We start from the raw sequence: 57,671 nt of genomic DNA on the forward strand, positions 1-57,671 counted from the left end.
AGAATAGGAGCATCAGCTTCTATAGCTATTTGCTCAGCTGCTGAAAAATAAAAAAATTCGAATCATACAAAAACCATCTGTTAATCCAATTAACAGGTGGTTTTTTTTATATTTAGTGCCTAAAAGTATTACTGTTGAATATTAATATAGTAATAATGATTTTTTTAACATTTTCTTCACAAGGAGGGGTTATATGCTTAAAGAGTTAAATAAGCAAGAGATTGAATATAAATTCGAATTTTCACATGATGATCATATAAAAGAAAGCCGCTGCCTGCCTGAGTATGAGAATATTTATAATAAATTAAATTTAGCTTTAAATATAGATAAACCGGGTTTTAATGTTTATCTTATAGATGACTTTTCTAAAGATAAATTAGAAAATTTAAAGGAATATATAAAAACACTTCTTAAGAATAGAAGTAAGCCTAAGGATATCTGCTATGTAATAAAGGATGATGATAAATCTCCAGTACCTATGTTTTTACCTAATGGAATGGGGAAGGAGTTTAAGGAAACTATAGAAGAACTGCAAAACATCTATTTAGATTGTGTATATGAATTTTATAATGGGAATTCTGATAATGAAAAGGAAGATATAATAAATGAAATCCAAAAGAAAAGGTCTGATTTAATTAGTAAGTTAATTAAAACAGCTGAGGATGATGGATTTAATATGAAAACAACAAATACAGGATTTACTTTCATTCCCATGGCATTAGGAGAAATGATGAGCGAAAAAGAATTTGAAGAGCTAAGTGTTGTGGAAAGGGAAGGAATTCTGGAAAAGGTTAATAAATTAAAGATTAATGCACAGGGTATTTTGGAGAAGTTAAAAAACTCTGAATTAGATGAAATAGAAAAACTAAAAGTTATATTACAGGTTACACTGAAAAAAAGCCTGGAAGCAAAGAAAAGGGAATATGCAGACACCTTTAAAGACCAGGAAGCTGTATTGGAATTTCTAAATAATATGTGCATAAATATTGAAAAATCTTTAATAGATGCTTATTCCTTCAGCTATGAAGATGATGAAGAAGATATCAACAATATTTTAAGCAGGAATGCTGTTAATGTAATAGTAGATAATTCAAATAATGAAGAATGTCCTATAATATATGAGGAAGATCCATCCATTGCCAATTTACTTGGAAGCATAGAATATGAAAATAAGAATGGAACTTATGTTACAGATATATCTTTAATTAAAAGCGGAGCACTGCTAAAGGCAAATGAAGGATGTCTGATAATTAGGATGAATAGTCTTATTTCAAATTCATCTGCTTATTATTATCTAAAAAAGTGTCTGATAAGTTCAAAGGTAGATCTTGATTATAACAGAGGTTACCTGGAGATACTATCTTTAAATGGATTAAAACCACAGCCTGTACCTATATGTGAAAAAGTTATACTTATTGGAGATTACGAAAGCTACAGCCTTTTATATAATTATGATGAGGATTTTAAAAAGATTTTTAAAATAAGGGCAGAGTATGAACCCATTATCGAAATAAATGATGATACAAAAATTTCATTCATTAGTAATATAACTAAGCTTATTGAAGCAAATAATCTAAATCCAATTGATCATGAGGCTGTTATTGAATTAGCTAAATTTTTATCCAGAAAAGCTGAAAACAGAAAAAAAATGTATTTAAATGATTATGAAATAAACAGGGTAGTAATGCAGGCTAATAATAATGCAATAATGAATAACAGACAAAGCATTGAAGGAAGTGATATTCTTAATGCAGCATGGGAAGAAGAAATATTGGAAAAGGAAGTATTGGATGGCTTTAAGGATAAAACAATATTAATTAATATTGAGGATAAAAAAATAGGCGAAATAAATGGGTTGTCAGTTATTGATACAGGTTTTATGAGTTTTGGAAAACCAATTAAAATAACATGTAACTGTTATAAGGGAAGCGGAGAAGTCATTGATGTTCAGAAAAGTTCTGATTTAAGCGGCAGCATCCACAATAAAGCAATTAATATTTTAAAAGGTTATATTAATAAATTAAATGGAGGGTATGAAGAATTACCTGTGGATTTTCATGTCAGCTTTGAGCAGATTTATGGAAAGGTGGATGGAGACAGTGCTTCCATTGCAGAAATTATAAGTATGATTTCAGCTTTAAGTAAAATTCCTATAAAACAGAATATTGCAGTAACAGGCTCTGTAAATCAGGTTGGTAATGTTCAGCCTATTGGAGGAGTAAATGAAAAAATAGAGGGGTTTTACAAGGTATGCAGACTTCTGGGAAACCATAAAAATAAGGGAGTCCTCATTCCATATTTAAATAGAGACAATATTGTTTTGAGAAAAGAAATAGAACAGCAGGTGGCAAATGGAGACTTTCATATTTATACAATGGATACAGTGGAAGATGCCATAGAGGCTTTGATGTGCGATGACACCATCAGAGTAAGTGATGTTTTTGAAAGCATTAAAAAAGAAATAAAAAAATACGGGGCTAAAGCAAAGAACAAAGACTAAAACCAAATAACAAAGAATAAATATTGATGATTTTCTGCTTGGGCAGAAAATCTTTAAAATAAAGTTTTGCCTTGGGGCAAAACTGAGGACTGTTGGCATATTAATTGTCAGCGGTCTTTTATTTTTAAGGATTTTTATGAGGATAATGGCATAAGTGCTGCCGCACCTATTTTTTTATATTTAAAATTTATTACCAATTTATATATAATGTAAAACACCATGCTACCGCATAACAATTTTTAAGACCAATAATGCCCATGTTGAAAACATGGGCATTATTGTAAATTTAAAGTTTTGTCCATTAGGCAAAACTATCCTTAACTTTTAACTCATAACTTAAAACTCTTAACTGAATTAAGTCTTTAATCTTTAGATTTAACATTTAATCATAGACTAAATGTTAAATCTGAAGTGTACAATGTCTCCGTCCTGCATAATATAATCTTTTCCTTCTAATCTATAGTAGCCTTTTTCTTTAGCAGCAGTTTCTGAACCGCATTCTACTAACTTATCATAGGATATTATTTCAGCTCTTATAAATCCTCTTTCTATATCCGTATGAACTTTACCTGCTGCTTTAGGAGCTTTTGTACCCTGCTTAATTGTCCACGCTCTTACTTCATCTGTTCCAGCTGTAAGAAAACTCATTAATCCAAGAAGTTTATAGCTGGCATGAATAAGCTTATCCAGACCTGATTCTTCAAGGCCGTATTCTGAGAGCATTTCTTTTTTCTCCTCATCATTAAGTGAGGATAATTCCTCTTCAATTTTAGCTGAGATAACTACAACTTCTGATCCTTCCTTTGCAGCAAATTCCTTAACCTGCTTAACATAATCATTATCATGATTGCCGCTTATTAAATCATCTTCAGATATATTTGCCACATATAAAACAGGCTTAGTAGTTAATAGAAAATAACTTTTTACAAGTTCAGCTTCTTCTTCTGTAAAGTCCATTGTTCTTACAGGCTTTTCACTTTCAAGATGGGCTTTTATTCTTTCCATAACATCTAACTCTTCTTTGGATTTTTTGTCGCCGCCCTTAGCCATCTTTGACACTTTCTCCATTCTCTTTTCCATGGTTTCAATGTCTGAGAAAATTAATTCAAGATTTATAGTTTCAATATCCCTTAGTGGGTTAACTGAACCATCCACATGGACAACATTTTCATCATCAAAGCATCTTACTACATGTATAATCGAAGAAACCTCTCTTATATGAGATAAAAATTTGTTTCCAAGGCCTTCTCCTTTGCTTGCTCCCTTAACAAGGCCAGCAATATCGTAGAATTCTATAGTTGTATATATCTTTTTTTTAGGATTATACATTTTTTCTAATACATCTAACCTTTTATCAGGTACAGATACCACTCCTACATTTGGCTCAATAGTGCAAAAAGGATAATTAGCTGCTTCAGCACCTGCCTGTGTAATGGCATTAAATAAAGTACTCTTACCAACGTTAGGTAAGCCAACAATTCCTAATTTCATTTATGTACATTCCTTTCATATTACAAAGTTTTTACTGATTATTATTGACTTTAACAGACAAACTCAGATTAATTATACCCTATGACAGAACTGATTTCAAGGAATAACACATTAGCGCATTGCATATAGGAATAAGTGTTTAAAATTGTAAAATATGTGTATAAATATGTAAATTATGTTAATACAGAATATATTAAATATTAATTAATTTAAATGTATTAAAATTTAAATTAAAGTATTTTTATAAAAAAACAAAAAATTATATAAATCAAGAAGGAATTTTCATGTTTTTATAGAATATGTAAGTCAAGTGGTTAAAAGTGGTTAAAAGTGGTGTAATTTTTTTAAAGGTGGAGGGATAATTATGTTCATTGGTGAATATGCACATGCACTTGATAGTAAAAACAGAATAATTATACCTTCTAAATTTAGAGATGAGCTTGGAAACAAGTTTATTTTGACAAAAGGTTTAGATGGCTGCCTGTATGCCTATACATCAGCAGAATGGAGCAACCTGGAAAACAAGTTAAAGACACTGCCTCTTACCAATAAAAATGCCAGAGCTTTTGTAAGATTTTTCTTTTCAGGAGCTAATGAAATTGAAATGGACAAACAAGGAAGAGGTCTTATTCCTCAGAGTCTTTTAGAATATGCAAATATAAAAAAGGATATAGTAAGTATAGGAGTTTCAACAAGAATTGAAATTTGGAGTAAGGATAGCTGGGAACAGTATAATAACTCAAATATTGACTTTGACCAAATTGCAGAACAAATGAGCGATCTTGGGATTTAAACGTACCAGCAGTTAAAAAGTATTCGGAGGAATTAAAATGAAATTTAAACATATATCAGTACTATTAAATGAGACAATTGATTCTTTAAATATAAATCCAGATGGAATATATGTGGACTGCACCCTGGGAGGAGGAGGCCATTCTATTGAAATTTTAAAAAGGCTGTCTCCAAAGGGAAGATTAATTGGTATAGATCAGGACAAAGATGCTTTAAAAGCAGCTTCTGAAAAATTAAAGGAATTTAACAATGTTACATATGTTCATAACAATTTTTATAATATTGATGACATATTAGAAGAATTAAATTTATCTGAAGTTGATGGAATAACCATGGATTTAGGGGTTTCTTCATATCAGTTGGATGAAGCCTCAAGGGGATTCAGCTATATGAGCGAAGCACCTCTTGACATGAGAATGGACAGAAGCAAATCATTTTCGGCCTATGACGTAGTTAATTCCTACAGTGAACAGCAATTATTTAAGGTAATTATAGAGTATGGAGAGGACAGCTTTGCAAGGAAAATTGCAAGAAGCATTGTAAAAAAGAGAAATGACAAACCTATAGAAACTACTAAGGAACTTGTGGAGATTATTGACAGAGCAATACCAAATAAATTTAAGAAAAATGGACACCCAGCTAAAAAGACATTTCAAGCTATAAGAATTGAAGTAAATAAGGAACTGGATGTTTTAGATAAAGCCATTAATGATAGTGTGAACAGATTAAAAAAAGGCGGAAGATTATCCATTATAACATTTCATTCTTTAGAGGATAGAATAGTAAAAAATAAATTCAGGCAGCTTCAAAATCCATGTACATGTCCACCGGACTTTCCCATATGTGTGTGTGGTAAAAAGCCGGTTATAAAAATTATTACAAGAAAGCCAATTGAACCATCTGAGAAAGAAAAACAAGAAAATTCAAGAAGTAAAAGCGCCAAGCTTAGAGTTTGTGAAAAAATATAGTTCTAATCTATTGGAGAGGTGAATAAAGTGATAGTGACAAACAATGAAAATTATGTTCAGGGCAATACCGCATTAGTACCGCAGCGGGTAGAAAAAACAAAAGATAATAGATTAAAAGAACTTGAAAAAGGTAAAAGTGAATTACATAAAAAGAAGATAAATAAAAGAATTTCATCCAAGATATGTGTAATAAGAAATATCGTACTGGTATTTATTGCTGGAGCACTACTTATAGCAAGATACAGTATAATTTATGATATGCAGAGAAATCTAAACACAATAGAATCAGATATTACAGAAACAAAAAGAGAAAATGAGAATCTGAAGGTGGAATTAGTAAAGTACAATAATCTTAGATTTATAGAGGAAACTGCTACATCAAAATTACATATGATACAGCCAGATAAAAATGCTGCTGTTTACGTTAGTCTGGACAAGAATTATTTCCCAAATGCGGCAGAAAAGGATGATAAAATGGTTTCACAACAGAATTTAATCCAAAAGATTAAGAATCTATTATTTTAAATTTTGTTGGAAGTTCATCTTCCCAATGGTAACGGAGGTATGGCGCTTGACTATCAGAGGTTACAGAGATAATGTGATTATAAGGAAAAGGATGCTTTTCACTTTTTTCCTGTTCTTTGTGATCTTCTTTTGTTTAGTGGGGAGATTAAGTTATTTAATGATATATAAATCTTCATATCTTAAGAAGATTGCAGTTGGACAATGGACAAGTAAAGTTGTTATTGATGCCAAAAGAGGTAAAATTCTTGACAGAAATGGTAAAGAATTAGCTGTTAGTGGAGATGTATACAGAGTGGACCTGGATATGAATACATTAAGGGACACTATGAAAGAAAAGGGCTTAAATGAAGAAACTGTGGCGAGTGAACTGGGGCAGGCCTTAAATATGGACAGCGCTCAGGTCTTAAAGATTCTAAGGACGACGCTTCCAGGAGGCCTTCCACTAGCTTCTGCAAAGCTTACAAGAAGAATAGATAAAGATGCTGCAGATAAAGTAAGAGCTTTGAATTTACAAGGAGTGCTTATTTCTGAAGATACAAAGAGGTACTACCCTAATAATAATTTTCTAGCTCAGGTGCTTGGCCATACAAACTCAGATGGAGCGGGACTTACAGGAATAGAACTGCAATATAATAAGGAGCTTTCAGGCACACCTGGGGTTATGATAACTGAAACAGATAAAAAAAGTAAAGAACAGCCTTATACAATTTCTGAATATACAAAGCCCATAGATGGTAAAGATGTAGTTCTGACCATAGATGAGCAGATTCAATCTTTTTGTGAAAAAGCAGCTCTTCAGGCTATGACTGTAAATAAAGCAAAGGCTGCTACCATTATTGCCATGGATCCTAGAACAGGAGAGATTTTAGGACTGGCTAATAAACCTGACTATAATCCTAATGATCCATGGATTAAGGGGATGTCTTATGATGATTTACAGAAATCCTGGAGAAACAGGGCTGTCAGTGATACCTTTGAACCAGGATCTATTTTTAAGGTTTTTACTGCTGCTGCTGCAATGTCAGAAGGATTAGTTAAAGAAGATGACAGATTTGTATGCAATGGAAGTGTAATTGTGGGAAAGAGAGTGATTCACTGCTGGAAAAGAACAGGCCACGGCACTGAAAATTTTGTTGATATAATTAAAAATTCATGTAATGTAGGTTTTGCAGAACTTGGCAAAAGACTAGGGGCAGAAAAACTTATTTCCTATGCCAGAAAATTTGGCTTTGGACAAAAAACAGGAGTTGATTTACCTGGCGAAGCAAAGGGAATAGTAAAAAATGCTGCCAATGTGACAGAGGTGGATCTTGCAACAATTTCATTTGGACAGACCAATACTGTTTCACCTATTCAATATTTAGCAGCCTTTAATTCAGTAGCTAATAATGGAGTGTGGCTAAGACCTCATATTTTAAATCAAGTTGCACATTATGATACCAATACCAGTAAAGAGATAAGTGATAAGACATATAATAACTCTGGTGAAAAAAGAATTATAGATGAAAGTGTTGCAAAACAGTTAAGGGGATATCTGGAAAGAGTTATTTCAGAGGGCGGAGGCAAGAAGGCATATATTGAAGGATATCATATTGCAGGAAAAACAGGAACAGCCCAAAAGGTTATAGGTGGAGTTTATGCTCCTCAAAAATATATTTCTTCTTTTGCAGGAATGGCTCCTGCAGAGAATCCAAAGGTTACAATACTGGTATCAATAGATGAGCCGGATCCTTCCAATTACTATGCAGGACAAATAGCTACACCCATAGCCAAGCAATTGTTTAATGATATATTTAATTATATGGATATAAAGGTAGATGCCAGCGAAGAAGAAGTTAAGAATTCAATGAAAAAAGATGTAATAATTCCAGAAATAAGAGGAGAAAAGAAAGCAGATGCATTAAAGATTTTGAAGGACCAGCATTTAGACTTTGACATTGACTCAAATGGAGATTATATTATAGGTGTTAGCCCTCTTCCTGGGTATTCAGTTAAAGAAGGAAGTAAAATAATACTTTACACAGGTACATCTGCTAATTATAATAAAGTAGTGATAGTACCTGATTTAGTGGGATTATCTAAAACAAAGGCTCTTGAATTACTGAATAATTTAGGATTAAAGGGAATCTGCAGCTCTGACGGAATGGTAACAGAGCAGGATATTGAGCCAGGAAAGCAGGTAACTAAAGGATCAGCTGTAACATTAACTACGGATCCGCTGGGTGATTAATTATAGGCATGCAGACAACTGCATGCCGAAGTTTTGTATAATTAGCAATTATGGAGGTGTTTTTATGAAATTATCAGAAATTTTAAGTGGAATTGATTTTGAATTAGTTAAGGGTGATAGTGAAATAGACATAACAGGAATTAATTATGATTCCAGGCAGGTAGAAAAGTGTAACTTATTTATTTGTATAGAAGGTTATGCAGCAGATGGACATAAATACATAGACAATGCTGTGGAAAATGGCGCAGCAGCTGTAATTATCATGAAAGATTTAGAGAAGTTACCAGACTGTACAGTTATAAAAGTAAAGGATACAAGAAAAGCAATGGCACTGGCAGCAGCAAACTATTATGGGCATCCTGCTGATAAAATGAAGATAATTGGAATAACTGGTACTAATGGAAAAACTACTTCTACTTTCATGATGAAATCCATATTGGAAAATGCAGGGTACAAAGTAGGACTATTAGGGACTATTTCTAATTGCATAGGAGATAAGAAGCTGCCTACTCACAGGACTACTCCGGAATCATTGGATCTTCACAGGCTTTTTAAGCAGATGGTAGATGAAAATGTGCAATATTGCGTAATGGAAGTTTCATCTCATTCATTATATTTAAACAGGGTATATGGAATTAAATTCTCTCAGGGGATATTTACTAATTTAACCCAGGATCATTTAGACTTTCATAAAACTTTCGAAAATTATTATAATGCTAAATTAATTTTGTTTAAGAATTCAATGAATTCCATTGTTAACATAGATGATGGATATGGGGTGAGAGTTTTTCATGATGTAAAGGGCAGTAAGACATCCTATGCCATTGAAAAAGATGCTGATGTTAAGGGAACCAATCTTATAATGCATTCAAGAGGTGTAGAATTTGACATGGAATATAAACAAAATAAGTCTCAGGTAAAACTTAATATTCCAGGTAAGTATAATGTAATGAATGCCCTTGGAAGTGCTGCAGCATGCTTAATGGAAGGCATTGATTTTAAAACTGTGGTAAAAGGACTTGAAAAGATGGAATCTGTACCAGGAAGATGCGAAATTGTAACAAAGAAATACAATCTTCCCTTTGAAGTTATTGTAGATTATGCTCATACTCCTGATGGCCTTGAGAATATCTTAAAAACTGCAAGAGAGTTTACAAAGGGAAGACTTATAAGTGTATTTGGCTGTGGTGGAGACAGAGACAGAACAAAAAGACCTATAATGGGCAGAATAGGGAGCGAATTATCAGACATAGCCATAATAACCTCAGATAACCCAAGAACTGAGGAGCCTATGAATATAATAAAAGAAGTAGCTGAAGGAATAAAAACAAATAACTACCATATAATTGAGAATAGAAAAGAAGCCATAAAAGCAGCTATGAAAATGGCTGAAAAGGATGATGTAATTGTTGTTGCTGGAAAAGGACACGAGGATTATCAAATTTTAAAGGATAAAACAATTCACTTTGATGAAAGAGAAGTAATTGCAGATATAGTGAAAGAATTAAATTTATAGAGGAGTGTGCAAGGTGGAACCTTTAAGCTTAGATGAAGTGGTTTCTTCTGTTCATGGAGAAATTGTAATAAAAGGTAATGGCGAAAAATTTACAGAAATAAATACAGATACCAGAAAAATTAATCCAGGGAGTTTATTTATAGCATTAAAGGGTGAAAATTTCAATGGAAATAATTTTGTGGCAGCAGCAAGCAGCAAGGGAGCTGTTATATGCATAGTAGATGAAATAAATTTTAATAAAGGTGATTTAAATTGTAACACAACGGTTATACTTGTTAATAACACCAGGAAAGCTTTACTGGACTTAGCTAAATATTACAGAAGCAAACTTGATATTAAAGTAATTGGAATCACAGGTTCCACTGGAAAAACTTCTACAAAGGATTTAACCTGTGCAGTTCTTAGTGAAAAATACAAAGTTTTTAAGACTCAGGGTAATTTTAATAATGAAATAGGACTGCCTTTAATGATTTTTAAATTAGATAATTCATATGATGCAGCCATTCTGGAAATGGGTATGAGTAATTTTAATGAGATTCATAATATGGCTGAAGCAGCCAGGCCTGATATAGCTATTATTACAAATATAGGTATATCTCACATAGAAAATCTTAAAACAAGGCAGGGCATTTTAAATGCCAAGCTTGAAATCACTGACTTTTTCAATAATGATAACACATTAATTGTTAACAGTGATAATGATATGCTTTATAATGTGGAAAAATCACTGAAAAATAATAAAATAAAAGTTATAAAAACTGGTATATCAACTGGAGATTTTAAAGCTAAGGATATTGTACTTGGTGAAAATTCAATTTCTTTTAAAGTATATTCTGATGAAATATTTAAAGGACAGTTTAATGTACCTGTGCCAGGCAGACATAATGTTTTGAATTCACTTCTGGCAATTGCCTGCGGTGATTTGATGAATATGACCTTTCAGGAAATGGCAAAGGGAATTCAAAGTATCCAGGTTACTTCCATGAGGTTAGACATTATTAAAAACGGTACAATAACAATTATAAATGATACATATAATGCCAGTCCTGATTCTGTAAAAGCTGCAGTGGATGTATTAAAAAATATGCAGACTGGAAGGAAAGTAGCAATTTTAGGCACCATGAGGGAATTAGGTAATGAAGCCTATAATGCTCACATGGATTGTGGAAGATATGCTGCAGAAAATGGAGTTGATTTACTAATTGCCATTGGAGAATTTAGTGAAGCATACAACAAAGGATTTAATTCCATTATAAACACTAATGGAGAATTTAAAGAATTTAATGATTTTAATGATACCATAGAATACTTAAGATCATATTTGAAGAAAGAAGACTGCGTATTAGTTAAAGCTTCAAGGGCAATGAAGTTTGAGCAGATAGTAGATAAACTAAAGCACGTTACATTATAGGGAGGGGGATTCACTTTATTTAAGTGATGAATTATATGATAAAGATAGTATATTCAATACTCGTAGCATTTTTTATATCAATATTGCAGGGGCCTATAATTATACCAATTCTGCATAAATTAAAATTCGGACAAAATATAAGAGAAGAAGGGCCTGAAAGCCATAGAAAGAAAACCGGAACTCCCACCATGGGGGGGATAATATTTATATTATCTACAATTATTACAATTCTTCTCGTAGTACGAAAAGCTAATGATGAAGCAATGGTTGCATTATATGCACTTATAGCATTTGGATTCATTGGATTTTTAGATGATTTTTTAAAAATATTACATAAGAAGAATCTTGGACTTAGAGCTTATCAGAAATTAATATTATTAACTATAGTGAGCTGTATATTTGCATATTATGCAGCAACAAATGCAAATATAGGTACTTCAATAATAATTCCTTTTTTAAGAAAATCAGTTAATTTAGGCTGGTTTTATGTACCATTCATTGTATTTTACTTAGTTGCTGTTACTAATGCTGTAAATCTTACTGATGGCCTGGATGGATTAGCATCATCTGTAACCATTATAGTTATTACTTTCTTTGCCATGGTAAGCTTTGGAACAGGACATACTACACTTGCTATATTTTGTGCCATACTGGCAGGTGCCCTTCTTGGATTTTTAAGGTATAATGCATTTCCTGCACAAATATTTATGGGAGATACTGGTTCACTTGCCTTAGGAGGAGCAGTTGCTGTAGTTGCATTGATTTTAAAGCTTCCACTTATGATATTAATAGTTGGAGGAATATATGTAATTGAAGCAGCATCTGTAGTAATTCAGGTAACTTCTTTCAAACTTACAGGTAAAAGGGTATTTAAAATGAGCCCTATACATCATCATTTTGAATTAAGCGGCTGGCATGAAACAAAAGTTGTATCTGTTTTTGCTATTACAACAATTATATTATGTCTTATAGGTTTTCTGGCTTTATAAAATCATGTTTATAAATTTTCTATAGTAATTATTATGGAGGATGATTTATGAAAAAATCCGACTTGAAAATTGGACCAATAGATTTTTTCCTTTTTTCAGTTATTATGCTTTTAGTTGCAATAGGAGTGATTATGGTTTACAGCGCAAGCTCCTATAGTGCCTTTTTTAATCCAAATTATAAAGATAGCATGTACTTTTTTAAGAAACAGGCACTTTGGGCATTTATAGGTATAGTGGCCATGTTTTTTACAATAAAAATTGATTATCATAAATATAAAAAGTACACTGGGATCATAATGATTGGAACAGTGGCACTTCTTTTTGCTGTATTTGCTTTCCCGGCAATTAATGGTGCTAAAAGGTGGATTCAGCTGGGTCCTGCAACATTTCAGCCTTCAGAGATTGCAAAATATGTAGTTGTGTTATATATGGCAAAAAGTATTGAAGCAAAAGGTGAAAAAATAAAAAGCTTTCTTAATGGGATATTACCTTATTTAATCATTTCCGGATTTTTTGCTGGAATTGTATATAAAGAGAAAAATTTAAGTATTGCCTCTGTAATTATGATAGTTACATTAATCATATTATATATAGCTGGAGCAAAAAGATCTCATCTTATAGGGATATTTTCACTGGTAGTGGCTGCAGGCGCAGCAGGAATATATTTTGAACCATTTAGAATGAAGAGATTTTTAAGCTTTCTGGACCCATGGAAGGACCCTAAAGATACCGGATATCAGTTAATTCAATCATTGCTTGCTCTTGGATCAGGTGGCATATGGGGAGTAGGATTAGGACGGTCAAGACAAAAGTGTTATTATATACCTGAACCTCATAATGATTTTATATTTGCAGTAATTGGTGAAGAACTTGGTCTTATTGGCTGCACTTTTATAATTATTTTATTTATCATATTTATATGGAGAGGTATTGTAATAGCAGTAAATGCTAAGGACACTTATGGAACAATACTGGCAGCAGGCATTACCAGTGTTATTGCAGTACAGGCAATTATTAATATTGCAGTTGTAACAGGTTCCATGCCGGTAACAGGAGTACCTCTGCCATTTATCAGCTATGGAGGATCATCGCTGTTATTTAATTTAGTAGCTATGGGAGTGCTGCTTAATATATCACGGCAGGGTGGAAAAAAATTTGACATTTAATAAATTAAACATATTATTTAGCATTGCTTTCAGCAATGCTATTTTTGTTAAAAAAATATTTATTTAATAACTTCAATTCGTAATTTGGGCGTAGCCCTCCAACCCTGCTATACTAAAGCCAAGGTTGGATCAAGAAGTTTCCTTACCTCTGCGGAGCAGCCAGCATACAATTGAATAAATTCAATAAAGGAAAATACGCCAAAATATTGACCAGAATATATTATAACTGACTTTTGCTTATCTTCTTTATAATTCTTAATAATTACAGGGAGGGACTTGCCTGAATACTTATTTCCCTCCTCCATGTTTTTGAATAGTTGAAAATACATGTAGCCAATGAGTGTCATAACTATATGAAAAGTTATAAAATTATATTTTGTACTCTTAAAATCTTCTAATTTCCAAAAGTCTTTTATTTGTCTATAGTCTTCTTCAATTTCTGGTCTTAGTTCATAAGTATTTATTATTTGTTTTGCAGTTTTATTTGTGTCTGTGGTTAAAAATACATAGTATTCATTATCTTTTTTATCATGAACGACACAGGCGCACAAGTCAACATCTTTATCCGGTGTATTACTTTGCCACATCATACCTAGATCCTTAACCAGGTGTATTTCTTGAGTTTTCCTTTTCCTGTTAGGGTGTTTTTGCCACTTGTCTTCGGAGATTGCTATTTTTACAGCTTCTTGGTATATTGTCATGTTCTTTTTTGCAGGTACATATGTATCCACTTGCTTTTCAACCTTCAAAAAATTAATAACATCACGAGAAATAAATCCCCTGTCATTTATGAGAATATCTCCACCTTTTAAACATTTACTTTTTAAAATCATATTTCTACAAAGTTCTAAATCATGAGGCTTTATAGAATCAAAAACTATCTCTTCTATAATTCCCGAATCATCCATAAGACCTCTTAATGTTCCCATTTTATAACCACGAATCACTTTTCCATCATCTTTTATAGTTTCAGAATTTTCATAATTTACATTATCTAAATTCACATGTATTTTAGTGCAATCAAGAATATGTATAGATGGAGCTATGTTAAGAGATGGCATAACTACATTTTGGACATAATTGTTATAAGACTCTATAAATTCCTCAGCATCATATTTTTGAATTAAATTTCTCATAACGCCTTCGGCGAATAACCCTTCTTCAAGGTTTTTATTGGTATCCCACATATTCCATCCTAGTTCAGATAATAACTCACCATCAGTCACAGCAAAGGCGACATCTGTCAGGCTGGTTTTAAGTTTCATCTTTGCTGTAATTGCTAACGCAATAAGTATATGAAATGGAATATGCTTATTTTGTTTTCTTTTATCTTTAAAACTTTCAGCCAATTTATCTATAAGTCCTATATTTTTCATTTTTAATACTATTGTATCTATAAGATTAGGGAAACTTACGTCAGCAGCATCAATCCTACCTTCTTTTATAGCTTCCAACACCTTATCTTTATCGTTTTTGCTTAATTGTAACATACAAACTATCTCCTTTTAATTATCATTAGTCTATATATATAATTCTATAAAAGATCTTAAAATCATTTTTAAAAGCTAAATATTATAGTACTTATTTTTAGAAATTTTCATATTACTTATTGAAGTTTAATAAAAATTTTAATGAAATTAATTAAGTTAAGTGCTATGATGTTAATAGGAATCTTATATATTTTTAGGTAGGTTAAACATGAATGTAATTATGGATAAATCAAAAAATGAACTAATTATTAAAAGACGAAGGAAAAAAAGAATTAAAAATTCTATACTATTATTGTTATTATTGATAAGTATTTTAGTAACCTTGTGTTTAAAGCTTGATTACTTTAATATTAATAACATTGAAGTTTCTGGGAACAGAAATATCCCTAAAAATGAAATTATCAAACTTTCTTCAATTGAAAATGGAAATAATATTTTTTATACAAATTTGAAGAAGGCTCGTACAAATATTAAAAGCAATCCATATATACAAAGTGTAGACATAAAAAGAAAACTCCCATCTACGCTGCAGATTAATGTAGTGGAAAGAGATGCGTATTTTTATGGCATGGATCCAGGCGGAAGATATGTAGTAGTTGATAATGAAGGTGTAGTACTGGAAATCAGAAAAGAAATAAATAATATGAAGCTTCTTAAAATACAAGGATTTGATTTTTCCAAGGCTAAAGTTTCTAAAACACTTCCTGTGGATGATGAGAGGAAGATAAAACTTTTAGGTACATTTGCCAGCTTATTAAAAGCTGATAAGAGTGGATTAACCTTAAGTATAATAGATATTAGTAATTTATTGGATATAAAGATGTATTACGGAAATATATGTGTAAAGTTAGGAAACAGTGAAGATATAGAAAATAAAGTTAATAAGGCTGTTAATATTATTATAGACAATAAACTTAAAGATAGTAAAGGGTATATAGATGTAAGCTACCAAGGAAACCCTGTATTCTATATTGAAAAATAGGAGGAAGAAGTTATGCGTAAATCAAGCCAGCACCTTAGTGTGGCCTTAGTATGTGGAATTTTAGGGTTTATGTTAACATATCAATTTAAAATATTATTAAAGCAGGATAAAATAGCTGCCAACCCAAATAACAGTACTGATATTACTGTTGAAATAGAGCAGTATAAAAAAGAAAAAGATCAGCTGCAGACAAAGGTCAATGATTTGCAGACAAAATTAAATAACTATGAAAGTGCAGCAGCTGGTTCCAGTGAAACATCAAAAAACTTACTTAAAGAATTAGATGAAAGCAGATTATTAACTGGTGCCGTTGATGTGCAGGGACAGGGAGTAATAATATATCTCACACCCAATAACACATTATTTGGTACAAATAATAATGACAGACTTGGAGCACAGGATCTGGTTTACTTAGTAAATGAATTAAAATTTGCAGGTGCTGAGGCAATTTCAATAAATGATATTAGAATTGTAAATAGTACAGGTATAAGAGATGCAGGAAATTATATTTTAGCTAATGATGAAAGAATATCGCCATCAAGCCGTATTACCATAAAGGCCATTGGCAATCAAAAACTTTTATATAGTGCATTGGATTTTCAGGAGGTTTTTAAGGATATCAAATTGTTATGCGATGTTAAATACGAAAAGTCAGATTCTATTAAGATTCTAAAATATAATAAAACATATAAATTTGAATATGCCAAACCTGTGCAATAATTTTTTGTTTTATAAGGAGGATACATAATGGTAGCTTTTATAGGGTTAATAATTGGAATTATAGTTGGTGCCGTATGGCAGATTAATATACCGGATAAATTTTCACCTTATATGTCAGTGGCTATCCTGGCTTGCTTAGATTCAGTTTTTGGAGCATTTAGGGCTAATTTGTCAAAGAATTTCCAGGCGGATATTTTTATTTCCGGCTTTTTCGGTAATGCAGTACTGGCTGCAGCTTTGGCATATTTAGGAGATAAGCTTGGAGTGCCGATTTATCTTGCAGCAGTAATAGTTTTTGGAGGAAGGATTTTTAATAATTTTGCCATTATAAGAAGGCTATTAATTGAAAAGGCTAAGTCACATGAGGTGAAATAAATGAGAAATAATGAGGCAACAGTTTTCGTTTTTGCAGCATCTATTATAATAGGCATTCTTATTGCTATGAATATAAACTTTACAAGAAACCCCACTATGTCTTTTTTAACTGCAAAACAGTATTCTGATGCTTATAATGAAAAAAATAGATTAGTTAAGGATATAGACGATTTAAGAGATAAATATTATGAATATGACACAAAAATAAATGAGATTGAATATGGATCACAAAAGAATCAGGTAACGGAAGAAATAAAAACTGAACTTGCTACCAATAAAATTGTTATGGGCACATCAGATGTACAGGGTCCTGGAATTCAGATTACATTAAATGATGCTTCTTCAGAGTTTATGACAGATGAATTTTCATATCAGATAAGGGTTATTCATGATGTTGATATGCTGAATGTTATCAATGATTTGAGAAGTGCCGGTGCTGAAGCTATTTCACTTAATGGTCAGAGAATAATAGATAGATCTGAGATAACCTGTGATGGCCCTTTCCTTAGGGTTAATGGTGTAAAAATAGCAGCTCCCTTTTATGTTCTGGCTATTGGAGAAAAAGATGTACTTAAAAACTATATGATGCAGAGCGACAAATATATGGCTAAGCTGATAAATAGAAAAATAAGAGTAAATATAGTTCAGGAGAATTCAATTAAAATTTCGGCTTATACTGGGCAGCTCACAGATGATTTTATTAAAAAATAAAAAATCTATCATTTATTTATGGTGGATTTTTATTTTTATAGTATATTACAATGATGCGTTTATTAAATTTAATTAAAAAAAATATTAATTATGAAGGATTTTGCGTTTTTTTGAAGAATAATATAAAGTAATATAATGCAGGCAGCAATGGAAGAATTTTAAGAATTCTTGTGCATTATGTTCATTATCAGGGAGACGATATTATGTCAATTGCTGAAAACATTAGTAATGTTTTAAAGTTTATTCCAAAGGATGTAAAACTTATAGCTGTATCAAAAACAAAAACAGTGGAGGAAATGAAAGAGGCTTATGATGTTGGAATAAGAGATTTCGGAGAAAATAAAGTGCAGGAAATACAAAATAAGTATTCTGATTTTCCAAGGGATGTGAGATGGCATCTTATAGGCCATTTACAAAGAAACAAGGTAAAGTATATTGTTGATAAGGTACATTTAATTCATTCACTGGACAGTATAGATCTGCTTAATGAAATAGAAAAACAGTATGGCAGGAAAAATGCTGAAGCACATGTACTAATAGAAATCAACATAGGAAAGGAAGAAAGCAAGACTGGAATATTTGTTGAACAGTTAGATAATCTAATAAATGCTGTAGAGAACTGCAATAATGTTAAAGTTCAAGGCTTAATGACTGTAATTCCAAAAGGAACACCTGAAGAAAATAGAAAATATTTTAAAGAAATGAAAACAATATTCGAAAACTTAAGTAATAAGCAATTTAAAAATATTAAAATGAAGTATTTATCCATGGGAATGACAGCAGACTATAAAATTGCAATTGAGGAAGGCTCAAACATGGTTAGGATAGGAACGGGCATATTTGGCCCGAGAAATTATAATAATAAATAGGAGGGTATATAAAATGGCAGGAAAAGTAATGAATAAAATGATGGGATTTTTGGGACTGGACGAAGAAATTGACGATGAGGAAGAAGCATCTGAAAATGAAGAAGAATTTGCAGAGGATTCTGATATGGGGCCTGTAATTTCAAAGAGAGGAAATAAAGTAGTAAGCATTAATACTGCAGCATCTGCAAAGGTATTAATTGTAAAACCTTCAACTTATGAAGAAGCTGCAGAAATTTGTGATGAATTGAAGAATAGAAAAATAGTAGTTGTAAATACTACTAAATTAGAAAACAAAATAGCTCAAAGACTGCTGGATTTTATAAGTGGAGCTTCTTATGCACTTGCAGGATCACTTGAAGAGGTAGAAAACGGCATATATGTACTTTCACCATCTAATATAGAAGTTTCAAATGAATTAAAAAATGAATTGAACACTAAAGGAATCTTTAATTGGACTAAATAATCCCGGAGGTAATAATGACAAATACTATAGCTTATGCAGTGCATTTATTATTTAACTTTTTACAGTATGCAATTTTAATTGATGTTATCCTTTCATGGATAATGCCTGGAAAAGAAAATTCATTCACTGCTATACTTCATATTTTTACAGAACCTTTTATGAGACCAGGAAGAATACTGCAGGAAAAGATAATGCCTGGACAAATGTTAGACTTTTCCCCTATATTAGCTTTAGTTATTATATGGGTATTGCAGGTAATAGTTAATGCGCTGCTTGGAGCACTTTTATAATGGACAAAAAAGAATTCTTAAATACGTTCCAGTACGAAGACAAAAGTGTCATTGCAAACTTGTATGACAAGCTGATATTAAGTGAAAAAATAAATAGCGAAATATTTTCAGCAGAATTTTACCCTCCAAATATATGGAATACACTTTTAAATATGGGTAGTAATTTTGATGTAAATATAGTACCATATGGTATTTTTAAGGATAGCGAAAGAAGAATTATAGGCTTTTCTCATTATGAAATAAATGATTATCCTGTAGAATTAATATGTATTAAAAATAAATCCAGGTTCAGCACATTAAAACATAAGGATTTCCTTGGTGCAATTATGTCACTGGGAATAAAGAGAGAAAAATTCGGAGATTTGATAGTTAAAAATCAAATATGTTATGCTGCAGTCCATAGTGAAGTATTGGATTACATAAAGGATAATTTAAATAGTATTGGAAGATCTCCTTGCAGTATTACTGTTTTGGATGATAAATTTAATTTTAATATAGAACCTGACTTTCAGGAAATTACTATTATTTCTTCATCATTAAGATGTGATGGGATTGTTTGTGGTATCTGTAAAATTACAAGAAGTAATTCAGAGAACTTGATAAAAAGGGGAAAAGTTCTCATTAATTATGAAACTGTAGTTGAAAAGAATACTATTATAAAAACCGGAGATATAATTACTGTTAGAGGTTTTGGCAAATTTAAAATGGAACAAACCATAGGATGGACAGGCAGCGGTAAAAATAAAATAATAGTAAAAAAATTTGTGTAATTTGAGGTGTATAATATGAAAATAACATCTATGGACATTACTAACAAGGATTTTAAAAGGTCAATAAGAGGATATAATTGTGATGAAGTGGATGAATTTTTAGATAAAATTTCTGAGGATTATGAAGCCTTATATAAAGAGAATTCTTCACTTAGAGAAAAGATAAGTACTTTAGATGAAAGAGTGTCACATTTTAATAAAATGGAAAGTACAATTCAAAATACTTTAGTGCTTGCACAAAATGCTGCTGACCAGGCAAAAGTGTCTGCAGAAAAAGAATCGGATTTAATAGTCAGAAATGCTAATGATACAGCTCAAAAAATATTAGATAAAGCTAATAATGATGTTATTAACATTAATGATGAATATGAGAGAGTAAAGCAGGAGTTTACTAAGTTTAGAAATAAATACAGAAACTTTATGAAATCTCAGTTAGAAATGTTTGATGATATGGAAAAGGACTTTATTAAAAATTATAACATAGGCAGTACAACAGAGGATAATTTAAGCCCAAAGGAAATTCAAAAGGCATCAGTGGAAGTAGAACCACAGGATATTAGCACTGAAACTGAAAATAATTTTAAAGCTAAAGATTTAGATGAATCCTATTTTGAAGATAATAGTTCTCCAAATGAAATAAAAAATTTCTTTGTAAAATAATTATTTAAGTAATTAATCCCTATGATATCACAGGGATTTTTTATTGCAAAAATTTATATATTTTGTGATATAATTATTTTGATTTATATATGCTTTGCAAAAAACATACTAAATATATGTAAAGTATATAGCAAAGAGGTGATATATCATGAAAGAAGTAACAGTGAACAGCAATAATGATTCATATAGAGTATATATTGATATAACTTTAGATAAGCTTCCTGCAGTTATGGAAGAAAACAAGATAAAAAAAAGTGACAGGCTATTTATAATTACAGATACTACAGTTTATGGAATTTACAAGGATAAGCTAAGTAGAATCAAGCACTTGTATAACTGCAAAGTTTTTACAACAGAGCCTGGAGAAGATCATAAAACCATTGATACGGTTAAGTCCATATATAGTTTTTTAATTGAAGAGGGAGCAGACAGAAATGGTATTTTGGTGGCTTTTGGAGGAGGAATAATTGGTGACATTGTTGGATTCTGTGCAGCAACCTATATGAGAGGAATTAGATTTATTAATATTCCTACTACCTTAATTTCTCAGGTAGACAGCTCCCTGGGAGGGAAAACAGGATTTAATTATAATGGATTGAAAAATATGATAGGTGCATTTTACAATCCAGTTTTTGTGTTTTCATCTATTATGTTTTTAAAGACACTTCCTGAAGAGCATATTATTTCAGGTATGGGTGAAATTTTAAAGTATTCACTGATAAAAGATAAATCTCTATTTAATTTTTTAGATATACATTATAAGGAAATATATGAACTGGAAAATGACAAACTTGCCTATATAATAAGGGAATGTGTTAAAATAAAAAGCGATGTCACAGGAGAAGATTTTAAAGACACAGGTGTAAGAAATATTTTAAACTTCGGACACACCGTTGGTCATGCCATTGAAACCTGCTCAAATTACTCAATAAGTCATGGAAAATCGGTAGCTTTGGGAATGCTTACAGCACTTAAACTGTCAGAAAAAAAGTTAAATCTAAATGAAAATAGTTATACTATGATAAAAAATGTGTATAAAAAGTTAAAGCTTCCAACTTATTATAATGTTGACAATAGCAGCTTGTTTTTATATGCTATTAAACATGACAAAAAGAATACTGGGACTATGAGATTTGTGTTATTAAATGAAATAGGGAAGTGCACTATAAAGGTTGAAGTAACTGAAAGCGAATTAAAAGATGCACTAAATAACAGTATATTTAAGGAGGAATAAAATGGTTATTGGAATTATAGCAGCCATGGAAGAGGAACTATCCTTAATAGTTAAAGCCATGGATATAAAGAAAGAAGAAAATAAGGCAAAAATAAATTTTAAATATGGGGAGCTGTATGACAGTGAGATAGTTGCAGTGGTATGCGGAATAGGAAAGGTTAATGCAGCCATATGCACTCAAATATTAATAGATGATTTTAAAGTGGATAAAGTAATAAATGTAGGAGTAGCAGGTGGCACAGGTAAAGAAGTAATGCCTGGTGATGTAGTAATAGGAGACAGCCTGGTTCAGCATGATGTAGATACATCAGCCTTTGGAGATAAAATAGGACAGATACCAAGACTGGATACCTACAGCTTTAAATGTGACTTTGAATTAGTAAATGCAGCTAAAGAAGCATGCAAGGCATCAGGGAAGCATAATTTTTTTGTTGGAAGAATAGTTACAGGAGATCAGTTTGTAAATGATGCTTCCAAAGTAAAATGGCTCAGCTCTGAATTTGATGCTCTTGCCTGTGAAATGGAAGGCGGAAGTATAGCTCAGACCTGTTATTTAAATTGTGTGCCATTTGTAATTATAAGATCTATATCTGATAACGCAAATAACGGAGCACATATGGATTATGAAAAGTTCTTACCAATTGCTATAGAAAATTCAACAAATATTTTAAAAGGCATGCTTAAAAATAAGCAGCTTCATTATTAGGTGCAGGTGATTAATTTAATGAAAGATTTATTAGTGGACAAAAAAAGCGGTGAACAAATAAAGGTTAAAGTTGGAGATTGTATAATAGGCGGAGATAAAAAGATTATAATTTCAGGGCCCTGTACAATTGAGAGTGAGGAAATACTAAACAATATAGCAGTTAATTTAAAGAAAATAGGAGTGGATATATTAAGGGGAGGAGCCTTTAAGCCAAGGACTTCCCCCTATGATTTTCAAGGCCTTCACATGGATGGATTAAAGATATTACATAATGTGGGAAAAGAAAATAATATGCCTACAGTTAGTGAAATAATGGATCCAAGAGATTTAGATGAAGCCTTGAAGTATATTGACATGATTCAGATAGGTTCAAGGAATATGTATAATTACAGCCTACTTAAAGAAGTGGGGAAGCTGAACATTCCAGTGCTTTTAAAAAGAGGCATGAGTGCCACCATTTCAGAATGGCTTTATGCTGCTGAATATATTATGAGTGAAGGAAATATGAATGTGGTGCTTTGTGAAAGGGGAATAAGAACCTTTGAACACTATACAAGAAACACCCTTGATTTAAACGGAGTAGCCGTTGTAAAAGAAAACTACAGGCTCCCCGTAATAGTTGATCCAAGCCATGGAACAGGACTCAGACAGTTAGTGCCAAGAATGTGTATAGCTGCACTTGGAAGCGGTGCAGATGGATTAATTATTGAAAGTCATATTAATCCTGATAATTCTATTTCAGATGCAAAGCAGACAGTTTCTATTAATACAGTTGAAGATATAATAAAAAAGGTGCACAAGATAGAAAATATAATTTAATGTTGGGGGAAATAAGTATTGGACATTATTATTCAGGATGTTATGAAAAATGTTAAAGAACAATTACAAATGCCAGGTGATAAATCTGTGACGCACAGAGCTCTTATTATTGGAGCTTTGGCTAAGGGAGAATACCAGATTAAAAATTTTCCTAATAATTTAGATTGTATTGCAACGGCAAAAGCTATGGAGAATTTGGGAGTAAATATAGTATATAATCATAGCACTTTAATTATTAAATCACCTGGATATGAAAACTTTAATAAAAATCCTTCACCTATTAACTGCATGAATTCTGGTACTACTATCAGGCTGATTTCCGGCTTATTGGCTGGCTGCGGAATAAATGCAGTGATATATGGAGATGATTCTTTAAGCAAAAGACCAATGGACAGAATAGTAGACCCTCTTCTTCAAATGGGAGCTGATATTAGCTGTGAAAATGGCACACTGCCAATAAAATGTTCAAGCTGCACAAAGCTCAATGGAATAAATTATTTTATGCCGGTGAGCTCAGCTCAGGTGAAATCCTGTATACTTATAGCAGGATATTTAGGGAATGGACAAACAACAGTTCATGAAAAGGATGAAACAAGGGATCATACAGAAATAACATTTAAATATATGGGAGTTCCCGTGTACACTTATAAAAATTCAATAACAATAAGAAATCACCCTATAAAATCAAGAAATTTTATTATACCTGGTGACATTTCCTCTGCAGCATATTTAATTGCTGCAGCAATTTTAATGGAAAATACCCATGTTAAATTTAATTCTATTCTTCTAAATGACAGAAGAATAGAATTCTTAAAAGTGCTTAAGGAAATGGGAGCAGATATAAAGTGGAATGTAGAAGACATGAAGTGCGGTGAAAAAACTGGCAGTATAGAAGTCTCCAGCAGTAAATTAAATGGAATTAATATATCAAAGCATAGGATTCCAAATATTATAGATGAAATTCCAGTGCTTTCAGTGTTAGCAGCCTTTAGCAGCGGAACTACAGTTTTCGAGTCCGTAGATGAATTAAAATATAAGGAAAGCAACAGACTTAATGCTATTTTAGAAAATTTTAAAAGCTGTGATATTAAATGTAAATATAATCATAATAATCTGTACATTTCAGGAGAAGACAGATATTTTAATAAGAATATTATAATAAATAGTTTTAATGATCATAGAATTGCAATGAGCTTTCTTGCATTAAGCTCAAGAAATAAAGGAAAAACAACTATTAAGGATTATCAGTGTGTTGATATTTCATTTCCAAATTCATTAAATTATTTCAGCAGCTTTTTTTCCATAATTCAGAATAAATAAGTAAAGATTAGATAAAATAAGACTAGTTATTTTAATCTATAACTTATATATAGTATGTATTTTGCACATATGTGAAAGGGGCTGTATGTTATGGAAAAAGAGCAATTAGTTCATTTTAAAAATCTGCTTATGTCTGAAAAAAAGAGAGTGAATAACTTATTAAACCTGATGAAAGAAAATGAGGTAATCAATTCCAATGAAGAATTAGCTTCAGAGCTTTCTTTTTATGATAATCATCCTAGTGACAGCGCCACAGAGCTGTTTGACAAGGAAAAGGGATTGGCTTTGAAAGCCAATGAGGTTACAATTCTCAAAAATATTGATGAGGCGCTTCATAATATTGAAGATGGAAGCTATGGTACATGTAAAAGATGCGGTAAGGATATTCCACGTGAAAGATTAGAATTTATACCTTATACAGAATACTGTGTACATTGTCAGAATGAAATGAATACAAGACCTCTTGAAAGGCATGACAGACCTGTAGAGGAAGATGTGCTTGGCATACCCTTTGGCACAGGTTATAATGATTATAAAAATGACTCTGTAGAATTTGATGCTGAGGACAGCTATGATGCTGTTGACAAATTTAATAAAATAGAAAATGTTGAAGAATATTTTGATGATGACAGAGATGAAGATGTGGATCCAATTGAAAAAATAAGTAATGCTCAATACAGGCATCAATTACCGGATTAATTTATTTATTTGGCGGTGGGGGGATTAAAAAAATGATTATAATAATTATTGCACTTGGATTATTTCTGGACAGAGTTTCCAAGGTGTGGGCCCAAAGTGCTTTATATCCAGACAAAGAAATTGTTATTATTAAAAATATATTTAGTTTTGAATATCTGGAAAACAGAGGTGCAGCTTTTGGCATATTTCAAAATAGACAGATTTTTTTAATAATCATAACAGTTATTGTAACAGGGGCAATTATATACTATCTTATTAAGTACAAGCCTGAATCTGTATTATTAAAGATAAGTCTGGCAATGATTATAAGTGGTGCATTTGGAAATTTATTTGACAGGATAGTATATAAGTATGTAGTGGATTTTATACTATGTCACTATAAGGATGTATATTATTTTCCAACTTTTAATGTGGCAGACATGTTTGTTACCTGCGGTACTGTACTACTGGCAGTATATTTAATAATAACTCCTGAAGATAAGCTTTTAAAAAGGGAAGAGTAATATGGAAATAATTAATTTTACAATAGAAGAAAATCTAAATAATGTAAGGCTGGATACAGCTTTATCAAAGCTTATGGAAGATAGATCGCGTTCTTTTTTTCAAAATTTAATTGAGAAAAAGAAAGTAACCGTTAATAATGATATTAAGAAGAGCAATCATAAGCTTAAGACTGGTGATAAGGTTCAGGTAATTATTCCTGATCCGGTAATATTAAAGGTCGAGGCTGAGGATATTCCTTTGGACATTTTGTATGAGGACAAAGATTTAATTGTAGTTAATAAGCCCCAGGGTATGGTGGTCCATCCCGCAAATGGAAACCTCACAGGAACACTGGTAAATGCACTGCTTAACCACTGCAGTGATTTATCCGGCATTAATGGTGTTGTAAGACCTGGTATAGTACATAGAATAGATAAGGACACTTCAGGCATTCTGGTGGTAGCAAAGAATGACTATTCTCATAACAAACTGGCAGAGCAGCTGAAAAATCATTCCATGACAAGAGAATATACTGCTTTAGTTGAAGGTATAATACAAGATGATAGTGGAACTGTAGATGCTCCCTTAGGAAGACATCCTGTGGACAGATTAAAAATTGCAGTGATTCAGGGCGGCAGAAGAGCAGTTACTCATTATAATGTTATGGAAAGATTTAAGAAAAACACTTTGGTAAACTGTCATCTGGAAACAGGCAGAACTCATCAGATAAGAGTACATATGAATTATATTGGACATCCATTAGTAGGGGACCCGGTATATGGTTATAAGAAACAGCGATTTAATTTAAAGGGTCAGCTTCTCCATGCCAGGAAGCTTGGATTTATCCATCCCTCCACTGGTGAATATATGGAATTTAACAGCGATATTCCAGAGGAGTTTAAAAAAATAATAAATATACTGCGAAATGAGTTGAAATAGGTAGAACTTTATGATATTATAAAAAAGACAAAAGAAAAAACTTTGAGGAACAAAAGAAAAAGATATTATAAGCAAAAGATTTTAACCTTTAAATGATCCAGTGAGGTCGTAAGGCATTAAGTGTAAATTCTAAGTAGTGTATATTTTACCGCCTTGTCTAACTGGACAAGGCGGTTTTTAATTTTAAGTAAAATGTAAAAGGAGGTAAGATAAATGAAATTTAAAGCTATTTTATTAGATGATAAGGCAATGAGAAGAACTTTGATGAGAATTTCACATGAAATAGTTGAAAAGAATAAGGGAATTGAAGGAATCATATTAGTTGGTATTAAAAGAAGAGGATATCCCATTGCAAAAAGAATCGCAGAATTCATAGAACAATTTGAAGGAGAAAAGGTACCAGTAGGAGTTGTAGATATTACGCTGTACAGAGATGATTTAACTGTCATCAATGACTGCCCAGTACTTAAGGACAATAATTTAGGAGTTGACACTAAAAATAAAAAAGTTATTTTAGTTGATGATGTTATTTATACTGGAAGAACTGCAAGAGCTGCTATAGATGCAGTAATGGCAGCAGGAAGACCAGAAACCATACAGCTTGCTGTAATTGTGGACAGAGGCCATAGGGAACTGCCAATTAGAGCTGACTATGTAGGAAAAAATATTCCAACTTCAAAAAATGAAATTATTTCTGTATGTGTTGAAGAAATTGACAAAGAAGATTCAGTAAAAATATATGAACAATAACTTTTAAAATAGTCCGGTGAGACTAAAAAGGAGACGATTTAATGAAAAACTTTATTGATGTAGAAGAAAAACTGCCATTATTAAAGACAATACCTTTAAGCTTGCAGCATTTATTTGCAATGGTTGGTGCTACTATACTTGTACCAATTATAACTGGCATGAGTCCATCTATTGCATTATTTTGCAGCGGCATTGGAACACTTCTTTATATAATATGCACTAAGGGTAAACTTCCAGCGTATATAGGTTCATCATTTGCATTCATAGTGCCTATGATGGTTGCTTCAAAAAATTACGGAACCCCTGCAATGCTGTCAGGAGTAATTGCAGCTGGTACAGTATATATAATTGTTGCAGGTATTATAAAGTTATTTGGAATAGGCTGGTTAAATAAAGCGTTACCTCCAGTAGTTGTAGGCGCAATAGTAATTGTTATAGGTCTGGGATTAGCAGTAACAGCCGTAAATTGGGCAGGACTTAATTTTACTTATACAGCAGATGCCTTAAAGGATGTTCCAAGATGGGCATGGATAACCGTATCCATGGTAACACTTGCGGTAGGTATTATTGGAAGTATGTACTTTAAAGGATTTTTAGGTGTAATTCCAATACTTATATCAATGATAGTTGGATACATCACAGCTTTAGCACTTGGTGTAATTCCTGCTTCAGCTATAGAGGCAATAAAGAGTGTACCCATACTAAGATTACCACCATTTGTATCTCCTAAATTTAACTGGAATGCAATAATGTTAATGGCACCAGTTTCATTTGTAACAATAGCAGAGCACATAGGTCATGTGTATGTTACAAACAATGTGTGTGGAAGAGACTTTACAAAAGATCCAGGTCTTCACCGTTCCATATTAGGTGATGGAGTTGCAACCATAGCAGCAGGTTTATTTGGAGGCCCTCCAAATACAACATATGGAGAAAACATAGGTGTAATGGCAATAACCAGGGTTTACAGCGTATGGGTTATAGGTGTGGCAGCAGTAATTGCAATAATTCTTTCCTTCATAGGACCAATTTCAGTTATAATTGAAAATATGCCTCTTCCAGTAATGGGGGGAGTAAGCATACTACTGTTTGGTATAATAGCTTCTTCAGGATTCAGGATATTTGTTGAAGAAAAAATAGATTTTTCAAAGAAAAAGAATCTTCTTATTACCTCAGTAATAATTGTTTTAGGTATTGGCGGAGCAAGCCTTAAATTCACAATGAATGGTTCAGAAGTTGAAATTGCAGGCGTTGCACTGGCAACTTTGGTTGGAATAGCACTTAACCTGATATTACCTGAGAAAAGCGCAACTGAATAAAGATTATAGAACAAAGAATAAATAATGTAGATTTTCGGCTAAGGCCGGAAATCTTCAATTTATAAGGGGCTGTCGCATTTATGAATTTATATACAATATATTGTAGTATTTATTCTTAATGCGGCAGCCCCTTAAACTTTATGTTTTTGGGATTGTTACGATAATTAGATATTTACTTTCTATAGACACATATGGCTCTTTTAAATAATAATGTTGATATGAATAGGACTTCATCAAAAGAACAAGGATTAAAGAACAAAGATTAAATAAGGTAGTTTTTCTTTGCAGAAAAACCAAAAACTCAATTGATTAAGTGGATTATAGGTTTTAATAACTAAAAATGGTTTCAATTATAGTTTTATTAGATGATAAAAAAAGATTTGCAAAAATCCTATGCCGGCAGGCAGCCAATTAAAATAAAGAACGTAAATGGATTGCCGAAAACATTGAAGGTTTCTTTTCCAGAAGCAACTATTCAAAACTGCATTGTACATCAAATTAGAAATTCTTTTTTAGTATTACCCATAACCATTATAAATTAGTAGATTTTCTGCCAAAGCAGAAAATTTGCATTATTTGTTATTTGTTATTTGTTCTTTAATCTTTAGTTTTGCGGCAGCTAGAGAGATTGGCGTTTCTTATGTAATACTATTTTACTGGAGGCACAAGCTGCTCTCTGCTTTAAAAATGGTTAAACAAAATAAGATGCAGGGAAAGTTTGAACTTTATAATTTCATTTAGTAAATCACTATTTAAGCGAGCAAAAATACTGATGCTTCTACAGTTTTTTGAGAAGCTTAAATAGCTGATTTACTTTGAAATCTATTATTGAAAATTTCTTCTTAAAATTCTCCCGAAAGGGACATAAAAACGTTGGACATGATGAAAAAAGAGTACACGACAATAGTGTAAGCCATATAAATATTACAAATAGAAAAGTTTGTGTACTCACAGCACTGGATTTGCATATTAATATTTATTCCAGGGCAGTAGGCACTGGACGTATGAATGCAATGGATATGGAAAATTATATTGGAAAAATATTAAATAAAAATAAGCAGGCAATTTCAAGACCGAAAAGCTTTTTTGCCATGTTCTTTAAAAGAAAGAAAATAAGGGAGATCAATAAGTCTCTTGATGAAAGTTCTGAAGCAGTAAAATATAGGCGTGACTGCATGGAATGGATGTACCGTTTTAGAGGAGTAGCAACAAAGTATTTAAATAATTATTTGAGCTTATTCAAATTCTTAAAGAGCGATAATTTTAATAATATCCCATTTGCAATAAATAAATTTATAGAAGCAATAAGTAAAATTAATATTGAAAATACATATATAAATATGAGAAATGCTGAAGTCTGTTTTAATTAGCCTGTCCCTAACGGGAATTTGTTACTTTATCAACACTATTGAATAAAAGAGCCATATACCTAAAGCAGGAAAGATTAAAGAACATGGCTTATCTTAAGTTAAGCCATAATTAGCATCATAAATTTTTAGTTTCAGTCTTCAATAAAAAAAGGAAATCGCATTAGCAGTTTTAACTGCTAATGCGACAGCCCCTTATTTTTATGTTATTATAATGACATAAGTAAAAATACCAATTTTATGTTTCAGCAGAAAATCTTAAATTTAGGTTTTGCCCAAAGGCAAAACAACAATATTTGTTCTTTAATCTTTAATCTTTGTTATTTAGAATAAAGGGGTGTTGTTAAAATATGAGAATATATTCTTGGAATGTAAATGGAATCAGAGCAATTGCAAAGAAGAACTTTTTTAGCTGGATAGATGAAGAGAAACCTGATATTTTATGTGTTCAGGAGACTAAGCTTCAGGAAGCTGATTTAAATGAAAAATTAAAAAATATAGATGGTTATTATTCTTACTTTAGCTTTGCTGAAAGAAAGGGTTACAGCGGTGTTGCTACTTATTCAAAGGTAAAGCCTGTTTCATGCAGTCATGGCTTTGGCATTGAAAAATTTGATTGTGAAGGAAGAGTATTAGAAACTGAATTTGAAGATTTTACTTTGCTTAATATATATTTTCCTAATGGTCAGAAGGATGATGAAAGATTAAAATACAAAATGGACTTTTATGATGCTTTTCTAAATTATGCAAATGATTTAGTTAAAAGCGGGAAAAAGCTTATTATATGCGGAGATTATAATATTGCTCATACTGAAATGGATATTAAAAACGCAAAGGCCAATTCAGATACATCAGGCTTCCTGCCAATTGAAAGACAGTGGATTGATAAATATATAGAAAATGGGTATTATGATACTTATAGATATATAAATCCTGAAGAAGTTAAGTATTCATGGTGGAGTTATAGATTTAAAGCCAGGGAAAGAAATACAGGATGGAGAATTGATTACCATTTTGTTTCAAAAAATTTAATAGACAAAGTAAAGGATGCAAAAATATTAACTGATGTTATGGGGTCAGATCACTGCCCTATTATGGTGGAAGTAGAATAGGAGAAAAAAATGTTTTATAAACTTATTGCAACAGCTACTTTTGGACTAGAATCCATTGTGGCAAAAGAATTAAAAGAACTTGGATATGATGATTTAACTGTAGAAAATGGAAGAGTAACCTTTGAAGGTGATGAAAGAGATATAGCCATATGCAATATGTGGCTGAGAACTGCTGACAGAGTACTAATAAAGGTTGGAGAATTTAAGGCGGAATCCTTTGAAGAGCTTTTTGAAGGTACAAAGGCACTGGATTTTGGAAGTATTATATCACAGGATGGATTTATGCATGTTGAGGGTAAATCAGTCAAATCTAAATTACATTCTGTGCCTGACTGTCAGTCAATAGTAAAAAAGGCAGTAGTGGAGTCAATGAAGAAAAAATATAATATTGAACACTTCACAGAGGATGGACCTGAATATAAAATTGAGATATCACTTTTAAAGGACATAGCTACCCTTACTATTGATACTTCCGGAGCAGGTCTTCACAAAAGGGGATATAGGGAAAATGCCGGCACTGCTCCAATGAAGGAGACATTAGCTGCAGCTATTGTTTTAATCAGTAAATGGGAACCGTCAAGACTTCTTGTGGATCCAATGTGCGGATCTGGAACTATTCCTATTGAAGCTGCCCTTATAGGGAAAAATATTGCTCCTGGATTACATAGAAAATTTGTTTGTGAAGACTGGGACATGATGCCCCCTAATATATTTAAAGAAATAAGAAAACATGCAGAAAGCTGTATAAATAATAAGGAATTTGTTATTCAGGCTTCTGATAAGGACGGGAGGGTATTTAATACTGCCAGGGCAAATGCAGAGAAAGCTGGAGTAAGTGAATATATTAACTTTCAAAAAGTGCCTGTTGAGTCCTTTAGTTCAAAGAAAAAGCATGGTGTCATTATAACAAATCCGCCTTATGGTGAAAGACTGGGAGAAAAAGCTGAAGTTGAGGAACTTTATAAAAATGTTGGTGAAGTATATAGAAGATTAAATGAATGGTCTTTGTATCTTATTACTTCCTACGAAGGATTTGAAAAGTGCTTTGGACAAAAGTCAGACAAAAACAGAAAACTTTATAATGGAAGACTGAAGTGCTATCTATATCAATACATTAATAAAGAATAAAGATTAGATAACAAAGAAGGAAGTTTTTCTTACGGAAAAACTTAAGTAAGAACTAAAAACTAAGAAGTAAGAACTTTTTTTAAGATAAGAACTAATAAGTAAGACTCAGAACGTAAATAGATCTATATAAAATCAAATGGGAACGTAAATAGATTTGTGTAAAATCAAATCTATTTACGTTCCCAAAATTATAGATTACCCATAACCCTCTTAAATTAGTAGATTTTCTGCCAAAGCAGAAAATCCTCAATATTTAATCTTTATTCTTTAATCTTTGGTGTAGCCCTGTTGTTTGGGTTTACATAAACAGTCTTATTTGTATAGTATATAACCATTCCAGGTTTGGCACCATTGGGCTTGTGAACATTTTTTACTTCTGTATAGTCTACAGGAACCTTAGATGAATCCTTAGCTTTGCTATAATAAGCAGCAAGCTGGGCGGCTTCATTAATAGTTTCAGGAGTTATAGTACCCATATTTTTTACAATAACATGGGAACCAGGAATTTTTTTTGTGTGGAACCATAAATCTTTATTTGAAGCAAATTTTAAAGTTAAATAATCGTTCTGAAAATTATTCTTTCCTACATAAATATCTGTTCCGTCACTGGATACAAAATGGTATGGCTTTGAAGAACTTTTCTTTTTTATATTTGAGTTCTTTTTGAATTTTATGTAGCCAGTTTCAATAAGCTCACGTTTTATTTCATCAATCGAATCATAATCATCTGCATTTTTAACATTGGTAAGCACTGACTGAAGGTAGTTAAGCTCATCTTCAGTTAACTGAATTTGAATAGCTGCTGCTTCCTCAGATTTTTTCATTTTATTATATTTTTTATAGTATTTTTGAATGTTATGCGATGGAGATTTACCTTTCTCAAGTGGTATTGTTATTAATTCATAATTATCACTATAGTAATTTTGAACCTGAGCTGAATCCATTTCACTTTTAAGAGAATAAATATTGGCAGTTAAAAGTTCTCCATAAAGTTTATATTTATCTTTGTGTGAACAGTCATCCAGTGTTTTATTTAAAATCTGAAGCTTCTTTTCGCATCTTTCAATATTAACATGGAGCAGCTTCTGCAAATCAGAGCTTTTATTTTTCAATCTGTCAGCTTTATCCCTTTCAAAATAGAAGTCTTCTATTAACTTAGAAGGTGAACCATATTTTTTTATGCTGGAATATTTTATTGATTCTAATGGGAAACAATAAAAATCCTTTACTTTATCACCTTCATAATATAAATAAAAAGATGAAATGCCATTTTTCATATGTAAAAATACTTTTCCTACAAATTGGCTGATTTTATCTAAATCATTATATTGAAAATCAATTGGTGCTTTTTTAATTTCAAAAACCAGTTCCTTTGAAAATGGTGTACTTACTCCTGTAAATACCTTTGAAAAAAAGTTACTTTCAAATTTAATACTGTTTTCCAGAACATATTTATCTAATTGTTCATAAGTATAATTCAGAGGGCTTAACTTTTGTGAAGCAGGAGGAAGCTCATATTTAATTCCTGTATATAAGGAACGCACGCTGCTTATTTCCGGAGTAACATGCTTAATTGATTCCATTATAATAGAATCTCTGCTTCTTACAAGTGATATATTGCTGTGCCTTCCCATAATTTCAACTGCTAAAGTATAAATGCTGTTAAATCCAAGTTCATCAGTGTTTTCAAAATCAATAAAAATAACTCTGTCACAGTCCAGCTGTCTTATATCAACTACTTTTGCTGTATTTAGATACTTTCTTAAAACCATACAGAACATAGGAGCTGTTAATGGGTTTTTCTTTATGTTATTGGTAATGTGAATTTTTGGATAAACGGAGCTTGCACTGATAAGTAATCTATAGTTCGTCCTTTGATTTTTAATGGTTAATACTATTTCGTCTTTTTCAGGCTGATTTACTTTTTCAACCCTTCCATTTATCAGTAAAGTTTTTAATTCTCTTACGATATTATATATATATACACCATCTAATGGCATGCAAATCAATCCTCTCTCTGTAGCAAAGTAATTAAGCTGACTTTTAGAAATAGTATATCACTTAAAATTTCTAAAATAAAGCCATATTATTATTGATATTAGCATTTAACAGTAGTAAACTTATTTTGGATTAATTCCGGGGAAATAACATAGTTTATTTGTACTTATATAGTACATTTAAGGAGGAACAAGTCAATGAAATTTACAAAGATGCAGGGTAATGGCAATGATTTTATCCTTATTGAGGATTTTATGAATATATACAAAAGCAACCAAAGTTATATGGCAAAGAAATTTTGTGACAGGCATTTTGGAATTGGAGCAGATGGAATTCTATTTGTAAGAAATAGTACAAGGGCAGATATTTTAATGGAAGTTATAAATTCTGACGGATCATATGCTTCAATGTGCGGCAATGGCATAAGGTGTTTTGCAAAGTATATTTTTGAAAAAAAGATTGTAAATAAAAATCCTTTAAAAATAGAAACTGGAGATGGCATAAAGGAAGCTTTTTTAGAATTAGATCATAATAAAGTTATAAATATAACTATTAATATGGGAAACCCATCCTGGGATCCTAAGGATATTCCATCAGATAGTGCTGAAGAAATAATAGATAAAAGCATTTTTGTAAATGATAAAGAGTATAAAATAAATTCATTATTAATGGGGGTCCCCCATACTGTAATAATAAATAACTTTGACCAATATGAGGTTACTGAGGGTAAACAATTAGAAACACTGGACATTTTCAAAAAAGGATCTAACATTAACTTTTGCCAGGTTATAAATAGAAATGAAATTAAGGTAAATACCTGGGAAAGAGGCGCAGGAGTGACACTGGCATGTGGAACAGGAAGCTGTGCCTCTGTTTTAGTCTGCAATAAGCTTGGATTAACTGAAAAAAAGGTAAATGTTGAATTGCCAGGTGGAAAACTTAATATTGAAATCACAAAACATGGAGTCTTAATGACGGGACCGGCGGAAGTATCATTTGAAGGAGAATGGGAATCGGAATTATGACTATTAGAAGGACATATGGAGTAATATTTTTTTTAGTGATTACAGTGCTGCTAAATGGATGCTCTGATACAAATAAACAGGTTGATGGTTCTCAAGGTTTAACCATTCCAAAATCACCAATAATGGCCTTAGAGCTTAATAGCAGTAATGTAAGTTATAATAAAATCCAAAACAACAGAATTTTAAAGGTAGGAAGTTCATCTGATATAAGTAATATGGTATATAATATTAATGCAAATGTAACTGCCTATACTAAAATTTTATCTAAGGGAAAAGAATTAAACAATGTGGAAATATACATTGAAAAGAATGATAATGTTTATCGTTTAAATAATTTTTATAATGCTGATAATTTAAAGCTTTCTCCTGACGGGAATATGCTTGTCTATAGAACTTTTAAAAAGGATAGTTTAGAAAGTGCACAGGGATTAAAAGTTTATGACATTAATCATAATAAAGAGATGAGAATAAACAAAGATTCACTTGTATCAGGTACATTGTATGAATGGCTTGATGAAGATAATCTTCTTTATTATGCTGTAAAAAATGGTAAGACAGATTCAGATAAAATATATAAATATAATTTTACAAGTAAGAAAGAAGAAGTATATTTAGATAAGATTAATGGTTACTGCACTTACTTTACAGTGGAGAAAGGAAATATTTTATTTTTTTCAAAGCTTGGAGATGATACTAATTTATCCTATTATTATAAAAATACAGGCAAAGTAAAAACTCTGAACAATAATTTTTCTGATATATATGATTCAGTATATAATGCTGTAACAAAAGAGTTTTTCATATTAGCCCGTGATAAATATGGTGTAACGGGACTTTTTAAGGTAAATGTTGAAAATAACACCTGTAAAAGGGTAAATTACGATTTCCCAAAGTTAATTAATAAAGATGGAGGGATTTCAGCAGATATTAATGGAAATGTATATTTTTCCGGCACATCTGACAGGTCGGATAATCCACAGTATGATATATATATGTACAATGTAAATGATAATTCCATAAATTTATTGTCTTCACATCCATCCAATTATATTGTTATTTCATCTAACTGAATAAATCTGATAAAAAGCTCTGTTGTTGTATATACAAATTACAATAGCAGAGCTTTTTTATAAAATTTTTTTCATGTGAATATTTGTAAAACATATGGCAACAATTTAAGTATGCATGCAAAAAATTTCAGGAAGGGGGTGACATAGTAAAAATGATAAAGTCCATTGATTTAGATTCTGTTGTTTTTATGGGTAAAGCATTAAAATCAATACCCATGGATTTTTGCCTTAAAAATAAGCTGATTCCATATAATATTCAAAAGGGAACACTTCAGGTTGCAGCTGATATAAACAATAAAGCTGTTAACATAGACGAATTAAAGTTTATTTATGGAGGAGAAGTAGAGATTTTTCACGCAGACCCTGATCAAATCATTAATGCTATTAATGAAGTTTACGAAAAAGGCAAAGTTAATATTGCCATTGAAAATCTATCTTCTTTATATTTAAATGATAAATTAAAAGAGGATTTAAATATAAATTTAAATATAAATAGCTTCCCTTCTATTGACCTTACAGATTCAATAATTAACTTGGCAATTCAGAGAAATGCAAGCGATATTCATATAGAACCTTACGAAAAATTTGCATTTATAAGATATAGAGTTGATGGAATACTCTATGAAGTGCTGAAAATACCTTTAAATATATATCCACTTTTGTGTACACGTATAAAGGTGCTGGCAAACATAAATATCAGCGAGAAAAGGCTGCCTCAGGATGGCAAAATAACATATAAGAGCAGCAAACAATTTTTTGATTTAAGAGTATCTACATTACCCACAATTCATGGTGAAAAAATTGTAATAAGAATTCTATACAAATCAAAGGATTTAATATCATTAAATAATCTAGGCTTTAGCGAAAAATCTGTTAATATAATCCGAAATATCTTAAAGTTTTCAAACGGTATAATACTGCTTACAGGACCCACAGGAAGCGGAAAATCAACAACACTATATGCTATGTTAAATGAAATTGATAAGGTGAAGAAAAACATTATAACCATTGAAGATCCTGTGGAATATACAATGGAAGGAATTAATCAGGTAAATGTAAACCCAAAGGCTAAGTTTACCTTTGCTGAGGGACTCAGGAGCATCCTGCGCCAGGATCCAGACGTAATCATGGTAGGTGAAATAAGAGACGAAGAAACTGCACAAATTGCCATAAGAGCTGCCATAACAGGGCACTTGGTTCTTTCAACTCTGCATACCAATAATGCCTTGGATTCAATTTCAAGACTTGCAGACATGAAGGTGCCTCAGTACTTAATAGGCGATGCACTTGTAGGAATAATTGCACAAAGGTTAATACGAAAGCTGTGCAGCAGCTGTAAGGAAGAATATTTACCATCCTTAGAGGAAAGAACAATGCTTGGAATTGATAGCAATACCAAGTTATTTAAAAGCAGAGGCTGTGCAAAATGTTCAAATAAGGGCTATAAGGGAAGATGCGTAGTGTATGAGATATTTACTGTAGATGATGAACAACGATATTTAATTCAAAAAGGTAAATATGGAGAAGAACTTAAAAAATCTTACTATAAAGGCAATGTACTCAGCTTAAAGGATAACTGCCTTGAGCTTATAAAAAAGGGAGTAACTTCTTATGAAGAGTACATCAGAGTAATTTATGCCAAGTAACATTTAAAGGGGAGATCTTTATTTTTCAATATAAGGCTTTAAATTGCAAAGGTGATGTAATTAGAGGACAGTATACTGGAGAAGATATTATTAACTTGAGGAAAATACTTAAAGATAATGAATATTATTTAATAAATTACAAAAACGTAAATTCAAATATTTTAAAAGGAAGAAAAGCTAGCGTAAAAGAAATATGTATTTTCTGCAGTAATCTGGCAATAATGTTGAAATCAGGCATATCAATTTTAAGCGCAGTAAATTTCTGCGCTTCTGAAAGTACTAATAATACAATGAAAAGCATTTTAAAGTCAATAAGTATTGATTTAAGCGGTGGGAAAAGCTTTTATGAATGCATAAAAGTGAGAAAAGGATATTTCCCAATATTTATGATTGAAATGATAAACGTAGGAGAAAACAGCGGCAGTCTGGATAAAGTATTAGAAAAATTAATTGAATATTACAGCACAGAAAATGAATTTAAACAAAAATTGATAAATACACTGCTGTATCCGGCAATGGTATGTATAATTGGATTTTTTATACTGATGTTTGTGATAAAAAGCATAGTACCCCAATTGCTGAATACAGTAAATGATTTAGGTGGTGAAATTCCGCCCATTACAAAAAAACTAATTACTACAATATCTTTTTTAAATAGGGCTTCGATACCATTTTTTCTAGCAGTTATATTTTTAATCATACTATCCAGAATTATGCATAAAAACGAAAAATTAATTTTATTAAAACACAAATTAATATTAAAGATTCCAGTTTTAAAAAAATTAATAGAAAAAATAATATTAAATAAATTTTGCATTACTTTAAATATGCTGCTGGATTCAGGGTTAGATATTATTTCTTCTCTATACATTGTGAAAAATGTTATGGGAAATAAGGTGTTTGAAAAAAGCATTGATGAATGCATCATTAGTTTAAAGCAGGGTGAAAGTGTTCATTACGCTATTTCTCACAGCAGATTTAATAATAAACTGTTTTTAAATCTGATTAAAATAGGAGAAGAAACGGGAAGCCTGGAAAATTCCTTTAAAAGAGCTTCAGATATAATCTCAGCTCAGATAAAGGAAAAGCTGAATATATTCAGCACAGTTCTACAGCCCATATTACTAATAGCTATAGCAGCTGTTATTGGAACAGTGATTTTCTCAGTAATGGCTCCTATGTTTAGCATTATGGACAAAATCTAAAATTTAATAAAAAATTGGAGGAAATAATAATGAAAAATAAAAAGAAAAAAGGATTTACTCTTATAGAAATTATGGTAGCTGTTGCAATAATGCTGGTGCTTATGGGATTTCTCGTACCAAAATTAGCAGGTTACAGGGCAAAAGCCATGGAAGTAAAGGCAATTAACACAGGGAAACAGATATATTCAGCTGCTATGACAAGCTACAGTATGACAAATGGAGAATTTAAAGAAGATGATGTTAAAAAGGTTATAACTGATACCACTGGTATTGAAAAAACAGAAGCCAGTTCAGTAGACACCAAAAATGATATTACTATTTTATATTCATCTGATTCAAACAAGTATTCTGTAATTATTGATGTTTCAGGAAATACTTATATTGTAAAGGACGGAACAGGCAAAGAATTATTCACTAATGCTCTTGCAACTGCTGAAGAAAAACAGTAGTGACTTTGCCTTAAGGCAAGGCCACTATTCAAGGATTTTCAGCGTAGCTGAAAATCCACCTTCTTTAATCTTTAATCTTTGTTCTTTAATCTTTAATCTTTAGCATTGGGGTGTTTAGCCTGTGAACAAAGGGTTTACATTAATAGAACTAATGATTTCTATAAGCATAATATTAATTTTAATGACATTTACATTTACAACATATAGTGGATTTAATAGAACTGTAAATAAAATGGATGTGGATTTTTTCAGCAATTCAATGGTTAACTTTATTAATAACTCAAAACAATACAGCAGAATTAATAACTGCAGTACGAATATTACCTTTGATACAGAAAATAAAAAAATATATTTATCGGATAATAATAAAATTGTTAAAAGATTATATGTTCCAAAAGGATTTAAATTAAATACTGTTAATACATCTAAAGGCAAAGATAAAATCTACATTGACAACAGGGGAGTTACCACAGATGCATGTACCATTAGTTATTTAGATAGAATGGGAGGATGGCACAATATATCTATATGTGTTGGAAGTGCTTATGCAGAAATCAAGAATTAAAAAGGGATTTTCCTTAATTGAAGTTTTATGTGCATTTATGATTTTTTCAATTGTTTTTACAGGAGTTATGAAGATTATGCTTAATGCACTGGAATTAAAAAAGCAAAATGAATTAATGAAAAATCAAAGTGAGTTTTTGTATGCAGTTAAATATAACATTATGTACAACATAAGTTACGATAATCTTTTGTATATTTATGATTGTGGAAAGAAAAACATTAATGGCAATAAGCTTACACTGGATTATATTAAAGACCATGGATTAGAGGAAATCTTAAGTAATAATACTGACTACATTTTGCCCTATGGAATTATGGAAATAGAAAAGGGAGAGGTATTAAAAGTTAATGTGAAAATTGTAAATAGTGAAAAAAACAATAAGAAAAATTTAAATATAACTTTTTATAAGGGTAAAAATTTATGAAAAGAGGATTTACTATTATTGAGGTATTAATTTCACTGTCCATATTAAGTATGCTTCTGCTGTCTGAATTTAAGGTTATGGAGAGATATTTAACCATGTACAATAAAGAAAATAAACAATCAAGAAGCGAGTTTTATTCTAATGAAGCTATTGAATTTATTGACGAGCAGATTGGTGAATGCAGATCAATAAGCTGTGATAGCAATAAAATTAAATTTAATTATGGGGACCCATTGACTAATAATTGGATAAAAATAAATCCTTCAGGATATCTTGCAATTTATTATGGAGGTGAGTCTTCATCATCAAACAATGTAATACTTAGAGGAGTAAGTGACTTTAAAGTTAAGGCAGTAAATAAGGTAATATATATAACTATTGTATTAAACAATAATTATGAGGTGAAAAGGTGCATTTCTACAGAAAAAATACAGTAAAAAATGGCTCTATTATAATTTATACATTAATTGCATGTTCAATATGCTTTAGCTGTGCAATATACTGTTTTAAAATTGAACTGCAGAAATATGAAAATAATAACAGGATGTTATCTATAAGGTTATCTAATACACAGTATGAGGAGTGCAGAGAATTTTTACTTACATATGTTTATAATTATCTTAATGAAAATATTGAATTAAAAAATAGTGAAAATCTGAATAATTTCATAGCAAATATTCCAGATGGGTACACAATAAGCTATAAAAATTCCTATGTTAAATATAATCTGTCAAAAACATGTTTTGTAATAAATAGTTATGTCGATGATTATATTCATAGGGAGGATTACTATAATGTATATATTCTTGACAGCAGTATAAGGTTTAAGTTTCAGGACACAAAGTATGTGGAAGGGAGAATATGAATGTTACTAAATTCTACATTAATATTACTGGAAAAGGATAATATAATCTGTAATGAAATTAGAAAAGGTATTTTTATAAAAAAATTAAAGATTAAAAAAAGTTATGAAATAAAAAATAGTAATTTTAAGCAGTTAAAAATTAAAAGTAAAAATGTATCATTTATTATTTTAGGAGAAAAGATATTTATAAAGAGGATGAGTCTTCCTAAAATTAATAAAAATATTAAAAAGGAGCTCATAATTAATGAACTTGGAAGCTATTGCAGTAATGATAATCATTTATTATTTTCTTATGAAAGGGAAAATGTTCATGAAAAAAATGAAGATGTAATAGTATATAGCTTAAATTATGCAGGAGTCAGCAGTATTAACAGTGCCATGGATGTAAATAAAAAAATTAAGGGTGTTTTTCTTATTCAGTTTATATATTTAAATTTTTACAGTAAAAAAATTAAAGAACATGATTATATACTTTCTTTTGTATTTAATTCAAAACTTTATATCTTGATAGTAAACAATAACAAACTTGTTTATAACGCTGTAGAAGATTTTTATGAAACAAAGGGTTTATCTGATTTATTGTATGTCAATATAAAAAAATGCCAGCAGGTTTCCATGACATGGCCAATTTATTTGGTAAGGGAACAATCTATCAATGAAAATGCTATTAGTACCAATGATTATCCACTTATATTTTTGGAAAAACTGCAGATAAATGAATTATTCATGGAAGCAGATAGGTGATATCATGAACAATTATAACTTTATCCCAATGTGGTATGAGAAACAGCAAAAAGAAAAAAAGATAAAACTTTTAAAGAATGCTGCTGCAATTATTTTGTTTATTGATATAGTTCTATTTGATTTATCTTATTATGGAATGCATGAAATAAATTCAATAGATAAAGAAATAGGCAAAGCTAGAGATACCATGGAGGCAAAATATAAACAAAGTAATTTAAAATCCAGGAATATATCTTCTCTAGAAACCTTAAAAAAGTTTTACAGCTATCCTTATATATATAATAAATGCAGCTGGATTAATATAAAAAATAAGGAAGTGGAAGCAGAAATTAAAATTGACAGTGAAGATGATTATTACAATTTAATAAGATTTCTTGATGATACTAAGGGTGTAAAAATTAAGTATATCTCACCTGTAGAAAATAACTTGATGAAATTAATCATTGATTTAGGATAAGGAAATTTAATATGAAAAGTGAAAAAACAGTTATAACAGCCTTTATAATTTTGAGTATACTTTTTGTACTGCTTATTGGTAATAATATTAGGGTTTATCATAATATAAAAAATAAAAAAATCACTTTAAAAAATTATACAAAGGTTCAACAGATAAATGAAAATAAATTCGGATACAGAGAATTAATGGATAATATTACTGAATATGATGAAATTAAGGTGATATCTATGGGAAAGCTGACCAATAATAACAGCGTAAATATTAAGTTTACTTATAATATAAATAAGGGTTCTATGAATGATGAATTTAATAAAATTAAGAAATGGAATAATATCCGTAATATAAATAACATTGAAATTAACATGAAAGACAATGATAAATGGTATGGGTTATTTGATATGGATTTTATTATTAATAAATAAGCTAATACTGCATTTATTATTGTATAATAATATTATTAATTTATTTATAAGAGGATACAAATGTTTAATAATGTAATATTAATTGGTATGCCTGGAAGCGGGAAAAGTACCATAGGCAGGCTTCTAAGCAGTAAACTTTCATATGGCTTTTATGATACTGATAAAGCCATTGAATTAAATGAAAATATGACTATTGAGGAAATGTTTGAATTGAAAGGTGAGATTTATTTCAGAGAAAAAGAAAGAATGCTCATAAATGATTTACTTAAAATGAATAAATATGTTATTTCAACTGGAGGAGGAATGCCCATATATTTTGATAATTTAAAAAGGCTGAAGAAAACAGGTATTACTGTTTTTATTAATTCTTCATTGGAGGTCTTAATAAAAAGAAGTCCTAATTTGAATAACAGACCTCTTTTAAAAGACTATGCTGAAAAAAATATGAGAAGTTTGTATTATGAAAGAATTAATATTTATAATCAATGTGATATTATTGTTCAGGACAATGGTTATAATGCTGACTATATTGCAGAGGCAATAACAAAAAAGCTTTTTAAATATTAAATTAATGTAAATAGTATAATTTATAAAATATAAAGGCTAATTATATTTGCAAATAGCCTTAACATTTGGTAAAATAACATTGGTAACTACTGTAGAAATTTTTGGTACAGTAATATTTTTTTGTATATGTTAAAAAATATACAAAAAAAGATTTGGGGGAAAAACATATGTATGATGAAAGAATGAAAAAACTTAGAAGTGCAATGAAATCAAAAGGTTTAGATGGTGTCTTTTTAATTGGAGATTACAATAGAAATTATGTCAGTGGATTTACTGGTGATGAAAGCTTTGCTTTAATAACATCAGAGAAAGCATTCTTTATAACAGATTCCAGATTTACTCAGCAGGCAAAGCAGGAAGTACATGGTTTCCAATGCCTGGAGTACAGTAAAAATACAACAATTGCAGATTTTACAGCTGATTTAGTAAAAAAAGAAAATATTAAAAAGCTTGGCTTTGAAGAAGATATCGTATCATTTAGTACATATTCATTATATAAAAGTAAATTGGGCTGTGAATTAGTTCCTATGGAAGGCATTATTGAAAAAATCAGGGAAATAAAGGATCATACTGAATTAGAAGCAATAAAAGCAGCTGCAGCTATTGCTGATAAGGCATTTGATCATATGCTTAAATTCATTAAAGCCGGAATGACTGAAAGGGAAGTTGGACTTGAATTAGAGTTCTTCATGAAAAAAAGTGGAGCAAAAGAACTGTCTTTCCCATCAATTGTTGCATCAGGAGTAAGATCCAGTCTGCCTCACGGTCAGGCTACAAGTAAAGTAATTAATAATGGGGAATTTTTAACATTGGATTATGGCTGCGTGTATAATGGATACTGCAGTGACATGACAAGAACTATTGTAATTGGCAAGCCATCAGAGAAAATGGTAGAAATATATAATATTGTTCTTGAAGCAAATAACAGAGCCTTAAAGGCATATAAAGCTGGTGTCCCATGTATTGATGTAGACAATGTTGCCAGAGATTATATAACTGAAAAGGGATATGGAAAAAATTTCGGACATAGTCTTGGTCATGGAGTTGGCAGACAGATACATGAAGCTCCTACAATAGGATACAGGAATGCATCATTATTAAAAGCAGGCATGGTTGTTACTGATGAACCAGGTATTTATATTCCTGATTTTGGAGGAGTAAGAATTGAGGACTTACTGCTTGTAACAGATGATAAGTGTGAAGTAATATCTAAATCACCAAAGCAACTTATATGTATATAACTACCTTAACTAGGTATAATATAAATGAATCATTAGATTTTGGAGGGATACTCGTATGATATCAGCAGGAGAGATAAGAAAAGGAACCACATTCGAATTGGATGGACAAGTTTTCACAGTAGTGGATTTTTTACATGTTAAACCTGGAAAAGGAGCAGCATTTGTAAGAACAAAATTAAGAAATGTTATTTCTGGAGGAGTTACAGATAGAACTTTCAATCCAACTGAGAAACTTCAAGAAGCAGTTATTGAAAGAAAAGAAATGCAGTATTTATATTCAGATGGTGAATTATATTACTTCATGGATCAAGAGACTTTTGAACAAATTCCATTAAATTATGAAAAAGTTGAAAATGCAATTAAATTTTTGAAAGAAAATATGAATGCAATAATCAAGTTTTATAAGGGCGAAGCTTTTTCAGTTGAAGCTCCTAACTTTGTAGAGTTACTTATTACCCATACAGAACCTGGAGCAAAGGGAAATACAACAAATAACGTATTAAAGCCAGCTACTGTTGAAACTGGAGCAGTTGTGAATGTTCCTTTATTTGTTAATGAAGGAGAAATGATCAGAATTGACACCAGAACTGGTGAATACATGGAAAGAGTTTAATAATTTAATACCGCACGAATAAATTAGTTATTTTATGTGAACATTATAAATAAGCATATTCTCCTTAGACTGCTAGGGAGAATATTTTATTAATTAGTACTTTGCATTAAAAACATTACATTATGCCGAGCAAAATATCGAATCATCAACGATTTTTGAGAGAGCAGAGTGTATTATGTTTTTGCAAAGGATATAAAAAAGGAAGTGAATTTAATGAGCTCTTTAAAAAACAGAGTATCATACCTGCAGGGCTTGATGGAAGGTATGGAAATAGACACCTCAGCTAAAGAAGGCAAAATATTATCTGAAATAGCTGCTATTCTTAACGAAGTTTCCGAGGAAATAGATATTTTACATGAAGATAATGCAGACCTGGAAGAATATGTTGATAATATTGATGAAGATTTAGCTGATGTAGAAGAACTATTATATGATGAGGATTATGATGACATAAATGATGAAGACGATGACTTCATAGAAATAAAATGCAGTAATTGCGGAGAAACAGTATATATAGATGAAAATATACTGAATAATGAAAAAGACATTACTTGTCCTAATTGTCATAATACCATTAATTTTAAAGACAGTAATTGCTGCAGCGATAAATAAATATATATAATAACAAAGCATAGTATGCATGGATTTTTATCCTTAAAGCATATTATGCTTTTTTTTATTTTTCTGGAATAATTCCTTATTAACTTAAATATTGTTTATATAAGGAAGGGGAGATAAAAAATATGAACACAAAAGATATTTTCAGCATACTGCCGCAAAATATAAAGACAATACTTAGTTCTATAACAAATTTAAATGACCTTCAGGAAATTAGAATAAGAGCTGAAAGACCATTAATGGTTGAGGTAGATAATAAAGAGATAGAATTTCGTTATTGTCCAAGCATTGCAGATCTTAGAAGCATAGTGCAGAGAATGAGTAATTATTCTATATATGCCTTTGAGGAGGAAATTAAGCAGGGATACTTAACTATAAACGGGGGACATAGAATTGGATTATGTGGGACATGCATCATGGAACATGGAAAAGTTAAAACCATAAAAAATATTGCTTCCATAAACATAAGGGTATGCAAAGCTGTTACCGGATGTTCCAGTAATATAATTCCATATATACAATCCCAGGGGAACATTATTAATTCAATTATAATATCACCGCCTAAGTGTGGGAAAACCACATTAATCAGGGATATAACCAGATTAATCTCCAATGGATATAACAATTTAAAAGGTAAAAAAGTATGTGTTATTGATGAAAGAAGTGAGATAGGTGCCTGTTATAATGGCATACCTCAGCTTGATATTGGAAGAAGAACAGATGTACTTGATGGATGTCTTAAAAGTTATGGAATTATGATGGCTGTAAGGAGTATGGCACCTGATGTAATTGTGTGTGATGAAATTGGAACTTATAAAGATGTGGAAAGTATATTAATGGCACTAAACTGCGGAGTAAATCTTATTGCTACCATCCATGGCTACGGCATAGAGGATTTATTTGACAGAGCTGTTTTCAAAGAACTTATAGATAACAAAGTGTTTCAAAGGGCTATTGTATTAAGCTGCTTAAAAGGAGCGGGAACTGTGGAATATATTTATGATTTCACAAAAATGCAGTTCCTTTGGAGGAGACAAATATGATTATTAAAATAATATTAAGCTTTGTAATAATAGGTTTATCAACTGCTGCAGGATTTTTTTACAGTGAGGTTTTTAAAAATAGGACAGATCAATTAAATGAATTAGCAAGATCAATAAATCAGTTTCAGAATGAATTAATATATACCCATACTGCACTGCCGGAGATACTTTCAAATATATCAAAAAAAAGCAAATATCCTATTAGCTGCATTTTTGAAGATATAGCTTCTATTTTATATACAAATGAAGCTGATAATGTATATTCAGCTTTTGAAAAGGCATTTGCCGAAAACATGAAAAGTCTCAGCATTAATGAAGATGACATAAATATAATGCTGGACATGGCAAAGACCATTGGAGAAAGTGACATAGACGGTCATAAAAGGATTTTCCAACTCACACTGAATAACTTAAAAAAACAAATTGAAAAATCTGAAGAAATTGCAAATAAAAATATAAAAATGTATAGATATCTTGGCTTTACTATAGGGTCAACTGTGGTAATTATGCTTATTTAAAGATTATTTGGAGGTGTTTTAAATGCTTGATATATCTATGATTTTCAAAATTGGAGCTGTGAGTATATTAATTATTATTTTAGATAAAATTTTAAAAACCAGCGGTAAGGATGATTATGCATTGGTTACTGATTTAACAGGAATTGTAATTATACTCCTTATGGTAATTAATCTTATATATAAACTATTTAGTGCAGTTAAAACCTTATTTCAGCTTTAGGAGGTTTCCATGGAAATAATAAAGATTGCAGCTTTTGCTTTTTTGTCTTTATTTATAATTATGATATTTAAAGACCAGAGAAATGACTTAGCTGTTCAGATCAGTATTGTAGCTGGTGCAATGATATTCATATTTATGCTTACTAAAATCACAGTGATTTTGGAGTTTATTCAAAAGTTAGCTATTGATGCCAATATAGATGCTGTGTATTTAACAACGGTTTTTAAAATACTGGGCATAGCATATCTGGCCACTTTTTCAAGTGAGATCTGCAGAGATGCCGGAGAAAACAGCCTTGCCTCAAAAGTGGAGTTTTCAGGAAAGATATTAATATTGGTACTGGCAATTCCTATTTTGATGGCTGTGCTTCAATCAATCCTAAAGATAATGTAGGTGAAAACATGAAAAATTATAAACTATTTATTTTTATAATTACTTTTTTTATATGTTTAGCAGCCCCTGTTAATGTACAAGCCGTAGAACCAAATAATAATACCAGTAATAAAGATACAGAATCTGTAGAAAACTTGTATGACTATATGACAAATATAAAAAATCAGTATGAAGTGCTAAAGGACCTAGATGCCAGGACATTTGTAAAAGACTACATAAAATCCGGTGACGGAAAATTCTCTTTGTCAAAAGCATTTAAGGCACTTATAGCATATTCGTTTAGGGAACTATCTTCTTCATTAAAGCTAATGGCTACATTGATATCAATAGCTGTTATATGTGCATTGCTAAATAACCTTCAAAAGGCTTTTAGTAATGAAAGTTTATCAAACATAGCTTATTTTGCATGTTATGGACTAATTATAATACTCATGGCAAAGAGCTTTTACATGGGTGTAAATATAGCCAGTGAAACAATAAATAAAATGGTGGACTTTATGACAGCCCTGATTCCTGTATTATTAATGCTTGTTGCTTCTGTAGGAGGAATAACTGAAGCAGCAGTTATGGATCCCATAATAATTGGTGCCATAAATATAGGCGCAAGGATCTTCGTAGATTTTATTATACCTCTTATTTTATTGAGTTTTGTATTGCAGTTTGTAAATAACCTGTCAGATGAATATAAAATAAGTAATTTAACAAAGTTATTAAATCAGATTGCACTATGGTGCCAGGGAATTATAATGACAGTATTTATTGGCATAATCACCATAAGGGGAATAACTTCTAAAACATTAGATGCTGTAACTGCCAAAACTGCAAAGTATGCAGTGGATAATTTTATCCCTGTAGTTGGGAAATGTCTTTCAGATGCAATTTCCACTGTGGCAGGATACTCACTTTTGCTAAAAAATGCTCTCAGTACAGTAGGATTAATTATTTTATTATTTATAGTTATTTATCCAATAATAAAAATTGTTGTTTTAGCATTGGTTTATAAACTCACAGCTGCCTTAATTGAACCCATAAGTGACAGCAGACTGGTTAAAACCATAAATTCTGCAGGTGATTCACTTATTTTGATTATGTCCTGTCTAATCTCTGTGTCAGTAATGTTTTTTATTATGATTTCAATTATTGCCACTGCAGGGAAAGTACTTATTGGATAAATGATGTGTATAAAAGAAAGAGGGATTAAATATGATGCAGCAACTAAAGGACTGGGTAATCAACATATGTATAGTGGTATTTTTTGTTACTGCTGTAGAGATGATTCTTCCAGATAATAAAATGAAAAAATATGCCAAACTTGTTCTGGGGCTCATAATTATTTCAGTGCTTATGAAGCCAATAATAAAGATCTTTGATAAAAATTACAATATTGATGCTTATGCCAGCAGGGCCGCAGAAACATTGAGCAAAGGAAACTATAGCGAAGATTTTACTAAATATGAGAAGTCAAATATAAGCAGTACTATAGAGAACTTTAACAGTAATTTAAAAACACTATGTGAAAAAACTCTAAAAGAAAAAATGCCTCAGTATAGTTATGATGTTCAGGCAAAAACTGATTATAATAAGGAAAATAATAAATTTGAAATAAAGGAAATTAAGGTAGCAGTTCAAGATGGAAAGGTACAAAAGATTAAAAAAATAGTAATAAATGATGCCAGTAAATATGTGAACACTGATAAAGGAAATGTTAGTGAAGAAACTGCAAATTTGATTAAAAAGTATTTAAGCGAAGAGTTAAAGGTTCCAGCCTCAATAATTAAAGTATATAAACCTTAAAAGGAGGTTAATATGAATATAAACAAATTAATGAAAGATTTTGCGGAAAAGCTCCGTAAAGGAAGTCCCAAGGAAACAGCTTCCAATATTGTAATACTAGTTTTAATTGCAGTTCTTATTTTTATAGTTTTTTCTTTTTTTAGCAGTAATGGATCTAAAACAACTGCAAATTCAAATTTAAACAGTACTGAACAGAAGAATAATGCCAGTACAGTTCAGTCAGGCAGCAGCACAGAATATGAAAAACAGCTTAATTCAGAGCTTAAAGGCATTCTGGAACAAATTCAGGGGGTAGGCAGGGTAAGTGTAATGATTTATTTTGACGGTGGAGAAGAGCAAATACCTGCATTAAACACTAATAATTCAACTACCTCCACAACTGAAAGCGATAATGAAGGGGGGAAGAGGCAGAATACACAAAAAAACGATGGAACCACAGTGGTAATCACAAATGATGGAAGTAAGTCTGAACCATTGATAATAAAAACAAATAAGCCTAAGATAACTGGAGTTTGTGTTGTTGCTGAAGGTGCAGAAAATAAAGTTACAGCTTTAAGTATATCCAAAGCTGTAGTAAATCTATTTGAAATTCCGGATAACAAAGTTACTGTTTATCCTATGAAAAAATAGTATATAATAAATGATTTATGCATATAATTCTTTAGAAAGGTAGATAGGGGGAATTAAAATGAATAAAAAACAGGCAGTTATAATTGTTGCGTTACTGGCTTTAATAGTATGTGCAGGAGTGCTGGCTACCAGGCTTAACAGCCCTTTATATGTAAACGGCACAGACAGTACTGTTTCTTTTAATACCAAGAAAACAAATAACAATACTAAAACGGATTTCTTTGCTGAAACAAAGCTTTCAAGAGATCAGCAGAACAATCAGACATTGCAGACCCTGAAGGCACTAATTGACGATAATAATGTATCAAAAGAAAACAAGGCTGATGCAGAAAAAAAGTATACTAAGCTTGCTTTAGACACAAATAATGAACAAAAGGTTGAAACAGCTTTAAAGGCAAAAGGTTATGAAGAGGCAATATGTCAGATAAATGAAGATAAGGTTACTTTAATTATTAAGGGAAAGGATAAATTAACTGATAAAGAAACAAGGGAAATCAAAAATGAAGTTGTAAAAATAACAAAGTTAAGCAACGTTGACATAGAATGCAAACAATAATGTTTGTAAAAGGAAATCGTATTTGATATAATAAGCATTAGATAAACTGTTATTGGAGGTCACGTGAGATGGAAGAAGATATTAAAAACGAAATAGATATGGGTATTGTGAAAATTTCTGATGAGGTAGTTGGGGTTATTGCTGGATTAGCAACTACTGAAATCAAAGGAATTGTTGGAATGAGTGCCAGCCTTGCAGGTGGAATAACACAAATATTATCTGGAAAAAAGAATTTATCCAAAGGGGTAAAGGTAAGTGTTGGAGAGAACAGCGCTTCAATAGACTTATATGTTGTTGTTGAATATGGTGTTAAAATCCCTGAGGTAGCTGCAGCTGTACAGGAAAATGTTAAAAAAGCAGTTGAATCCATGACAGGCTTAACTGTATCAACTATTAACATACATGTACAGAATGTTTTAATTCCAAAGTTAGAAGATAGTATTGAAGTAGACGAAGAGGAATAAACTTCTTAATAATTATTTTTTTTAACTAAAACACCCTCTGTTTTCAGGGGGTGTTTAATTACGCTAAGAATAAGATGCATACTTTATGACAATAATTTTAATAAAAGTCACAGGAGGAAAGAAATGAATAGAAAAAAATCCAGAGAAACAGCTATGAAACTCTTGTTTCAGATGACATCCAATAAGGAAGAACTTAAGGATGTAATTACAGATTTTAAGGAAAATCATGATAAAAGCAATATAGATTCAGGCAGCTTAACAGGCGAAAATCCGGAGCAGGATGTAGAAAATATTAATATAGATGAAATTGATTTAGTTTACATAACAAAATTATTAAAGGGTATTGAAGAAAATATAGATGAGCTGGACTCTGAAATAAGTAAATACTTAAAAAACTGGAAACTAAACAGGCTTAACAAGGTTGATTTGTGTATTTTAAGAATTGGGGCATATGAACTTTTATTCAGTACAGATGTTCCAAGTGCTGTATGCATTAATGAAGCCGTTGAAATGGGGAAAAAATATTCTGATGAAAAATCAGCTTCATTTATCAATGGATTGTTAGACAATCTTTTAAAAAACTCTGTAAAATAGTTCTGTAAAAGCTTCAGAAGGGATATCCATCTGAAGCTTAATAAATAATCTGAGTTAATTTATATGATTTACTTTACATCTATTTAGGACGAAATATATAAAAGTGAGAGGTTTAATTTTTATGTTTATTAAAACATTAACAGTTTCAGCTCTGAATAATTATATAAAAAAAATAATGGATAATGATTTTATATTAGGAAACCTTAGCATAAAAGGAGAAATTTCTAATTTTAAATTACATAGCAGCGGTCATTTGTATTTTTCACTAAAAGATGATGGCGGCAAAATAAATTGTATTATGTTTAGAAATAATGCTGAAAAACTGAAGTTTATGCCAAAGGACGGAGATAAGGTTATAGTAAAAGGAAGGGTTTCAGTTTATCAAAAGGATGGAGCATATCAGCTTTACTGTGAGGAAATTAACATTGAAGGCCTTGGAGAATTGTATGTGGAATTTGAAAAAATGAAGGCTAAGTTAGAAAGCCAGGGATTATTTGATATAGAGCATAAAAAGCCTATCCCAGGATATGCAGAAAAAGTAGGAGTAATCACTTCTCCAACTGGCGCCGCAATCAGGGATATAATCAATGTTTCAAAGAGAAGGAACCCTCATGTAGAATTAATTATTTATCCAGCTCTAGTGCAAGGAGACAACGCAGCACCTGATATTATTAAGGGAATTTCAGAATTAAACAAATATAATGATATTGACGTTATAATTTTAGCCAGAGGGGGAGGTTCCATTGAGGAATTGTGGTGTTTCAATGAAGAAAATGTGGCAAAAGCAATATTTAATTCAAAAATACCAATTATAACCGGAGTTGGTCATGAAACAGATTTTACTATTGCTGATTTTGTTTCTGACAGAAGGGCCCCTACACCATCTGCTGCAGCTGAAATTGCAGTATTTAATTTATCGGAATTAAATAATAAGATAATTAACTATAAAAATGCTATTGAAACTGCATTTTACAATAAGATAGAAAACAGGCGAAGCAAAGTGCATGTTATGAGGAAAAGTCTTGAGCTGAATAGTCCTGCAAATTTTATAATTAATGAGTATACACATATAGACAGCAGTAAAAGTTTACTGGAATTTAAAATAAATAATAAAATTAAAATGAATAAGGAAAAGCTTGGCAGGTTAAATTCTCTTTTATCAGCTCACAATCCTCTAAATGTTTTAGATAAAGGGTATGCTGTAATTGAAGACTTAAAAGACAACACTGTTTCAGAAGTTAAAGTTTTAGAAGAGTTAAATGAATTTAAAGTTATTTTAAAGGATGGAAATATAAATATAAAGAAGTCTCAAAAATAGAAGATATATGAGGAGGGAATATTTAATGCCTAAGAAAGTTGAAAGTTACGAAGAAATGATGAAAAGACTTGAAAGCATAGTAAATAAAATGGATGGTTCTGAATTATCTCTTAGTGAAGCAATGAAAAATTATGAAGAAGGAATAAAATTGTGTAATTTACTTTATAAAACTTTAAATGAAGCTGAAGAAAAAATAAAGATTTTAACTGATCAGGGTGAACAGAATTTTACCTCAGAAAAATAATATATTTTTACATGGAGGTTACTATGAATAAAGATAATTGCAGTACTATTGAATTATTGAAAAACGAAATTGATGAATGGTGCAGAATATATTTTATTAATAAGGGCAGTTATGACAGTATTTTATTTAAGGCTATGAATTACAGCTTAAATGCAGGAGGCAAGAGAATAAGGCCGATGCTGTTATTATTAGGGTATATGTTATATAAAAAGGACTATCATACTGTAATTGATGCTGCTGGTGCACTGGAAATGATTCAAACATATTCCCTTATACATGACGATCTGCCATGTATGGATAATGATGACTTAAGAAGAGGTAAGCCTACTAACCACAAAGTATATGGAGAAGCTTTAGCTTTGCTTGCTGGTGACGGGCTTCTAAACGAGGCAATGAATATATTATTTAATTTAAGTTCTAAAATTGGACCTGACTGTGTAAAAGCTGCTTCTATAATAAGTAATGCATCTGGACCAAGCGGTATGATTGGAGGTCAGGTGGTAGATATTCTGGCAGAAAATAAAACCATTGATATTGAAGAGCTTACATATATGCATAAAAAGAAAACAGGAGCACTAATAAAAGCTTCTATTGTTGCCGGATCTGTATTAGGAGGAGCAAGTGAAGAAGATTTGAATATACTTGGATTATATGGAGAAAGCCTTGGACTGGCATTTCAAATTAAGGATGATATTTTAGATGTGACAGGAGAAAGCTCAAAATTGGGAAAAGATACAAAAGCTGATGAATCTAACAATAAAACTACATTTGTATCAGTGTATGGTATTGATGAGTGTAAAGAAATGTGTGAAAAGTTATCCTATAAGTGCATTGAATACCTTAGCATGATTAAAAGAGATACCAGTATCCTTAAGGACTTAACTATTAAACTGTTAAACAGAGTCAGCTAAATTTAGCCTATTAATATTATTAATGCTTTAAATGACAAATTTGAAGTTTTGATATTGAATAATGTGTATGATATAATTGTTCTTAAATGGTGGTGCAGTATTCTAGTCGGGTAAGTATTTTCTGAAGGCGGGGCTAAAAATCCGCTAAAGGGCATATCGATGAAGTTCCTTGTGCTTGCTTATGACGCCCAGTCATGGGCTTGTGCTGGGAGTAAGGGGGATGGGGCAATCGCAATGGCATGCGAATCTGACCCTACCTTCGTGGAGACCATTGCTTGTGTATTGGGCTAGGCGCCCAATGTACGACAGTGGGTTAAACCTGCATTGTGGTGATTTAGCTATGTGCAGTGTAGCCTGCCTTGAGTGTCATGGGTAGAGGTAAGATCATACTTTAGCTTTTGGCCAAAAAGCTATAAGTTATCGCTTAATTAAACCCATAATGCAAAAGAGGCTAGGGAAATACCTAACTGTTGGGGAAAACTCCTAGACTGTTATTTTTAAGTATATTAGGGATTGCAGTACGGACTAAGTGGCAATCCAGTACTATAGATGGTAACTCTATAGGCAGAGCATTAAAGGGAAACCGTCAGAATGGCGACATTTTGGTTGCTCTCCGGGAAATCCAACTGGACCTAAGCCGTAAATTTTACTTAATATACTACCACCAATTACTACAGTTGAAAGTTGAAAGTTAAAAGTTTTAAGTTTAGAGTCTGCTGTAATTGAAAGTTAAAAGTTGTTCTACAGTTTTGAGTTGAGAGGTAAGAAGTAGGAAGTAAGAGGTAAGAAGTAAGAGGTAAGAAGTAAGAGGTAAGAGTGATTGATAAATTTTTGCTAAAGCAAAAATTTTTAATTGTTTTTCTGCGTGGCAGAAAAACCACATTAACTATTAACTGTTAACTCTTAACTATTAACTGAATCACGGGGGTTTTTTTTTGGGAAGCGATAAATCTAGAACTGAAAATAAAAAAAGCGGAGTTAAAACCAGTACTAAATGGATTATCACAGCAATAATGTGGGCTGTTCTGTTTAGCGGCAGTGCTTCGCTTTTTTCTGATGTGCTGCTAAACAGGGTAAATTTGTTAGTGGCTTTTATTTTGCTTATTTTAATAATACTTACTGGTATAATTTTTGATATAATAGGTATTGCAGTAACTTCTGCAGATGAAGTTCCATTTCATGCAAAGGCTTCAAAGAAAATAAAAGGGGCTAAGATAGCTATTAATTTAATAAGAAATGCGGAAAAGGTATCCAGCTTCTGTAATGATGTAATAGGAGATGTGTGCGGTATAATAAGTGGTTCTATTGGAGTTATTATAGTGAATAAGGTTGCTTTGCTTTTTCCAAAGATTAATGCTACTATTGTTAGTACATTAATAGGAATATTAATTACTTCAATGACAGTTGGAGGAAAAGCTGTTGGCAAGGGCTTTGCCATAAGCAGCAGCAATAGTATTATAATGAAAGTTTCAAGGATAATAAACTTTTTTAAAAAAGGATAGATGAATATGTATACTTTGTTAAATGAATACAAGGATCCAGGGCAGATAAAAAAAATGTCACTTAAGCAGTTAAATGAATTTTCAAATGAAATCAGAGAGTTTTTAGTTGAAAAAGTATCAAAAACTGGCGGGCATCTAGCCTCAAACCTTGGGGTTGTTGAGTTAACAATAAGTTTGTATAATGTTTTTGACTTTGAAAAGGATAAGCTTATCTGGGATGTTGGACATCAGGCTTATGTACATAAAATATTAACTGGAAGAAAAGATAAATTTGATACTTTAAGACAATATGGAGGCTTAAGCGGATTTCCAAAAAGAAATGAAAGCAAATATGATATGTTTGATACGGGCCACAGCAGCACATCTCTTTCCGCAGCATTAGGCATGGCAAAAGCCAGAGATTTAAAAGGTGAAAAAAATGATGTGGTGGCAGTTATTGGTGACGGCGCTTTAACTGGAGGCATGGCATTTGAGGCATTAAATGATATAGGATATAGTAAGACAAAAATGATTATTATTTTAAATGATAATCAAATGTCAATTTCAAAAAATGTAGGGGGTATGTCAACATACTTAAGTAAAGTAAGACTTGATCCCAATTATAATAAATTAAAAGAAGAAGTTGATAATGCTATAAGTAAAATACCTAATATAGGAAAGGGTATGACTGCAAGTATTAAAAAAATCAAAAATGGAATAAAGCAGATTATGGTTCCAAGTATGCTTTTTGAAGACATGGGAATAAAGTATTTAGGCCCAATAGATGGACATAATATAAAGG

Annotated in this window: 66 protein-coding genes (2 of these 66 cut by a window edge); 63 read left to right on the top strand and 3 right to left on the bottom strand. The window is 31.2% G+C overall.

All coding sequences use genetic code 11. The features are described 5' to 3' along the window. Together deoC and EQM05_RS06915 are read left to right on the top strand one after the other, a co-directional pair. On the top strand, positions 1 to 51 hold the end of the coding sequence (gene deoC / locus EQM05_RS06910; protein ID WP_128749347.1) for a deoxyribose-phosphate aldolase. Its footprint begins 612 nt before the window's first position; 51 of the gene's 663 nt are visible here — the last part of the coding sequence; its start codon lies beyond the left edge, outside the window; it ends in the stop codon at positions 49 to 51. 142 nt (positions 52 to 193) lie between these two features. After that, positions 194 to 2,500 (top strand): AAA family ATPase, encoded by a 2,307-nt coding sequence (locus EQM05_RS06915; RefSeq protein ID WP_128749348.1) that lies wholly within the window; start codon positions 194 to 196, stop codon positions 2,498 to 2,500. A 393-nt stretch (positions 2,501 to 2,893) separates the two neighbouring features. Here EQM05_RS06915 and ychF read toward each other — a convergent pair whose 3' ends face one another. Further along, positions 2,894 to 3,991 (bottom strand): redox-regulated ATPase YchF, encoded by a 1,098-nt coding sequence (gene ychF / locus EQM05_RS06920; RefSeq protein ID WP_128749349.1) that lies wholly within the window; start codon positions 3,989 to 3,991, stop codon positions 2,894 to 2,896. Between the two features lie 364 nt (positions 3,992 to 4,355). Between ychF and mraZ the strand changes: the two genes are divergently transcribed. The 8 genes from mraZ (at position 4,356) to spoVE (ending at position 13,588) form a co-directional block, all read left to right on the top strand. Next, complete coding sequence (gene mraZ / locus EQM05_RS06925; protein ID WP_128749350.1) at positions 4,356 to 4,784, top strand: division/cell wall cluster transcriptional repressor MraZ; 429 nt, start codon at positions 4,356 to 4,358, stop codon at positions 4,782 to 4,784. 37 nt (positions 4,785 to 4,821) lie between these two features. Next, positions 4,822 to 5,751 (top strand): 16S rRNA (cytosine(1402)-N(4))-methyltransferase RsmH, encoded by a 930-nt coding sequence (rsmH, locus tag EQM05_RS06930; RefSeq protein ID WP_128749351.1) that lies wholly within the window; start codon positions 4,822 to 4,824, stop codon positions 5,749 to 5,751. Positions 5,752 to 5,778: 27 nt separating this feature from the next. Continuing rightward, entirely contained in the window at positions 5,779 to 6,276 is a 498-nt protein-coding gene (locus tag EQM05_RS06935; protein WP_164917231.1) for a septum formation initiator family protein, read from the top strand. A 46-nt stretch (positions 6,277 to 6,322) separates the two neighbouring features. Next, positions 6,323 to 8,506, top strand: a complete 2,184-nt coding sequence (locus tag EQM05_RS06940) for a stage V sporulation protein D (protein WP_128749353.1) — start codon at positions 6,323 to 6,325, stop codon at positions 8,504 to 8,506. Positions 8,507 to 8,570: 64 nt separating this feature from the next. Then, positions 8,571 to 10,022, top strand: a complete 1,452-nt coding sequence (locus tag EQM05_RS06945; RefSeq protein WP_128749354.1) for a UDP-N-acetylmuramoyl-L-alanyl-D-glutamate--2,6-diaminopimelate ligase — start codon at positions 8,571 to 8,573, stop codon at positions 10,020 to 10,022. 13 nt (positions 10,023 to 10,035) lie between these two features. Continuing rightward, positions 10,036 to 11,433: a UDP-N-acetylmuramoyl-tripeptide--D-alanyl-D-alanine ligase gene (gene murF, locus EQM05_RS06950; RefSeq protein WP_128749355.1), complete on the top strand. Its 1,398-nt coding sequence runs from the start codon at positions 10,036 to 10,038 to the stop codon at positions 11,431 to 11,433. A 35-nt stretch (positions 11,434 to 11,468) separates the two neighbouring features. Then, the gene (gene mraY / locus EQM05_RS06955) at positions 11,469 to 12,422 is read left to right on the top strand and encodes a phospho-N-acetylmuramoyl-pentapeptide-transferase (protein ID WP_128749356.1); all 954 of its coding nucleotides are present in this window, start codon (positions 11,469 to 11,471) and stop codon (positions 12,420 to 12,422) included. Positions 12,423 to 12,469: 47 nt separating this feature from the next. Then, positions 12,470 to 13,588: a stage V sporulation protein E gene (gene spoVE, locus EQM05_RS06960; RefSeq protein ID WP_128749357.1), complete on the top strand. Its 1,119-nt coding sequence runs from the start codon at positions 12,470 to 12,472 to the stop codon at positions 13,586 to 13,588. A gap of 107 nt (positions 13,589 to 13,695) precedes the next feature. On the opposite strand, the gene EQM05_RS15730 is transcribed toward spoVE, so the two are convergent. Further along, entirely contained in the window at positions 13,696 to 15,078 is a 1,383-nt protein-coding gene (locus EQM05_RS15730) for a transposase (protein WP_164917153.1), read from the bottom strand. 220 nt (positions 15,079 to 15,298) lie between these two features. Here EQM05_RS15730 and EQM05_RS06970 point away from each other — a divergent pair, with 220 nt between their 5' ends. The 22 genes from EQM05_RS06970 (at position 15,299) to EQM05_RS07075 (ending at position 32,794) form a co-directional block, all read left to right on the top strand. Continuing rightward, positions 15,299 to 16,060, top strand: coding sequence for an FtsQ-type POTRA domain-containing protein (locus tag EQM05_RS06970; protein ID WP_128749358.1), 762 nt, complete (start codon positions 15,299 to 15,301; stop codon positions 16,058 to 16,060). Positions 16,061 to 16,072: 12 nt separating this feature from the next. After that, the gene (locus tag EQM05_RS06975; RefSeq protein ID WP_128749359.1) at positions 16,073 to 16,780 is read left to right on the top strand and encodes a DUF881 domain-containing protein; all 708 of its coding nucleotides are present in this window, start codon (positions 16,073 to 16,075) and stop codon (positions 16,778 to 16,780) included. A 27-nt stretch (positions 16,781 to 16,807) separates the two neighbouring features. After that, the gene (locus EQM05_RS06980; protein WP_128749360.1) at positions 16,808 to 17,155 is read left to right on the top strand and encodes a small basic family protein; all 348 of its coding nucleotides are present in this window, start codon (positions 16,808 to 16,810) and stop codon (positions 17,153 to 17,155) included. Next, on the top strand, positions 17,156 to 17,866 hold the full coding sequence (locus EQM05_RS06985) for a DUF881 domain-containing protein (RefSeq protein WP_128749361.1): 711 nt from the start codon (positions 17,156 to 17,158) through the stop codon (positions 17,864 to 17,866). Between the two features lie 203 nt (positions 17,867 to 18,069). Continuing rightward, a complete protein-coding gene (locus tag EQM05_RS06990) occupies positions 18,070 to 18,735 on the top strand; it encodes a YggS family pyridoxal phosphate-dependent enzyme (protein WP_128749362.1) in 666 nt (221 codons plus the stop codon). Positions 18,736 to 18,748: 13 nt separating this feature from the next. Then, the gene (sepF, locus tag EQM05_RS06995; protein ID WP_128749363.1) at positions 18,749 to 19,198 is read left to right on the top strand and encodes a cell division protein SepF; all 450 of its coding nucleotides are present in this window, start codon (positions 18,749 to 18,751) and stop codon (positions 19,196 to 19,198) included. An 11-nt stretch (positions 19,199 to 19,209) separates the two neighbouring features. After that, positions 19,210 to 19,488: a YggT family protein gene (locus EQM05_RS07000; RefSeq protein ID WP_128749364.1), complete on the top strand. Its 279-nt coding sequence runs from the start codon at positions 19,210 to 19,212 to the stop codon at positions 19,486 to 19,488. Continuing rightward, the gene (locus EQM05_RS07005) at positions 19,488 to 20,258 is read left to right on the top strand and encodes a YlmH/Sll1252 family protein (protein WP_128749365.1); all 771 of its coding nucleotides are present in this window, start codon (positions 19,488 to 19,490) and stop codon (positions 20,256 to 20,258) included. Before EQM05_RS07000 ends, EQM05_RS07005 begins: the two co-directional genes overlap by 1 nt. A 15-nt stretch (positions 20,259 to 20,273) precedes the next feature. Beyond that, positions 20,274 to 20,918: a DivIVA domain-containing protein gene (locus EQM05_RS07010; RefSeq protein WP_128749366.1), complete on the top strand. Its 645-nt coding sequence runs from the start codon at positions 20,274 to 20,276 to the stop codon at positions 20,916 to 20,918. 148 nt (positions 20,919 to 21,066) lie between these two features. Then, entirely contained in the window at positions 21,067 to 22,152 is a 1,086-nt protein-coding gene (gene aroB / locus EQM05_RS07015) for a 3-dehydroquinate synthase (RefSeq protein ID WP_128749367.1), read from the top strand. 1 nt (position 22,153) lies between these two features. Then, positions 22,154 to 22,858 (top strand): 5'-methylthioadenosine/adenosylhomocysteine nucleosidase, encoded by a 705-nt coding sequence (locus tag EQM05_RS07020; RefSeq protein WP_128749368.1) that lies wholly within the window; start codon positions 22,154 to 22,156, stop codon positions 22,856 to 22,858. Positions 22,859 to 22,876: 18 nt separating this feature from the next. After that, positions 22,877 to 23,677 (top strand): 3-deoxy-7-phosphoheptulonate synthase, encoded by an 801-nt coding sequence (gene aroF, locus EQM05_RS07025; RefSeq protein WP_128749369.1) that lies wholly within the window; start codon positions 22,877 to 22,879, stop codon positions 23,675 to 23,677. A gap of 18 nt (positions 23,678 to 23,695) precedes the next feature. Next, on the top strand, positions 23,696 to 24,997 hold the full coding sequence (aroA, locus tag EQM05_RS07030) for a 3-phosphoshikimate 1-carboxyvinyltransferase (protein WP_128749370.1): 1,302 nt from the start codon (positions 23,696 to 23,698) through the stop codon (positions 24,995 to 24,997). A gap of 90 nt (positions 24,998 to 25,087) precedes the next feature. Next, the gene (locus EQM05_RS07035; protein WP_128749371.1) at positions 25,088 to 25,696 is read left to right on the top strand and encodes a TraR/DksA C4-type zinc finger protein; all 609 of its coding nucleotides are present in this window, start codon (positions 25,088 to 25,090) and stop codon (positions 25,694 to 25,696) included. Positions 25,697 to 25,728: 32 nt separating this feature from the next. Continuing rightward, a complete protein-coding gene (gene lspA, locus EQM05_RS07040; protein WP_128749372.1) occupies positions 25,729 to 26,199 on the top strand; it encodes a signal peptidase II in 471 nt (156 codons plus the stop codon). Between the two features lies 1 nt (position 26,200). Continuing rightward, positions 26,201 to 27,118 (top strand): RluA family pseudouridine synthase, encoded by a 918-nt coding sequence (locus EQM05_RS07045; protein WP_128749373.1) that lies wholly within the window; start codon positions 26,201 to 26,203, stop codon positions 27,116 to 27,118. Positions 27,119 to 27,331: 213 nt separating this feature from the next. Continuing rightward, positions 27,332 to 27,868 carry a bifunctional pyr operon transcriptional regulator/uracil phosphoribosyltransferase PyrR gene (gene pyrR / locus EQM05_RS07050; RefSeq protein ID WP_128749374.1) on the top strand — a complete coding sequence of 179 codons (537 nt, stop codon included), beginning with the start codon at positions 27,332 to 27,334 and terminating at the stop codon, positions 27,866 to 27,868. Between the two features lie 41 nt (positions 27,869 to 27,909). Next, positions 27,910 to 29,187: a uracil permease gene (gene uraA / locus EQM05_RS07055; RefSeq protein ID WP_128749375.1), complete on the top strand. Its 1,278-nt coding sequence runs from the start codon at positions 27,910 to 27,912 to the stop codon at positions 29,185 to 29,187. 365 nt (positions 29,188 to 29,552) lie between these two features. Then, on the top strand, positions 29,553 to 29,729 hold the full coding sequence (locus tag EQM05_RS07060; RefSeq protein ID WP_128749376.1) for a transposase: 177 nt from the start codon (positions 29,553 to 29,555) through the stop codon (positions 29,727 to 29,729). A gap of 273 nt (positions 29,730 to 30,002) precedes the next feature. Beyond that, complete coding sequence (locus EQM05_RS07065) at positions 30,003 to 30,557, top strand: hypothetical protein (RefSeq protein ID WP_128749377.1); 555 nt, start codon at positions 30,003 to 30,005, stop codon at positions 30,555 to 30,557. A 347-nt stretch (positions 30,558 to 30,904) separates the two neighbouring features. After that, positions 30,905 to 31,666, top strand: coding sequence for an exodeoxyribonuclease III (locus EQM05_RS07070; protein ID WP_128749378.1), 762 nt, complete (start codon positions 30,905 to 30,907; stop codon positions 31,664 to 31,666). A 9-nt stretch (positions 31,667 to 31,675) separates the two neighbouring features. Next, entirely contained in the window at positions 31,676 to 32,794 is a 1,119-nt protein-coding gene (locus EQM05_RS07075) for a class I SAM-dependent RNA methyltransferase (protein WP_128749379.1), read from the top strand. A gap of 260 nt (positions 32,795 to 33,054) precedes the next feature. Here the strand turns inward: EQM05_RS07075 and EQM05_RS07080 are convergent, their stop codons facing one another. Continuing rightward, positions 33,055 to 34,794 carry an NFACT RNA binding domain-containing protein gene (locus tag EQM05_RS07080; protein WP_128749380.1) on the bottom strand — a complete coding sequence of 580 codons (1,740 nt, stop codon included), beginning with the start codon at positions 34,792 to 34,794 and terminating at the stop codon, positions 33,055 to 33,057. 195 nt (positions 34,795 to 34,989) lie between these two features. Between EQM05_RS07080 and dapF the strand changes: the two genes are divergently transcribed. The 31 genes from dapF to dxs form a co-directional block, all read left to right on the top strand. After that, a complete protein-coding gene (gene dapF / locus EQM05_RS07085; protein WP_128749381.1) occupies positions 34,990 to 35,817 on the top strand; it encodes a diaminopimelate epimerase in 828 nt (275 codons plus the stop codon). Further along, the gene (locus EQM05_RS07090; RefSeq protein WP_164917232.1) at positions 35,799 to 36,887 is read left to right on the top strand and encodes a hypothetical protein; all 1,089 of its coding nucleotides are present in this window, start codon (positions 35,799 to 35,801) and stop codon (positions 36,885 to 36,887) included. The genes dapF and EQM05_RS07090 overlap by 19 nt, the downstream gene beginning before the upstream one ends. A gap of 152 nt (positions 36,888 to 37,039) precedes the next feature. Next, entirely contained in the window at positions 37,040 to 38,533 is a 1,494-nt protein-coding gene (locus EQM05_RS07095; RefSeq protein ID WP_128749383.1) for a GspE/PulE family protein, read from the top strand. Positions 38,534 to 38,628: 95 nt separating this feature from the next. Next, positions 38,629 to 39,738, top strand: a complete 1,110-nt coding sequence (locus tag EQM05_RS07100; protein ID WP_128749384.1) for a type II secretion system F family protein — start codon at positions 38,629 to 38,631, stop codon at positions 39,736 to 39,738. Positions 39,739 to 39,767: 29 nt separating this feature from the next. Next, positions 39,768 to 40,187 (top strand): type II secretion system protein, encoded by a 420-nt coding sequence (locus EQM05_RS07105; RefSeq protein WP_128749385.1) that lies wholly within the window; start codon positions 39,768 to 39,770, stop codon positions 40,185 to 40,187. A gap of 121 nt (positions 40,188 to 40,308) precedes the next feature. Then, entirely contained in the window at positions 40,309 to 40,752 is a 444-nt protein-coding gene (locus EQM05_RS07110) for a prepilin-type N-terminal cleavage/methylation domain-containing protein (protein WP_128749386.1), read from the top strand. Beyond that, positions 40,733 to 41,176, top strand: a complete 444-nt coding sequence (locus EQM05_RS07115; RefSeq protein WP_128749387.1) for a prepilin-type N-terminal cleavage/methylation domain-containing protein — start codon at positions 40,733 to 40,735, stop codon at positions 41,174 to 41,176. Before EQM05_RS07110 ends, EQM05_RS07115 begins: the two co-directional genes overlap by 20 nt. Continuing rightward, positions 41,173 to 41,613 (top strand): prepilin-type N-terminal cleavage/methylation domain-containing protein, encoded by a 441-nt coding sequence (locus EQM05_RS07120; protein ID WP_128749388.1) that lies wholly within the window; start codon positions 41,173 to 41,175, stop codon positions 41,611 to 41,613. Before EQM05_RS07115 ends, EQM05_RS07120 begins: the two co-directional genes overlap by 4 nt. Further along, complete coding sequence (locus EQM05_RS07125) at positions 41,586 to 42,041, top strand: hypothetical protein (protein WP_128749389.1); 456 nt, start codon at positions 41,586 to 41,588, stop codon at positions 42,039 to 42,041. The genes EQM05_RS07120 and EQM05_RS07125 overlap by 28 nt, the downstream gene beginning before the upstream one ends. Further along, positions 42,042 to 42,785: a hypothetical protein gene (locus EQM05_RS07130; RefSeq protein WP_128749390.1), complete on the top strand. Its 744-nt coding sequence runs from the start codon at positions 42,042 to 42,044 to the stop codon at positions 42,783 to 42,785. It abuts the gene before it with no gap. Further along, complete coding sequence (locus EQM05_RS07135) at positions 42,757 to 43,242, top strand: hypothetical protein (protein WP_128749391.1); 486 nt, start codon at positions 42,757 to 42,759, stop codon at positions 43,240 to 43,242. The genes EQM05_RS07130 and EQM05_RS07135 overlap by 29 nt, the downstream gene beginning before the upstream one ends. 11 nt (positions 43,243 to 43,253) lie before the next feature. Then, positions 43,254 to 43,664, top strand: coding sequence for a hypothetical protein (locus EQM05_RS07140; RefSeq protein WP_128749392.1), 411 nt, complete (start codon positions 43,254 to 43,256; stop codon positions 43,662 to 43,664). Positions 43,665 to 43,724: 60 nt separating this feature from the next. Further along, positions 43,725 to 44,231, top strand: a complete 507-nt coding sequence (locus EQM05_RS07145) for a shikimate kinase (protein WP_128749393.1) — start codon at positions 43,725 to 43,727, stop codon at positions 44,229 to 44,231. A gap of 167 nt (positions 44,232 to 44,398) precedes the next feature. Further along, positions 44,399 to 45,472, top strand: a complete 1,074-nt coding sequence (locus tag EQM05_RS07150; protein ID WP_128749394.1) for an aminopeptidase P family protein — start codon at positions 44,399 to 44,401, stop codon at positions 45,470 to 45,472. Between the two features lie 55 nt (positions 45,473 to 45,527). Further along, on the top strand, positions 45,528 to 46,085 hold the full coding sequence (gene efp, locus EQM05_RS07155) for an elongation factor P (protein ID WP_128749395.1): 558 nt from the start codon (positions 45,528 to 45,530) through the stop codon (positions 46,083 to 46,085). A gap of 168 nt (positions 46,086 to 46,253) precedes the next feature. Continuing rightward, on the top strand, positions 46,254 to 46,697 hold the full coding sequence (locus tag EQM05_RS07160; protein ID WP_243108144.1) for a CD1247 N-terminal domain-containing protein: 444 nt from the start codon (positions 46,254 to 46,256) through the stop codon (positions 46,695 to 46,697). Between the two features lie 131 nt (positions 46,698 to 46,828). Continuing rightward, on the top strand, positions 46,829 to 47,746 hold the full coding sequence (spoIIIAA, locus tag EQM05_RS07165; protein WP_205694182.1) for a stage III sporulation protein AA: 918 nt from the start codon (positions 46,829 to 46,831) through the stop codon (positions 47,744 to 47,746). After that, complete coding sequence (spoIIIAB, locus tag EQM05_RS07170; RefSeq protein ID WP_243108145.1) at positions 47,743 to 48,264, top strand: stage III sporulation protein SpoIIIAB; 522 nt, start codon at positions 47,743 to 47,745, stop codon at positions 48,262 to 48,264. The genes spoIIIAA and spoIIIAB overlap by 4 nt, the downstream gene beginning before the upstream one ends. 22 nt (positions 48,265 to 48,286) lie before the next feature. Continuing rightward, positions 48,287 to 48,484 carry a stage III sporulation protein AC gene (gene spoIIIAC / locus EQM05_RS07175; RefSeq protein WP_128749397.1) on the top strand — a complete coding sequence of 66 codons (198 nt, stop codon included), beginning with the start codon at positions 48,287 to 48,289 and terminating at the stop codon, positions 48,482 to 48,484. A 9-nt stretch (positions 48,485 to 48,493) separates the two neighbouring features. Next, positions 48,494 to 48,877 carry a stage III sporulation protein AD gene (spoIIIAD, locus tag EQM05_RS07180; RefSeq protein ID WP_128749398.1) on the top strand — a complete coding sequence of 128 codons (384 nt, stop codon included), beginning with the start codon at positions 48,494 to 48,496 and terminating at the stop codon, positions 48,875 to 48,877. Positions 48,878 to 48,885: 8 nt separating this feature from the next. Further along, on the top strand, positions 48,886 to 50,049 hold the full coding sequence (gene spoIIIAE, locus EQM05_RS07185; protein ID WP_128749399.1) for a stage III sporulation protein AE: 1,164 nt from the start codon (positions 48,886 to 48,888) through the stop codon (positions 50,047 to 50,049). Between the two features lie 31 nt (positions 50,050 to 50,080). Further along, complete coding sequence (gene spoIIIAF, locus EQM05_RS07190) at positions 50,081 to 50,671, top strand: stage III sporulation protein AF (RefSeq protein ID WP_128749400.1); 591 nt, start codon at positions 50,081 to 50,083, stop codon at positions 50,669 to 50,671. A 12-nt stretch (positions 50,672 to 50,683) separates the two neighbouring features. Then, complete coding sequence (spoIIIAG, locus tag EQM05_RS07195) at positions 50,684 to 51,301, top strand: stage III sporulation protein AG (protein ID WP_128749401.1); 618 nt, start codon at positions 50,684 to 50,686, stop codon at positions 51,299 to 51,301. A gap of 58 nt (positions 51,302 to 51,359) precedes the next feature. Continuing rightward, the gene (locus EQM05_RS07200) at positions 51,360 to 51,857 is read left to right on the top strand and encodes a SpoIIIAH-like family protein (RefSeq protein WP_128749402.1); all 498 of its coding nucleotides are present in this window, start codon (positions 51,360 to 51,362) and stop codon (positions 51,855 to 51,857) included. Positions 51,858 to 51,925: 68 nt separating this feature from the next. Next, positions 51,926 to 52,321, top strand: coding sequence for an Asp23/Gls24 family envelope stress response protein (locus tag EQM05_RS07205; RefSeq protein ID WP_128749403.1), 396 nt, complete (start codon positions 51,926 to 51,928; stop codon positions 52,319 to 52,321). A gap of 123 nt (positions 52,322 to 52,444) precedes the next feature. Then, positions 52,445 to 52,915 carry a transcription antitermination factor NusB gene (nusB, locus tag EQM05_RS07210; RefSeq protein ID WP_128749404.1) on the top strand — a complete coding sequence of 157 codons (471 nt, stop codon included), beginning with the start codon at positions 52,445 to 52,447 and terminating at the stop codon, positions 52,913 to 52,915. 121 nt (positions 52,916 to 53,036) lie between these two features. Beyond that, on the top strand, positions 53,037 to 54,233 hold the full coding sequence (gene xseA / locus EQM05_RS07215; protein ID WP_128749405.1) for an exodeoxyribonuclease VII large subunit: 1,197 nt from the start codon (positions 53,037 to 53,039) through the stop codon (positions 54,231 to 54,233). A 25-nt stretch (positions 54,234 to 54,258) separates the two neighbouring features. Next, positions 54,259 to 54,477: an exodeoxyribonuclease VII small subunit gene (locus EQM05_RS07220; protein WP_128749406.1), complete on the top strand. Its 219-nt coding sequence runs from the start codon at positions 54,259 to 54,261 to the stop codon at positions 54,475 to 54,477. 23 nt (positions 54,478 to 54,500) lie between these two features. Then, a complete protein-coding gene (locus EQM05_RS07225; RefSeq protein WP_128749407.1) occupies positions 54,501 to 55,388 on the top strand; it encodes a polyprenyl synthetase family protein in 888 nt (295 codons plus the stop codon). A 935-nt stretch (positions 55,389 to 56,323) separates the two neighbouring features. Then, positions 56,324 to 56,890, top strand: a complete 567-nt coding sequence (locus EQM05_RS07235; RefSeq protein ID WP_128749408.1) for a hypothetical protein — start codon at positions 56,324 to 56,326, stop codon at positions 56,888 to 56,890. A 6-nt stretch (positions 56,891 to 56,896) separates the two neighbouring features. After that, positions 56,897 to 57,671, top strand: the 5' portion of a protein-coding gene (dxs, locus tag EQM05_RS07240) for a 1-deoxy-D-xylulose-5-phosphate synthase (RefSeq protein ID WP_164917233.1). 1,088 nt of this gene lie beyond the right edge of the window; only the first 775 of its 1,863 coding nucleotides appear in the window; it begins with the start codon at positions 56,897 to 56,899; the stop codon falls past the right edge of the window.

Source organism: Clostridium sp. JN-9, assembly GCF_004103695.1.
GTDB lineage: Bacteria > Bacillota > Clostridia > Clostridiales > Clostridiaceae > JN-9.

What these genes read in the sequence shown, in the direction of transcription:
- EQM05_RS07220 (WP_128749406.1), top strand. Translation starts at nt 54,259, where the DNA reads ATGCCTAAGAAAGTTGAAAGTTACGAAGAAATGATGAAAAGACTTGAA.
- aroB (WP_128749367.1), top strand. Translation starts at nt 21,067, where the DNA reads ATGAAAGAAGTAACAGTGAACAGCAATAATGATTCATATAGAGTATAT.
- lspA (WP_128749372.1), top strand. Translation starts at nt 25,729, where the DNA reads ATGATTATAATAATTATTGCACTTGGATTATTTCTGGACAGAGTTTCC.
- EQM05_RS07150 (WP_128749394.1), top strand. Translation starts at nt 44,399, where the DNA reads ATGTATGATGAAAGAATGAAAAAACTTAGAAGTGCAATGAAATCAAAA.
- EQM05_RS07115 (WP_128749387.1), top strand. Translation starts at nt 40,733, where the DNA reads ATGCAGAAATCAAGAATTAAAAAGGGATTTTCCTTAATTGAAGTTTTA.
- ychF (WP_128749349.1), bottom strand. Translation starts at nt 3,991, where the DNA reads ATGAAATTAGGAATTGTTGGCTTACCTAACGTTGGTAAGAGTACTTTA.
- mraZ (WP_128749350.1), top strand. Translation starts at nt 4,356, where the DNA reads ATGTTCATTGGTGAATATGCACATGCACTTGATAGTAAAAACAGAATA.
- EQM05_RS07140 (WP_128749392.1), top strand. Translation starts at nt 43,254, where the DNA reads ATGAAAAGTGAAAAAACAGTTATAACAGCCTTTATAATTTTGAGTATA.
- pyrR (WP_128749374.1), top strand. Translation starts at nt 27,332, where the DNA reads ATGAAATTTAAAGCTATTTTATTAGATGATAAGGCAATGAGAAGAACT.
- rsmH (WP_128749351.1), top strand. Translation starts at nt 4,822, where the DNA reads ATGAAATTTAAACATATATCAGTACTATTAAATGAGACAATTGATTCT.
- mraY (WP_128749356.1), top strand. Translation starts at nt 11,469, where the DNA reads ATGATAAAGATAGTATATTCAATACTCGTAGCATTTTTTATATCAATA.
- EQM05_RS06985 (WP_128749361.1), top strand. Translation starts at nt 17,156, where the DNA reads ATGAGAAATAATGAGGCAACAGTTTTCGTTTTTGCAGCATCTATTATA.
- EQM05_RS07205 (WP_128749403.1), top strand. Translation starts at nt 51,926, where the DNA reads ATGGAAGAAGATATTAAAAACGAAATAGATATGGGTATTGTGAAAATT.
- EQM05_RS07135 (WP_128749391.1), top strand. Translation starts at nt 42,757, where the DNA reads ATGAATTATTCATGGAAGCAGATAGGTGATATCATGAACAATTATAAC.
- EQM05_RS07095 (WP_128749383.1), top strand. Translation starts at nt 37,040, where the DNA reads ATGATAAAGTCCATTGATTTAGATTCTGTTGTTTTTATGGGTAAAGCA.
- EQM05_RS15730 (WP_164917153.1), bottom strand. Translation starts at nt 15,078, where the DNA reads ATGTTACAATTAAGCAAAAACGATAAAGATAAGGTGTTGGAAGCTATA.
- spoIIIAG (WP_128749401.1), top strand. Translation starts at nt 50,684, where the DNA reads ATGAATATAAACAAATTAATGAAAGATTTTGCGGAAAAGCTCCGTAAA.
- spoIIIAE (WP_128749399.1), top strand. Translation starts at nt 48,886, where the DNA reads ATGAAAAATTATAAACTATTTATTTTTATAATTACTTTTTTTATATGT.
- aroF (WP_128749369.1), top strand. Translation starts at nt 22,877, where the DNA reads ATGAAAGATTTATTAGTGGACAAAAAAAGCGGTGAACAAATAAAGGTT.
- EQM05_RS07145 (WP_128749393.1), top strand. Translation starts at nt 43,725, where the DNA reads ATGTTTAATAATGTAATATTAATTGGTATGCCTGGAAGCGGGAAAAGT.
- EQM05_RS07225 (WP_128749407.1), top strand. Translation starts at nt 54,501, where the DNA reads ATGAATAAAGATAATTGCAGTACTATTGAATTATTGAAAAACGAAATT.
- EQM05_RS07130 (WP_128749390.1), top strand. Translation starts at nt 42,042, where the DNA reads ATGTTACTAAATTCTACATTAATATTACTGGAAAAGGATAATATAATC.
- EQM05_RS07005 (WP_128749365.1), top strand. Translation starts at nt 19,488, where the DNA reads ATGGACAAAAAAGAATTCTTAAATACGTTCCAGTACGAAGACAAAAGT.
- xseA (WP_128749405.1), top strand. Translation starts at nt 53,037, where the DNA reads ATGTTTATTAAAACATTAACAGTTTCAGCTCTGAATAATTATATAAAA.
- EQM05_RS07120 (WP_128749388.1), top strand. Translation starts at nt 41,173, where the DNA reads ATGAAAAGAGGATTTACTATTATTGAGGTATTAATTTCACTGTCCATA.
- EQM05_RS06915 (WP_128749348.1), top strand. Translation starts at nt 194, where the DNA reads ATGCTTAAAGAGTTAAATAAGCAAGAGATTGAATATAAATTCGAATTT.
- EQM05_RS07035 (WP_128749371.1), top strand. Translation starts at nt 25,088, where the DNA reads ATGGAAAAAGAGCAATTAGTTCATTTTAAAAATCTGCTTATGTCTGAA.
- spoIIIAD (WP_128749398.1), top strand. Translation starts at nt 48,494, where the DNA reads ATGGAAATAATAAAGATTGCAGCTTTTGCTTTTTTGTCTTTATTTATA.
- spoIIIAF (WP_128749400.1), top strand. Translation starts at nt 50,081, where the DNA reads ATGATGCAGCAACTAAAGGACTGGGTAATCAACATATGTATAGTGGTA.
- EQM05_RS07105 (WP_128749385.1), top strand. Translation starts at nt 39,768, where the DNA reads ATGAAAAATAAAAAGAAAAAAGGATTTACTCTTATAGAAATTATGGTA.
- uraA (WP_128749375.1), top strand. Translation starts at nt 27,910, where the DNA reads ATGAAAAACTTTATTGATGTAGAAGAAAAACTGCCATTATTAAAGACA.
- EQM05_RS07200 (WP_128749402.1), top strand. Translation starts at nt 51,360, where the DNA reads ATGAATAAAAAACAGGCAGTTATAATTGTTGCGTTACTGGCTTTAATA.
- nusB (WP_128749404.1), top strand. Translation starts at nt 52,445, where the DNA reads ATGAATAGAAAAAAATCCAGAGAAACAGCTATGAAACTCTTGTTTCAG.
- EQM05_RS06970 (WP_128749358.1), top strand. Translation starts at nt 15,299, where the DNA reads ATGGATAAATCAAAAAATGAACTAATTATTAAAAGACGAAGGAAAAAA.
- efp (WP_128749395.1), top strand. Translation starts at nt 45,528, where the DNA reads ATGATATCAGCAGGAGAGATAAGAAAAGGAACCACATTCGAATTGGAT.
- EQM05_RS06975 (WP_128749359.1), top strand. Translation starts at nt 16,073, where the DNA reads ATGCGTAAATCAAGCCAGCACCTTAGTGTGGCCTTAGTATGTGGAATT.
- spoIIIAA (WP_205694182.1), top strand. Translation starts at nt 46,829, where the DNA reads ATGAACACAAAAGATATTTTCAGCATACTGCCGCAAAATATAAAGACA.
- EQM05_RS07045 (WP_128749373.1), top strand. Translation starts at nt 26,201, where the DNA reads ATGGAAATAATTAATTTTACAATAGAAGAAAATCTAAATAATGTAAGG.
- EQM05_RS07080 (WP_128749380.1), bottom strand. Translation starts at nt 34,794, where the DNA reads ATGCCATTAGATGGTGTATATATATATAATATCGTAAGAGAATTAAAA.
- EQM05_RS07090 (WP_164917232.1), top strand. Translation starts at nt 35,799, where the DNA reads ATGGGAATCGGAATTATGACTATTAGAAGGACATATGGAGTAATATTT.
- EQM05_RS07020 (WP_128749368.1), top strand. Translation starts at nt 22,154, where the DNA reads ATGGTTATTGGAATTATAGCAGCCATGGAAGAGGAACTATCCTTAATA.
- EQM05_RS06945 (WP_128749354.1), top strand. Translation starts at nt 8,571, where the DNA reads ATGAAATTATCAGAAATTTTAAGTGGAATTGATTTTGAATTAGTTAAG.
- EQM05_RS06980 (WP_128749360.1), top strand. Translation starts at nt 16,808, where the DNA reads ATGGTAGCTTTTATAGGGTTAATAATTGGAATTATAGTTGGTGCCGTA.
- EQM05_RS06990 (WP_128749362.1), top strand. Translation starts at nt 18,070, where the DNA reads ATGTCAATTGCTGAAAACATTAGTAATGTTTTAAAGTTTATTCCAAAG.
- EQM05_RS07060 (WP_128749376.1), top strand. Translation starts at nt 29,553, where the DNA reads ATGATAAAAAAAGATTTGCAAAAATCCTATGCCGGCAGGCAGCCAATT.
- EQM05_RS07070 (WP_128749378.1), top strand. Translation starts at nt 30,905, where the DNA reads ATGAGAATATATTCTTGGAATGTAAATGGAATCAGAGCAATTGCAAAG.
- spoIIIAB (WP_243108145.1), top strand. Translation starts at nt 47,743, where the DNA reads ATGATTATTAAAATAATATTAAGCTTTGTAATAATAGGTTTATCAACT.
- spoVE (WP_128749357.1), top strand. Translation starts at nt 12,470, where the DNA reads ATGAAAAAATCCGACTTGAAAATTGGACCAATAGATTTTTTCCTTTTT.
- spoIIIAC (WP_128749397.1), top strand. Translation starts at nt 48,287, where the DNA reads ATGCTTGATATATCTATGATTTTCAAAATTGGAGCTGTGAGTATATTA.
- EQM05_RS07010 (WP_128749366.1), top strand. Translation starts at nt 20,274, where the DNA reads ATGAAAATAACATCTATGGACATTACTAACAAGGATTTTAAAAGGTCA.
- EQM05_RS07075 (WP_128749379.1), top strand. Translation starts at nt 31,676, where the DNA reads ATGTTTTATAAACTTATTGCAACAGCTACTTTTGGACTAGAATCCATT.
- sepF (WP_128749363.1), top strand. Translation starts at nt 18,749, where the DNA reads ATGGCAGGAAAAGTAATGAATAAAATGATGGGATTTTTGGGACTGGAC.
- dapF (WP_128749381.1), top strand. Translation starts at nt 34,990, where the DNA reads ATGAAATTTACAAAGATGCAGGGTAATGGCAATGATTTTATCCTTATT.